We start from the raw sequence: 57671 nt of genomic DNA, 5'->3' as shown, positions 1-57671 counted from the left end.
TTTACTAACTTAGAAAAACAAAAGTGAGGTGCATGAGTGATAAAAAAAATAACAATTCCAAAAGATATATTCATAGTCGAAATTTTTGGTCAGTATGACAATAGGCTTAGATATTTGGAAAAGAAGTTTGGACTTGATATATCTGTTAGGGGAAATGAAGTTTTTTTAAAGGGGGAAAATGAAGAAAACATAAAAATCGTTGAAGGCATAATAAATGAAATGATAAATATTACACGAGAAGGACATTTACTGGATAAACAAGAATTTGAATATTTGGTATCGGAAAAGGAAACAGAAAAAAACTCTGAAATATTAACTGAAGTTATCACGAAAACTATTATCCGTGGTAGGGTAAAACCAAAAACAAGAGGACAAAAAAAGTACATAGAAGCCGTTGAGAAAAATGATATAGTTTTTGTTATAGGCCCTGCTGGTACTGGAAAAACTTATTTGGCATCTGCGCTTGCCGTAGATTACTTAAAAAGCGGAAAAATAAATAGAATAATACTCACAAGGCCTGCTGTTGAAGCTGGGGAAAAGTTAGGTTTTTTACCTGGAGATTTATCTGAAAAAGTAGATCCTTACTTAAGACCTTTATTTGATTCCTTAATTGATTTAATACCTTTTGAAAAATTCGTATCATACAGGGAAAGGAATATTATTGAAATTGCTCCCCTTGCTTACATGAGAGGTAGAACATTAAACAATGCATTTATAATTTTAGACGAGGCTCAAAACACTACTTATGAACAAATGAAAATGTTCTTAACTCGGATTGGATTTAGTTCCAAAGCAATTATTACCGGAGATATAACACAAATAGACATAAAAGAAAATTCTGGTTTGGTGATGGCAGAAAAGATACTTAAAAGTATAGATGGGATAGAATTTGTTCATTTAACTGAAGCAGATGTAGTAAGGCATCCTCTTGTAAAAAAGATAATCAAAGCATACGAAAAATATGAAAAAGGGGAAAAAAATGAAAAAGATTGACTTCGAAGGAATAGTTGTTTCGCTTATATCAGTAATTATAATTAATTCATTCGACTTTAATCTCGTAAAAGCTACAAATGAGTTTATTTTTTTAACTCTTTTATGGTATTTGGTTATTGAATTGTTGTTCAAATATATTTACTATTTTAAACTCCACAAAATTTATAAATACACATTCTATTTTTTATTCATAATAGGAATTTTGATTACTTATCCATCAATGAAAAATTGGGATGTCAGTCTTTCCCCATTTTTGATTTCATCGCTTCTTCTCACCTTACTTACCACATACGAAGTAGGCATAGCTGCAGGAATATTACAAAGTGTAATTCTTTCATTTCATCTTGGAAATTTTTACTCCCTATTTTTCTTTGTCCCACAAATTGTAATTATGAACTATCTAATAAAAAACATTGTAAGAAGAATTGAAATAGCAAAAGCTGCTACTTTCACTTCATTAACGGCGATTCTACTTGTCGTTGCTCAAAGTCCACTTAAACCTTTTTATCTAAACGTATATACCTTTATATATGCTATTCTAAATCCATTTGTATCAACTGTCATAATTCTTGGAGTACTTCCCTATATAGAATATTTTTCAAGAATATATTCTAATATCGGTCTTGCAGAACTTGCAAATATGAATCATCCTCTTTTAAAAAGGCTATCCATACAAGCCCCTGGAACGTATTATCACAGTATTATGGTTGCAACACTTGCAGAAGCTGCTGCAGAAAGAATAGGTGCAAACTCTACATTTGCAAGAGTTGCCTCGTACTTTCATGATATTGGAAAAATGGTACGTCCATATTTTTTTGTTGAAAATTTGAAAGACAAAAATCAAAATCCGCACAATCAAATAAGCCCTTTTCTTAGTCATATTATCCTGGAAGATCATGTAAAATCTGGTGTTGAATTTGCACGAAAGTATAGACTTCCTTTAAGAATAGAGTTTATAATTCCACAACATCATGGAACAAGAGTACAAAAATATTTTTACTTTAAAGCAAAAGAACTTGAAGAAAATGTCGATGAAGATTCTTTTAGATATCCTGGCCCCAAGCCACAATTCAAAGAGGCAGGAATAATAATGCTCGCAGACAGTGTAGAAGCAGCATTAAAGAGTATAAACACCTCAAACTATCAAAGAATTAAAGACAAAGTCGAAGAAATTGTATCTGGTATATACAACGAAAAACAACTAGATGAATCTGGTTTAACCCTTAAAGAGTTGGAACTTATAATCGATGAATTTATAAAAGTGATTATTAATATTACAAAGAGTAGAATAGAATATCCAAAAGAAGAAATTAAAAAGGTGGTGCAATCAAGTGATAACAACTAACAAGGAAATAGATAAAAAATACACCAAAACAGTTGAAGAAATTACAAAAAATGAATTGGGAAAAGAAGTAAACATAAATCTTATCTTTGTTTCAAAAGAAGAAATCAAAAAGCTAAACAACACCTTTCGGAAAAAGGATACGGAGACAGATGTGCTAACCTTTGTATACGGAGATGATGATTTATTTGCAGAAATATACATATGCGAAGATGTTATTAAAAGAAACGCCGAAACATTTTCAAATTCATTTGAAAAAGAATTGTTAATGGTCTTAATACATGCTTCTTTACACTGTTGTGGATACGACCATGAATACGACACAACTAATGCAGAATTAATGTTTAAAATACAAAACAAGTATTACGAAAAATACTTAAAAGAATTCAATTTATAAATAGGGTATAGACAAAAGGGAGGGATATGTTATTTTTACACCGATAATAAATGCCATTTCGATAGTTATAGGAAGTCTTATTGGAATATTTATAAAAAAAGGGGTTCCAAAAAACATACAGAATATTTTATTTTACGCAGTTGGATTATCAACAATAGGTTTATCTTTAACAATGATCCTAAAGACAAATAATTTCCTCATCGTTCTATCATCGCTTGCAATAGGTGGAATTATAGGCGAACTTATAAATATAGAAGGCAAACTGAAAAAGATAGGTGATACAATAAAAGAAGGAGATTTTTCTACAGGTTTTGTTACATCCTCTCTTTTATTCCTTGTTGGTCCTTTAACAATAATAGGTTCAATTACCGCTGGACTTACAAATGACGGTTCACTAATTTATATGAAATCACTTTTAGACGGTATCTCCTCAATTGTTCTATCTTCTATCTATGGCCTTGGAGTACTATTATCTGGTTTTTCTGTACTTGTTATTCAAGGTCTATTGGTTATCTTTTCCTCAAAATTATCATTTCTAACTACTCCCGCTTACTTAAATGATTTAATAGCCGCAGGTGGTGTTATGGTATTAGGCATTGGGCTAAAAATTCTTGAAATTAAAGATACTAGAGTAGGAAATTTTTTGCCCGCATTGTTAATCTGCCCTCTTTTAGTATTTTTGGTTAATTTATTTTAGGGAGGAAAATAAAAATGAAAATCAATGTTGCAGGACTTGGAAAAGTTACATCTGCCTTGCTTTTCAATTTAAAAGACAAAGTTGAAATTGGATACATTTTATCAAGAAACAAGGAAAAAGCAAAAATATTCTCAAAAAAAATTGGAAAGGGCACTCCCGTATCATATAACGATTCCTTTAAGTTTGAAGATGTAGTTTTAGTAGGATACAACGATACATTTCTTCCTGAAGCAAAAAATATGCTGGAAAAGTTTATATCTACTAATACATCTGTAATACATTTTAGTGGATTTTACCCCTCAACTATTTTTCCAAAAAAATGGAAGCCTGCGTCTATCCATCCAAATTGTCCAGTAATAAACGAAAATACAAAATTTACAAATGTACCTTTTGGGATAGAGGGAAATATAGATTTAGCAAAGAAAATAGTGGACCTTTTAGGTGGTATATCTTTTATAATACCAACAAATGCTAAAATTAACTATCATCTCTCCGCGGTAATAATGAGTAACTTTACTCATTCTTTGATATATATTGCAGAAAAAATATATGATGATGCAAAATTACCAAAAGAATTATTCTTTAAAGTAATGGAAAGCTTGCTAAAAAATACAATTGAAAATATCAAAAATTACGGAACAATTAAGACTATAACCGGGCCTATTGTCAGAGAAGATTTGGAAATAATAAACGCAGAAATGGAACTATTTTGTGGTAAATTCCCAGAATTATGCCCTCTTTTCGATTCGTTTATCCAAGTAATATTATCTATAAAAGAGGAAAAATAAACGAAAGGGTAATTACCCTTTCGTTTTTTCTAATATATCTTTAAACTTTCTTACAAGCACTTCTAAATTTTCTATGGACTTTTCCTTGTCTTCAGATACGGTCATAACATATGCTTTCAATTTTGGTTCAGTTCCAGAAGGCCGTACAAAAATTTTACCTTCCTCAAACATTATTTGAATAGTTTCGTTAGGTTCAACATTACCATATCCTTTTGAATAATCTATTATATCCAAATCCATTTTCTTTATTCTTCCATAAATTTCTTTGGCTATATTTACACTCTTAAATTTAAAGTTTAAAAGTTTTTCCTGGTAATATCCATATTTTTGATAAAGTTCCTCTAATTTATCTAATAAATCGTATTTCTTTGAAACCACGGCAACTAACGCAGAACCTATCACTCCATCTTTATCTCTTGAAAGATCTCCCGTAAGATATCCACAACTCTCTTCAAAACCAAATAAAAATTTATATTTACTATTTTCTGCAAGATAGCCTATATATTTAAAGCCCGTTGGTGTCTCAAATAACCTTACTCCCTTTTCCTTACACATGGGTTTCACCATATCCGTAGTTACAATAGTTTTAACTATCATACTATCTTCATCTGCATAGTTTAATAAGTAATCAGATATAAGAACTCCCACTTGATTACCTGTTAAACGTATTCCTTTATAAACAACTCCTACTCTATCACAATCTGGATCAGTTGCAATTCCAAGATCTACATTATGTTCTTTCATATACTTTCTCAATAAAGTTAACGCTCCATCATCTTCTGGATTTGGAGATTTTACAGTGGGAAAATTTCCGTCAAATGTGCACTGCTCCGAAACAGGTATTAATTGCGCACCTAATTTTTTTAATACAGACATAACTGGTTTTAAACCAGTTCCATGTAACGGTGTATACACTATTTTAAGTCCACTTAAATCTGTTGAAATTAAACCGGTTACTTTTTCTATGTATTGATCAAGCAATTCATCTTGGACGTATTCAAAATTTTCTGAAAGTTCTATAGGCATATTCCATGCTTTTTCCACATAATCTGCCAAAACATTTGTAACTTTAGGTATAGCTTGGACTCCATCAAAAGTATAAACCTTATATCCATTATATTCAGGTGGATTATGACTTGCAGTTATAACAATCCCCATATCACACTTTAATTTCCTTACCGCAAACGATAAAACAGGAGTAGGAACCGGCTGTGTAAATAAAAAAACTTTGTGTCCATCTGACGCAAAGACCCTTGCAGATAAATCTGCAAATTTTTTTGAATTATTTCTAGTATCGTATGCAATAACTACACTTTTTAAATTATTATCTTTCATATAATTAGAAACACCTTTACTTGCAACCATAACTGTTTTTTCGTCAAATTCTCCCTCTCTCATTACTCCTCTAATTCCACCAGTTCCAAATAATATCATTATCAAACCTCCTCTCATCATCTTCTTTGTAATTATAACACCCAAAAACCTAATAAGTGATATTTTTAACACATTCTCTCCATATTTCGTTACCTTCATTTTACACAAAATTAACTTGAAAGAAAGTGAAAAGGTTATATAATATGTTGTGTATCATAAACATTTTTTGTTTAGTATTATAGACATCAACGGGGTGGGAAGTTGAAATTAGGCTCTAAAATAAGGACTCTAAGAGTGGCTAGGGGGTACACTCAAGAAGAATTAGCAGATAGATGTGATCTTTCTAGAAGTTTCATATCTCAGCTTGAAAATGACCAGGTTTCACCTTCAATAGACACTTTAGAAAGAATATTAAGAGTTCTAGGAAGTGATTTAAAAACATTTTTCTCAACAGACAAAAAACAAGAAAAGATAGTTTTTAAAGTGAGCGATAGAGTTCCAATGTATTTAGATGAATTAGGCATAAAAGGTTTTATTTTAATGGACAATATCGAAGACAAGTCAATTGATCCAAAGTTAATTGAGATGGAGCCTGGTTCTGAAACTGAAGAAGAAGAACCCCATGAGGGAGATGAATTCGGATTTGTTATAAGTGGAAAGCTGGAATTGATATTAGATGGAAAAAAATATAAAGTAAACGAAGGAGATTGTTTTTATTATTGCGCCGATAGAAGGCATAAAATAAAAAATCCGTATAAATCCAAAGTAAAATTTATTTGGATTGATATTGAATAAAAAAGAAAGGGAGGGATTAACATGAAAAGCTTAGGAAGACATATTATAGCAGAATTTTACGACTGTGATAAGGAAATACTGGATGACGTTGAAGTTATTGAAAAATCAATGAAAGATGCAGCATACGAAACTGGTGCTACATTAGTAAACTCCTCATTCCATAGATTCCTCCCATATGGAGTAAGTGGAGTAGTAGTTATTTCTGAATCACATTTGACCATACATACCTGGCCTGAGTATGGTTATGCAGCTGTGGATTTATTTACCTGTGGTGATGATGTAGATCCTTGGAAGGCATTTTCTTATTTAAAAAGAGCTCTTAAATCTCAAAGAGTACATGTTGTAGAACACTTGAGAGGAAAATATGATGAGATTGGTATTCCAGAAAATTCCCCACACAAAATGGAGGTGTAAACTATGAATGAAAATATAGAAAAGAAAATAATGAAAGATTTCCAATATGGATTTGTTCCTAATAGACATCTTTGGTATTTTGAATACTATACCCCGGGAAACACGGGAATATTTATGAAAATAAACAAACCATTATATTCTGCTCAAAGTAAATATCAAAGAATTGATATTTTTGAAACTGATTTTTTTGGAAGGGTATTTTCTTTAGATGGTATCACGATGACCACTGAAAAAGACGACTTTTTCTATCACGAAATGCTCGTTCATGTACCTATGTTTATGCACCCCAATCCAAAAAAAGTGCTCGTAATCGGTGGCGGAGATGGCGGAAGTGTCAGGGAAGTTTTAAAACACAAAAGCGTAGAAAAAGTTGTCATGTGTGAAATTGACCAAATGGTTGTTGAAGCTGCAAAAAAATATCTTCCTGTAACAGCTTCAAAACTTGATGATCCTAGAGTAGAACTTGTTTACGAAGATGGTTCTCAATTTGTCAGAAATTTCAAAAACGAATTTGATGTAATAATTATAGATTCTACAGATCCAACTGCTGGTGAAGGTGGGCACTTATTCACTGAAGATTTTTATAAGGCATGTTATGACGCATTGACCGAAAATGGTACACTTTCAGCTGAATCAGAAGATTGGTTATATGATGGTGCATGGATGAGACTTGCTTATTCAAGAATTAGAAAGACATTTCCTATAACCAAACTTTATCTTGGATTTATGCCAACATACCCAAGCGGAATGTGGTCTTATACATTTGCATCAAAAGGACTTGATCCATTAAAAGATTTTGCTCCCGAAAAAGTTAAATCTTTCCAAGAAGAATTGAAATATTATAACGAAGAAATTCACAAAGCAGCATTTGCTTTACCTACATTCTTAAAAAATGAATTGGAGCAGCTATAATGCCTAAAAAAATTCAATAAGAGGATGGACTTTACGTCCATCCGTTTTTATTGAAAAAGGAGGGGGAGTGCATGAAAAAATTCTGGTTCACACTTGGGCTAATTGCTATTTTTGTTGCAGTTACTTTTTTTGTAGTTCCTAGAAAAAAAGTACTCTATATATACAATTGGGAAGAATATATCCCTGATGAAGTTATCAAATCCTTTGAAGAAAAGTATAACTGCAAAGTTGTGTACGATTCATTTGCCTCAAATGAAGAAATGTATGCAAAAATAAAAGCTGGCGGTGGTGGATACGATATTGTATTTCCATCTGGCGATCATGTTTCAATAATGAAAAAAGAAGGGTTGCTTCTAAAATTAGATCTTAACAAAATTCCAAATTTCAAGTATCTTGATCCTGAGATATTGGGAAAAACTATTTACGATGAAAATCACGAATATAGCGTACCATATATGATGGGTTCAACGGGAATTTGTGTAAACAAAAAATACGTAAAAGATTATAGTCACTCATGGAACATATTTTTAGATCAAAAACTAAAAGGAAGAATGACATTACTCGACGACATGAGAGAAGTTTTTGGTGGGGCTTTAAAATACTTGGGATACTCTGTAAACACAACAAATCCAAAAGAAATTGAAGAAGCTAAACAATTAATACTTAAATGGAAGGAAAACATAGTTAAATTTGACGCATCTTCTTATGCAAATGGTATTGTAAATGGTGAATACTGGGTTGTCCACGGCTATGGTGAAGACATATTCCAAAGAATCCCTGAAGGTAAAGAAGATAACTTTGACTTCTTTATACCAGAAGAAGGAGGCACACTTTGGATAGATAACATGGTAATCCTTAAAAGCGCAAAAAACGTTGACCTTGCATACAAATTTATAAACCACATTTTAGATCCCAAAAATGCGGCTATAATAGCGGATTTTCTTGCATTACCTTCACCAAATATAGAAGCAAGAAAATACATTAAAGAAAAACCCATCTACACAATTGAAGACCTCAAAAACTGTGAATTTATAAATGATATAGGAAGTGCAATAGAACTTTATAACAAAGCATGGCAAGAAATAATAATGTAAGGAGAAGTTAAATGATTGGAAGTACAGTCACTATAAAAAATATAAATAAATCCTTCGATGACTTTAAAGTTTTAAAAGACATAAATTTAGAAATCAAAAAGGGAGAATTTTTCTCCCTTCTTGGTCCTTCAGGATGTGGCAAAACAACCCTTTTAAGAATTATAGCTGGACTTGAAGATACAGACACAGGGGATATCCTTTTTGATAACACCTCAGTGTTAAACATCCCCCCAAATAAAAGACCGGTAAACACTATCTTCCAAAATTATGCTCTATTTCCTCATCTAACCGTATTTGAAAACATTGCTTTCTCTATGCGATTAAAAAAATTTTCAGAAATTGAAATAAAAGAAAAGGTTGAAAAATTATTGAATCTTGTAAAACTTGAAGAACATGCTATGAAAAAACCTCATCAACTCTCAGGTGGGCAAAAACAAAGGGTTGCCATTGCAAGAGCACTCGCAAACGAACCAAAAGTACTTTTACTAGACGAACCAGTAAGTGCTCTCGATGCAAAATTAAGACAAGAACTCTTAATAGAATTGGACAATTTGCACGATCAAGTGGGTATAACATTTATATACGTAACTCATGATCAAGCAGAAGCGTTAAGTATATCTGATCATGTTGCAGTAATGAATGAAGGAAAAGTAGTGCAATATGGAACTCCATATGAAATTTATGAAAGTCCTGCTAATAAATTTGTTGCAACCTTTATTGGGGAAACAAATCTTATGAAAAGTAAAGTTATAGAAATAAATGAAGAGTTTATCAAAGTTACCACACCTGGAATCGGTGAATTTATATGCTATAAAGATAAGGATGTATCATCAAATGATAATATCTTAATTACCCTAAGACCTGAAAAAATAAAAATTTCTAAAAAATCTTTAAACGGAAAAAACGTTTTTCACGGAATAATTGAAGAAGAAATATATATGGGATATCAAACTAGGTATTTTGTAAAACTAGATAATGGTTACATCCTAAAGGTTTACAAACAACATATAAATTATCTATTGGATGAAACGATATTAACCTGGAAAGATGAAGTATTTGTAAGTTGGGATCCAAACGATAGCTTTATTGTTGAGGTGGAATAGATGAAGTATACATTTGGATATAGTTTCTGGTTAATTTTTTTCTTTCTCATACCAATTTTAATAGTACTTAGCTTTAGTTTTATGCAAAAATCTCTATACGGTGGTATTAATTTTTCATTTTCATTAGATGGATACAAATCTTTATTTTCCGTTAGCTATCTGAAAATACTATGGAGGAGTATCTGGATATCATTGATTGCAACTATATTTACAATCTTACTTGCCCTTCCAACTGCTTATTTTATTGCAAACAGTAAACTTAAAGATTTCTTGCTCCTTTTAGTTGTAATACCGTTTTGGACAAATTCACTTATACGGATTTATGCATGGATATTTGTTCTTGGAAATAACGGAATTATAAACCAAATTATTTCAAAAGTCACAAATCATTATGTACAATTCTTGTATAATCCTTTTGCGGTAATTTTAGTCATAGTGTACACATATTTACCTTACGCAATAATTCCCCTTTTTGCATCCATTGATAGAATTGATAAGTCAATGATAGAAGCTGCTCTTGACCTTGGTTCAAATAAAGTCAAAGCTTTTTTTAAAGTATTAATACCAAATATAAAGTCTGGAATCGTCACATCTACAATTTTTGTATTTATACCCGCACTAGGTTCATACGCGATTCCAGACCTCATTGGCGGAAAAAATTCCAAAATGATTGGAAATGAAATAGTAAGACAATTAACCGTTGCAAAAAACTGGCCAGCTGCATCTGCCATTTCTGCAATATTAACCATTTTCACACTCATTGGTGTACTTTTATTTGTAAAACAAGCAGAAAAAGGTGAAAAAAGATGACACCAGGAAAATTATCAAAAATATTAACAATTTTCGTTTTAATATTTTTTTACATACCAATTTTTATTGTAGTGGTCTTCTCTTTTAATAACTCAAAATCACCTGTATGGGTAGGGTTTAGTTTTCACTGGTATAAAGAACTATTTTTTAATGCATTCGATATTTGGCATGCCTTCTTCAACTCAATCTTTGTCGCACTATTATCAAGTTTTGTTGCAACATCTTTTGGAACACTAGCGGCAATAGGATTGTATTGGGAGAAATTTAAATCAAAGAAGTACATTTGGATACTTTCATACTTACCATTAATAATACCCGATATTATTATTGGAGTTTCTCTTTTAATATTTTTTGTCATGATAAACATAAGATTAAGTTTATTTACAATCTTTGTAGCACATACCACCTTTTCCCTTTCCTATGCAATGATGATAGTATTTTCCAGGTTACAAGATTTTGATAAAAGTATAATAGATGCAGCATATGACCTTGGGGCAACAAAATTTGAAACATTGACAAAAGTCATAATTCCTGCAAGTTTTCCAGGAATATTGGCCGCATTCTTCATGTCACTTACACTTTCAATTGATGATTTTGTAATTACATTTTTTGTAGCTGGCCCCGGTTCAACAACACTTCCTTTAAAAATATATTCCATGATACGATTTGGAATATCACCAACAATAAACGCAATTTCAACTATAATGTTAATTGGAACTATTCTATTAAGTGTTTCAATGAAAAAATACTTAAAGTATATTTTTTAACTTATACATATCTATAACAACATCTCCATACCGTTTTATTTTTAATACCTCCAAACCGTCTGGAGGTATTATTTTTTCTCTCTTAGAATGTTCAACGACTAAAATTCCGTTTATTTTTAAAACTTTGTGCGTATATTGTAATAGTTCATTAACTATTCCAAGACCAAAAGGTGGATCCATAAACACTATATCGTATTTATCTTTTGATGTTCTTAAAAAAACCCTTGCATCTTTTTTTACGATTTTAATCTTTTCTTTCAAATTAATTTTATTTATATTCTTATTAATAGTCTTGACGGACTTTGCAGAAACATCAACAAAAGTTACTAAACCTGCACCATTACTTAAAAACTCAATTCCCACAACTCCACTTCCCGCACATAAATCCAGTACATTTTTTCCTTCCAAATCCAACATATTTACAAGGGCCAACCTTACTATACTTGGTGTATACCTAGTTTTCACATTTGGAACTGTTTCAATTTTTGTTCCTTTAAACTTTCCAGATTCAATGTACAACACACTATCACCTCTACCTCTAATATAAACATATTCTATCAATATTTCTATCTATTTTATTTGACTTTTTTGTTTCAATTTATGTATAATATATCATGTCGGTTACCAAAACTTTGCTAACATTACATTTCTTAAAAGGAGGGGGTCTTTATATGAAACGTTTGTTAGTATTTCTAACTGTTTTGTTTAGTATTTTTCTATTTGCTGAAACAGTGGTTAACTATGCTTTACTTGAAGATATTACAACAACAAATATTTGGAATTTACTTGGTTCAGGTTCATCTTCTTGGAACTTTTATGTACAACTTTGGAAATATCCTTCACTCTTATCTATGAATAAAGATGGAATGTTAATACCATCGGCTGCTGATGAAATTCCAAAAATAGTTGAAGAAGATGGAATGTATACAGTTACTGTAAAAATCAGAAAAGACTTAAGGTGGAGCGATGGTTCACCATTTACCGCAGATGATGTGGTATTCACCTTTAATACCATCCAAGAACTCCAAATCCCAGGTGGTAATTGGACGGGAGCATATGAACCAAAAAAAGTTGAAAAAATTGATCCTTGGACAGTTAAGTTCTATTTTGAAGAGAAAAAAACTATGACCATTTACTATGATACCCTTATGACTGCAATAGTTTGCAAAAACTTCTGGAAAACATATGTAGAAAAGGCAAAAGAACAGGAAAATCCAGTTAATTGGTTATTAAGTCAAGAAGTAGTTGATCCAGGAATTACAGCGTTAAATCTTGGAAAAATCGAAAAAGGTGCATTTGTAGAAGTTAAAAAGGAAGTAGAAGATAATTTCTACTGGGCAAAAGGCGAAAAATCCATATACCTTGAGAATGGAGGTTTCATTGTTGAAAATCCAAATAGCGGTTATAAATGGGCAAGTAACAATCCAAAACCGGATGGAAACGTAAAGCTTGAAGTAGTCAATGGCCCATATATTGATAAAATTATATACAGAATATACGGAAACAAATCTGTTGCGCTCCAAGCACTTCAAAAAGGTGACGTGGATTTCGTTCTTAATCCAAATGGTCTGACCTCCGGTGAATTTGAATCACTGAAAGGCGTACCCGGTATAAAATTAACGGTAAATCCATCACTTGGTTTCAGATACCTTGCGTTTAACATGAGAAAATTTCCATTTAACATAAAAGAATTCAGGCAAGCAATTGCCGCATTGATAGATAGAGATTACATTTGTAACAGAGTTCTTCAGGGAAAAGCAATTCCTCTTGCAACTCCAGTTCCACCCGCGAACACGTTCTGGTTTAATCCAGATGTGAAGACTATAGGCGAAGGACTCTCAAGAGCCGAAAGATACCAACTAGCAATTGAACTCCTCAAAAAAGCCGGATTTAGTTGGGATCAAGAACCTGTAATTAATCCAAATAACCCTGCAAATCCTATAAGCAAACGTGGAAAAGGGCTTAAAGGTCCCGATGGAAAATACGTACCAGATCTTGAATTACTCTCCCCATCCGGAGAATATGACCCAATGAGAGCAACAACAGCAATTTACATTGAACAATGGGCTAAAGACCTCGGAATACCCATTGATGTAAAACTCACCGATTTTAATGAAATTGTAACAAGGGCATTTGACGAAGTTGATTTTGATATGTACATGCTTGGTTGGGGTATTGGAAGAGTTCCAACATACTTTAAAAGTTTCTGGGCATCTGACCAAATGGCCCCAGAAGGATTCAATACTCCAGGATACAACAATCCAGAATTTGATGCTTTAGTTGAAGAATTTGAAATGGCTGATAACTTTGACGAAGCAGTTGCTGCTATAAAAGAAGCTCAACAATTACTTGCAGATGATCTTCCATATATAATACTCTTTACAACACCAATTTACGAAGCATATAGAGATACCATACAATTCCCATATACGGATACACTTGACGGTATTCAAAATTACAATGGATTCCCAGAAAACGTAATGAAGGTAAAATAAACCTTCCCCCCTCGGTTTCCGAGGGGGAATTCTACAAAAAGGAGAGGTGAAAATGAATACAAAACTTTGGATACAGTTAATAATAGGATTAGTATTTTTTGTATCGTTATTTATCCATCCATACACTTCTTTTGGAGTAATATTACCGCTGTTTGCAATAATTACAACCACATTTAACACGAAAAAAGTACATCACTATATATTTTTGATTATTTCTCTTTTACTTTATTTTTCAGCATTTTTTGGATTTAAATATTTCTTCATATTCAGTCCAAGATTTAATTATTTGCTTTCTATTGTTTTGTACCTATTTTCACTACCATTACCCGGTCTCTTTAAGTTTATAAGAAACAGAATATACCAGATGTTAATTTTGTTGATAATATATATAACCGTTGTATTTTTTATATTCCTTGCAATGCCAGGTGATTATACTTCTAAATTTCTTGATCCAAAGATCATGAAACAACCTGAAATGATGGAAAAAATAAAAAAATTATTTGGTGTTGGTGACCCGTGGTACGTAAAATACGCAAAGCATATGAGAAATTTCTTTAACTTAGAACTTGGCATATCATTTTCTGAATATCCAAAACCCGTTGAAGAAATCATTGCCGAAAGGCTTCCTCGAACAGTATTCTTGTTTTTAATGACAACCCTTTCATCATATATCTTAGGATACAATCTTGGAAAAAGAATTGCTTGGAAACGTGGTGGCATTTCAGATAAAGTGGCAACTTTTGTTGGAATTGTTTTCTGGACAATATTTACACCTTTCTTTATGCTTATTATGATTTGGCTTTTTGGTGTGGTTCTGAAAATCTTCCCAATTAGTGGGTTTATAGAACCATCGAAGTGGTTAAATGTAAGCTTTTCAACACAAGATGTGTTTATTAGACTACTTTTAAGTGCATTTTTAATGGTTGTTTTCTGGACAGTTGGACTAATTGTTGCCACATTTATGAAAACTAAAAAATCTAAGACAGTATCTATGCTTAGTATAACCTTTTCTGGAATCTCAATTATTATATTATACTGGTTGTTTAATGGATACGGATACTATGCATTGGATATAATTTACCATGTAATATTACCAGTTTTATCCCTCACGATGCTGGGATTTGCAGGTAGTATGTTAGTAATGAGAGATACCATGCTCGAAATAATAAAAGAAGATTACATTACAACTGCTAAAGCTAAAGGTCTTCCAGACAAAGTGGTAAGAGATAAACATGCAGCAAGAACAGCGCTTTTACCTTTAGTTACAAGTTTTGTGCTTTCACTTGCAACTACAGTTAGTGGCGGTGTTATTACCGAAACAATGTTTTCTTGGAAAGGTATGGGACTTACTCTTTTAAACGCCACACTTGTCCAAGATACACCTCTTGCAATGGGATGTTTAACGTTTACCGGTGTTTTTATACTTATAGCTCATTTGGTTGCAGATATCCTATATGCAATACTTGATCCTAGAATTAGATATTGAGGGGTGAAAATAGATGGCAAATGAATCCATTACAAAAATTAAATTTAAGCTATTTTTGAGAAACTTTAAAAAGAACTGGAATTTATTTAAAGAAAATAAAATGGGAATCTTTGGTTTATCAATAATTATAATTTTCGGAATTTTTGCACTAACATATCCTATCGCTTGGCAATTTGTAGACCACAGTATCTATAATCCCGTTACTGGTACAGATCCAAGGGTACAAGATATTTCATACATATCAAAATACATGTCTCCACAAAACGTGATTAAAGGCATAGAAATCCCACCTGCAAGAATCTTCACATATTCATTTTTAGATCAAGGAGAAGATTTTAAAAAACAAATAGAGCAAAAAATAGACACTGCACAAAGACAATTTGTAAACCTTGATTATGCCCAAGCCTTTAGACATATTTTAGATACTATCGTTGACAGCTATTTTCCAATAAAAGAAAGAATGAGGTTTCAAACCCAAGTTTCTCAACTTCTAGAACACAACCTTATTTCAATTAAACCCTTGTCAAACATTATTGAAATTGGTAATAGAAAAAAGTTTTCACTAATTTCATTTAAAAAATTATTGAAGAAAGTAGATACAAAAACATTAGCAATTGCACTTTCAAAATACAAAAACAGTCGTGAAGTTTCCACAATAGGTTTATGGATAAAAATAATAAAAGGAAAAAATGAAAGGAACAAATTTAACGAAATGTTGAAAAACACATATTCTGAATTTGAAAAATCAGAAGCCAAGAACAAAATTTTCTCCGCAGTTAACGAGCTTGTAAAAAATGGTGACATAGAGATACAAATTTCTGTTAACAGCCAAAATGACCTTGAAAATATCATCAAAACAAATAAGATTCCTACATTTGATTTAGCAAAATCAACCATTTTCAATACGTTAGTGGACATATTAACATACGCAAAAATAAAAAAGGACAAAAACATAATCTCAAAATTGGAAAATTCCCATTACAAAAACTTACTAAAATTGGCTGAAGAAAAAATACCTAACTTAGAAAATACGGAAAACAAAAATTCAAACTTAGATAGAATTAATCAATATTTCTCAGAACTTAAGAAAATTTTTGAAAAACTTGATCTAACATTTGATTTAAATCATCCACAAATAATTTTAGATAACCTTTCTGGTATTAACCTTGCCATTATTTCTTTTGACCTTTCTCCGGAAACTAAAGCAAAACTCGAAAATAACTTAGAAAAATATCCGGAAATCCAAAAAAGTTTTAGAAAAAAACAAGAAGAACTTTACAAAATTGTTGCAAACTCAAGAGCTTTCATGCTCACAATAATATCAAATATTTATAATGAACCAATTGACAAAATAAATATACCCGAAATTTACCTTTCACTTGATTACACCAAGTTGATTCCAGCGCTTGACTCTCCTATGACAAATCTTTTGTCATACGCTACCAAAGGTACAAAACACTTTGATCTTATAATAAATAATATTAAAAGCGCAGGGGATATTAATTATCAAAGATTGGATATAGTTGAAAAATTAGAAAAAACTCCACAACTAACGGAAGAAATAAACTTTTTAAATAATTTCAATGATTACTATGTAATATCAAAATACTTACTTAAATCTCTTTTAGAAAAATATATATCCAAATTAAACGACAAAAGTTATTGGGTAAAAAAATATAGTGATGTATTAAACACTCAAACTGATCTTTCAAAAGCCGTTGAACACTTAAACAAACCGATCAAATTATCAAAAAAAGATGCAGAAAAACTTATAGTATCAATCTACAACAAACTTGCCCTTGAATCCAAGCTTGGAATTCAACATCCATTACCTCCAAACAGGTGGCATATTTTGGGAACGGATCCAGGTGGTAGAGATATCTTTATGCAACTTTGGAGAAGCACCCCAAGTGAATTTATGCTTGGTTTTTTAGCTGCAATTATAACCGTAACAATTGGTACTATTATTGGTACTACTGCAGCATATTATGGTGGATTTATAGATACTTTCTTTATGAGACTTGCCGATTTAATGTTACTATTCCCAGGTATTGCTTTCTTGATTGTTTTATCAGGATTTTTCAAATTAAACCTATTTTGGCTTGCATTGATACTTGGTTTACTAGGCGGTTTTGGTGGGATAACACTTGTAATTAAAGCACAAGCACTAACAATAAAGGTAAAACCATACATTGAAGCTGCAAAAGTCGCAGGTGCAAGTAATAGATATATTATATTCAACCACATAATTCCCAATGTAATGCCTCTTTCATTCCTTTATATGATGTTTAATGTGACAGGTGCGGTATTTTCAGAAGCCTCCTTAAGCTTTTTTGGACTTTTAAGAATAAGAATAAGTTGGGGTATAATGATAAACACTGCGTGGACGTCAGGATATCTTTCATCTGGAAATATAGGATCATACTGGTGGCTATGGGTCCCAGCAGGGTTAATAATAACTATATTCTGTTCTGGCTTCTACTTCCTTGGAAGAGGACTTGAAGAAATTGTAAACCCAAGACTTAGAAAGAGGTGATTTAAAGTGGCGTTACTTGAAGTAAAAAACTTAAAAATGCATTACAAAACCAAAATGGGGTACGTTAAAGCCGTTGATGGTATAAATTTCACCCTTAATAGTGGCGAAAGTCTAGGAATAGTAGGAGAATCTGGATGCGGAAAAACATCTGTTTCAATGACAATGCTAAGACTATTACCAGAAAATGGCGAATTCAAGAAAGGTCAAGTGCTTTTTAACGACAATGGAAAGATAGTTGATCTTATTTCACTTCCAGAAGATAAAATGAGAAAATACAGATGGAAAGGTCTTGCGATGATTTTTCAAGCAGCTATGAATTCCTTAAATCCCGTATACAAGGTTGGTGATCAAATCGTAGAGGCTATTTTAACACACTATCCAGAAATGAGTATTGATGACGCAAAAAATAAAGTAGCAAAGTTATTTGAACTTGTAGGTCTTGATCCAAAAAGAATGGAACAATATCCTCATCAATACAGTGGTGGAATGAAGCAAAGGGCAGTTATAGCACTAGCTTTATCTTGTGATCCAAAAGTTATAATAGCAGACGAACCAACAACGGCTCTTGACGTAATTGTTCAAGATAAAATACTAAAAGAAATGAAAAAAATTCAAAAACAATTAAACATGGCTATGATTTACATTTCCCATGATATAGCAGTTATAGCCGAAGTAAGTGACAAAATTGCGGTTATGTACGCGGGAAAATTCGTTGAACTTGGAAGCTCCCATGATATATTCAAAAATCCAATGCATCCTTATACATTTTTGCTAATGAACGCATTTCCAAGTACTGTAGGTGAAAAGAAAAAACTTTTAACAATTCCAGGTGAACCCCCTAACCTTCTAAAACCACCAAAAGGTTGTAGGTTTGCTCCAAGATGTCCGTGGGCAACTGAAAAATGTAAAAATGAAGAACCTGAATACAAGGAAATTGAAAATGGGCACTTTGTAGCATGTTGGTATCCTTTAAATGAAGAGGTGAGAAAAAATGCAAAAACTAAGCTCTAATAAAGTCGATACTATATTAAAAGTTGAAAAGTTAAAGAAATTTTTTCCGGCAGATAGGGGATTATTTTCAAAAGTACGTCATTTTGTTCACGCAGTCGATGATGTTTCATTTGAAATAAAACGTGGTAAGTCATTGGGACTTGTTGGTGAATCTGGATGCGGAAAAACCACAACGGGAAAGGTCATTGTAGGACTTGAAAAACCAACCGATGGAAAAGTTTACATTGAAGGTAAAGAAATACATCAATTTTCTTCACATCTGGAATATCACAAAAAAGTACAAATGATATTTCAAGATCCATATGAATCTTTGAATCCAAGAATGACAATATTTGATATTATTGCAGAACCACTAAATATACACAACATAGGAACATTGAAAGACCGAGAAGAAAAAGTTGAAAAATTATTACAAGACGTAGGTCTTACTCCTCCATCTAGTTTCTTGTGGAGATATCCACACGAACTTTCTGGTGGACAAAGACAAAGGGTTGCAATAGCAAGGGCACTTGTACTAGAACCTAGTTTTATAGTAGCAGATGAACCAACTTCAATGTTAGATGTTTCAGTTAGAACAGGTGTTATGAACCTTCTAATGGATTTACAAGAAAAATATAATATGAGTTATTTGTATATCACGCACGATTTCGCAGTTGCTAGATACATGTGTGATAAAATAGCAGTAATGTATTTGGGAAAAATTGTTGAGTATGCAGATGCAGAAGAAATATTGTTTAATCCATTACACCCATACACCAAAGCATTGCTTTCCGCGGTTCCAGTTCCAGACCCAGACTATGAAAAAGAAGAACCAAATATAATCGGTTCTGTAAGTAAACCAATAAATCCTCCTCAAAGGTGTAGATTTTACAATAGATGCCCATTTAGAACTAATCTTTGTAAAGACAACCCACATCCACCATTAAAAAACTTGGGAAATGAACATTATGTTTCTTGCTATTTAGTTGAAGAAGGAAAAATTTAGTCCTAGTTCAAAAGAACTAGGACTTTTATTATACATAAAACTGTATAATTTAGAAAAAATAAGCTAGCACTTGATTATTTTAAAATTTTATTCCTAACCAAAATTGCAAATGTATAACTCGTATGCTAAAATCTTTCTGCAAATAAAAAAAAGGAGGGGAAAAGATGATAGTAAGACCTTTCAGAGGTTTAAGACCAAAAAAAGACATGATTGAAAAAGTAGCTGCAAAACCGTATGATGTAGTAACAACCGAAGAAGCAAGAAAAGAAGCACAAAAAAATCCATATACATTCTATAGAGTAACAAGGCCAGAAATTAATTTTGATGGTGAGGTTGATACACATTCAGATGAGGTCATTTTAAAAGGCAAAGAAGTATTGGAGCAATTCCAAGAAGATGGAGTAATGATATTGGAAGATAAACCAGCTATTTACGTGTATAGAGAAGAATGGAAGGGATATTCACAAACGGGAATTTACGCAACTTTCTCAACCAAAGAGTACAAAGATGGAAAAATCAAAAAACATGAACTTACAAGAAAAGATAAAGAAGACGAACGAGCAAGACATGTAAAATTAATGAAAGCACACACTGGCCCTGTTTTTCTAATGTACCGTTCCATCCCAGAAGTCGACAATTTAATAATAAAGCACACAACAAAAGAACCAGAATATGATTATACAGATGAATCTGGTATACACCATACACTTTGGATAGTTAAAAATGAAAATGAAATCAACGAAATTGTTGAAGCATTCAAAAAGGTAGACGCATTCTACATTGCAGATGGACACCATAGAGCTGCTGCTGCTGCAAGAGCAGCCGAAGAACTAGCAAAAGAAAATCCAAATCATACAGGTGAAGAAGAATACAACTATTTTCTTGCAGTACTATTTCCTCACACACAACTTCATATATTAGACTACAATAGAGTTGTAAAAGATCTCAATGGACATTCAAAAGAAGAATTCCTGAAAAAAATAAGTGAAAATTTCAACATTGAAGAAACAGAAAAATTTAAACCATCTAAAAAACACGAATTTGGCATGTACCTCGATGAAAAATGGTATCGATTAACAGCTAAAGAGGGAACATACAACGAAAATGACGTGGTTTCCTCACTAGATGTTTCGATATTACAAGAAAATCTATTAAAACCTATATTAGGCATTGAAAACCCAAGAACAGACAAAAGAATTAACTTCGTTGGTGGAATTAAAGGAATTGAAGAACTTGAAAAGCTGGTAAACAACGGAGAATATAAAGTGGCATTTGCATTATATCCAACGGATATCGAAGATCTTTTAAGAGTTGCTGACGAAGAAAAAACCATGCCTCCAAAATCCACATGGTTTGAGCCAAAATTAAAAAGCGGAATAATTGTACATTTAATGTAAAACCCCCCAGATTGGGGGTTTTTTTTAAGCAAAAAAAGCAAAAATACCTGAAATAACAAAAACTATACCTCCAAATACTAAAAACTTTATTCCTAAATTTGCACTTTCTTTTTTCTTTTTTTCGTTTTGCCTTCTCATATATCTCAATGAAATCTCAAAAAACACGGCAGAAATTATAAATAAACCAATGCTTAAAACAAAGAAAATATTCGAAACAAATTTCATATCTTTCACACCCTCAAAGACTCACATTAAGCCTTGGTCTATTGGGATCAGGTAATTTATTTGCCGTATTTCCTACGTTTTTCATGGCTTCTTTCCATGTTTCTAAAAGCTCAAAAAGATAATTCCTAACTTCTGTTATTTTTTCTATATCCTTCTTAATATTTGCTTCCACTAATGCTTTAAACATGTAATTATATAATGCCCTCAAATTTTTAGCAATTTCTCCTCCTTGTTTCATGTCTAGCGACAAATTAAGTTCGGTAATAATATCCTGACACTTCTTTATGTATTCGTTCGCACTTAGAAAATCTTTTTTATTAATACTCTCGATAGATAAATCCAACAATTCTACAGCCCTTTGGTATAACATTTCTATCAACTTTGCTGGACTAGCAGTTTTCACCATTTGCTCTGTATAATCCATCATTTCACCTTCCCTAATTATTTTGTTTCAAGGTTTTTAAAATATTTTGAAAATAACTTTTATAGTAATCTAAAACAATAGGTATCTTTTCCTTCAATAGATCAGAAAGTTCTAGTAAATCTTTACTTTCAAGGGCTTCCACAAAATTTCTCAATATATCTGCAACTTCATTACCATCTACTTTTAATTGAAAATCAGAAGGTGAAAAACCCGTCATTTTCATGGAATTTACCCTCAAATTCTCCATAGAAGAAATACCCTCTGCAAGATCCACAATATTGCTAAATCCTTCATTATCCCCTAACAATATATTATCTGAAACTTTACCAAGAAGGTTTGTGATATTATCGATATATTCAATAACATCTGATAGGGTTGTTATAAAAAATTCTTGTAGCGGTACAAAATTCATTTCAATTTCAAGTTCATCATCTAAAATAGCATTTCTTAATTCATCAATTCTACTAATCGGAACCGATTTTTTATTAATCTTTACTTCACTTAAAACCATTCCTTTTAAATTCATCGAAACTTTGTCCAAAAGCTCTCCAAAATTCGCATATTTTGAAGATTCGAATTTTTCAACCTTCCCATTTACCACTAACTTTATCATTCTTTTCCACTCCTTAAGAAAAAATACGTTTTAAAAATACCTATTATAGTCTTTGAATCTGTAATATCACCACTTATACATTTCTCCAAAACTTCATCAATATCCTTGACTTCTATTTTGATTATCTCATCTTCGTCGGGTTCGGCATTTCCCTTCACTAAATTCCTAGCAAGATATATGTAAATCACTTCATTTGAAAAACCCGGGGTAGTATGTATACATCCCAAATACGTATAATATTTTGCCTGGAAACCCGTCTCTTCTTTTAGTTCTCTTTTGGCACATTCAAGTGGATCTTCCCCTTTAAAATCAAACTTTCCAGCAGGTATTTCAAGTAACTCTCTACCAATGGGATATCTATACTGTTTCACCATCACAACTTTATTATCGTCCAAAATCGGAACAACTGCAACTGCCCCAGGATGTAACACATACTCTCTTGTGCTTTTCCTACCATTTTCAAGAAGTACCTCATCCTTTTTCACGTGCAATAATACTCCTTTAAAAATTTCTTGGCTCTTTAAAAGTTTTTCCATTATTCTCCCCCTCTTATCTATTCTCATCTTAAATTATACTACAAAAAATGGCAGGGATAACCCTGCCATTTGGCGGAGGCGGTGGGACTCGAACCCACAAGGGCAAAAATGCCCACCGGTTTTCGAGACCGGCCCCTTAGCCAATTCGGTGCACGCCTCCAATCATCAATATATTACCATAAATTATAAAAATTTCAACAATATTTAAAACCGACAAATTATATCCGAAATTGTAACATTAAGTTTAGACTAATTTACATAAATTGGTGTATAATAAAAGGGACCCAAATCTGGGAGAAATTAATTAATTTTTTTGGAGGTGTAATATTATGGCACTTTTATCAAACGAAGACAAGAAATACCTTGAAGATTTATTTTCAAAAGAACTTAAAAACACTGTAAAACTTATTTACTTTGGCGATTCAAAAGAAAATTGTGAATATTGCGAACTTGAAGAGCAAATTTTAGATGAAGTAAGTAATCTTTCCGATAAGATAGTTGTGGAAAAATATAACGTAAATGAAAATAAAGATTTAGCAGAAAAATTCGGTGTTGAAATGACACCTGCACTTATCCTAACACTTGAAGATGGTGAAGATAAAGGTGTAAGATTTTATGGCATACCATCTGGCCACGAATTTGGCACACTTGTACAAGACATTGTAACTTTTGGAAAAGGTGCTACACCAGAGCTTTCAGCAGAAACAATTGAAAAACTCAAATCAATTGACAAACCTGTTACAATTAGTGTTTTTGTAACTCCTACATGTCCATACTGTCCACGTGCAGTGTTAACAGCTCATAACTTTGCATTAGTAAATCCACTTATAAAAGCCGAAATGATTGAAGCAAATGAATTTTTTGAATTGAGTAATCAATTTGGTGTATCATCAGTTCCTCATATAGTAATCAACAGAAATCCAAATACATTCTTTATAGGAGCATATCCTGAGCCACAATATCTTGAAGAAGTATTAAAAGCTATTAGATAAGGAGGTGAAAATATGATTCACCTTGACTTGGGAAATATATCCTCCGGACCAAAGGAATATTACGATGTTATTATTGTTGGAGCAGGGCCAGCAGGTCTTACCGCAGCAATTTATGCTGGACGTGCGGGGTTATCCGCTGTTGTTCTTGAAAAAGCATTAGAAGGTGGTGCTGTAACACAAACTCATATTGTAGAAAACTGGCCAGGGTTTATTAAAATTGAAGGTGGCGAACTTGGAGAAAAATTTGCGGCGCACGCAAAAGCTTTTGGAGCGGAAATTGTTACAGCACAAGTGGTAAAGATTTCATACGATAACGAATACAAATGCGTCGAACTTGATAACAGTAAGAAAATTAAAGGAAAGGTTATTATTTTCGCAACAGGTGCTGTTCCAAGAAAATTAGGTGTTCCCGGAGAAGAAAAATTTAGAGGTAGAGGTGTTACTTACTGTGCAGCATGTGATGGTTATTTATTCTCTGGAAAAGACGTTGTTGTAGTTGGTGGTGGAGATAGTGCATGTGATGAAGCACATTTTCTTGCAAAAATGGTAAATAGCATTACTATGGTACAAAATTTGCCCTATCTTACTGCCGCAAAAGTACTTCAAGATAGGCTTATGCAAAACAAGAACGTAAAAGTAATCCTCAACTCTCTAGTAAAAGAAATCAGAGGAACTAATAAAGTTGAAGAGGTTGTTATAGTAAACAACGAAACAAAAGAAGAAAAAGTTATTAAAGCTGAAGGAGTATTCATCTATGTTGGACTTAAACCGAATAGTGATTTAATCAAAGACATAGTCCAAACTGACAACTATGGGTATATAATTACCGACGAGAATATGGAAACAAACATCCCAGGAATCTATGCAGTCGGAGATGTGAGGAAGAAAAATCTCAGACAAATTGTAACAGCTGCTGCAGATGGGGCAATTGCTGTTGAACATGCTGCAAAAAAATACTTCTAAGGAGGTGGGGTAATGCAACACGTTAAAATTATTATTTACACCACTCCAACTTGCCCATATTGTAAAAAGGCAAAACAATATTTTAAGCAACTTGGATTAAAATTTAAAGAATACGATGTTTCAAAAGATCAAAAAGCCGCTGAAAGAATGTACAAAAAAAGCAAACAACTTGGTGTGCCTGTAATTGAGATTGGAAATCAAGTTATTGTAGGATTCGACAAAGCTAAAATAGACAGATTATTAAATATAAACTAAGGCAGGGTTACACCTGCCCTTAGTTTTTTAGGAGTGATAGTATGAAATTTTTTGAAAAATTGAAAATGAGATGTCCCGTTATAAGCTTTTTTAAAAAACTTGGAATGAGGAAATTTAAAGTAAGAAAGAAGGTAAATCCATGAAAAATATGTTACTATCTTTGTTGGTACTTACATCAGTTTTCGTATTTTCATATGATTATACTTTCTATGACCTTGGCATTGCTAATAGAGTTGCAAAGATAGAAGATAAACCTCTTTTAATATATTTCTCTTCTCCATCTTGTATTTACTGCAAAAAATTTGAAAATGAAGTACTATCATCAAAAGAATTTCAAGAAATTTTGAAAGCTGCATATATATTTGTAAAAATAAATCCAAACAATAAAAAAACAGTGTTTTTAGACAAAGAGTTTACAAACAACGAACTTTTTTCGGCGTTTGGTATTAGGGGAACTCCAACATTTGTATTTTGGCATCAAGATAAGGCGATTACCTCAATACCTGGTTATATGCCATTAAACGATTTTAAAAAAGCACTTATGTATATCCTAAGATTTTTATACGAAAATTACAAAGAAACTTTTAAGGTATACTCAAAAAAAGATGATTTCTATTTAGGGAATAAAAAAATAATTTCTGTTTCAAAAGATGACTTTGATTTTGTAAAAGAGAACGACAAAAACTCGATATTTTTAGATAGTTTAAATGAGGATATAAATCCCTATAACGTCTACTTAACTAAATCCAAAGATATTGCTAAAAAATTAAGTAAAAATGGCGCCTTAAGAGTACTTATATTGGAGGAGTAATATGTTCTATAAAGATATAAGTGTTTGGGTAGCTCTAGGTCATGGTATACTATCTTTTTTTAGTCCATGTATTTTACCATTAATTCCTGCATTTTTGGGAATACTTTTTACTGCCAAAAATAAACTTCTTAAACTTTTAGGTTTTTTCTCTGGTTTTTCCATATTTTTCACAGTTATTGGTGTTTTTTCATCAATTTTTGGTTTTTTCTTTGCAAAATATAGTAGTATAATTAATTATGTATTTGGCTCTATAATTATACTAATGGGGATATTATATATTTTTCAAAAAGAACTACTAAAGCCAAGAAAAGTAAATGTGTGGAAATTCAAAGGTGGCAGCTTTATTACCGGTTTTTTACTTGGAGGAGTTATCGGCATCATCTGGATCCCATGCAGTAGTCCAATATTAGGTTCAATATTAGCAATTGCCGCAAGTGCAAATTCGCTAAAAGGTGCTGTTCTTCTTTTTGTATACTCTCTTGGTATATCAATACCTTTTTTGACTATTGGCTCATCTATATCAAAATTAATAACCGCAAGTTTTAAAGCATATAAATGGGAACTTACACTAAGAATTATTGGCGGAGCCTTTTTAATATTACTTGGTGTTCTAATAATGTTTGGGAAAATGGTAGTTTGAAAGGAGTGGTTTTCATGGCAAAAGCTGAAATGAATTTTTACAATGGTATGTTGTTTTATTCAAAAACAACATCAGGTCATGATTTAATACTTGATGCTTCTGAGAATGTAGGTGGAAAAGATGCAGGAGCAAGACCTAAAGAATTAATTTTATACTCTCTTATGGGATGTACGGGAATGGATGTAGTCTCATTATTAAGAAAAATGAGAGTTATTGACCAAATGGAATCTTTCAAGTTAGAAATAGATTATGAAAACGCATCTGAACATCCAAAGGTATATACCAAAATTCATCTAAAATATATATTCAAATTTAACGGAGAACCTCCAAAAGAAAAAGTAGAAAAAGCAGTAAATCTTTCTCAGGACAGATACTGTGCAGTCTCTGCCATGTTGAAAAAAGTGATACCAGAATTCACTTACGAGATTGTATACGAATAATATGGCAGATTATCCTCTACAGTATAACAACCCCGATTCAAACGTTATTTTAAAAACAAAAAAGGGATATCCAAAACTTGGTGCTACACCAGATGATACAGGTGTAAATTTTGGTATTTTTTCCAGAAATGCCGAAAAAGTAGTTTTGGAACTTTATCAAAACTACTACGATGATGAACCTTCTCATAGATTTGAACTAGATCCCGTGTCAAATAAAACAGGGGATATTTGGCATATTTACATATATGGCATAAAACATGGGCAATATTATGGTTGGAGGGTATTTGGACCATACGACCCAGAAAATGGAAAGAGGTTTAATCATAACAAGTTACTAGTTGATCCATACTCTAAAGCTATTTCTAGTTCATTTGATTGGGATTCATCTTCTGCATACGGATATGATATAAATTCCCCGTTAAAAGATTTATCTTTCTCCGCAGAAGATTCTGCAAAAAGCCCCACAAAATCAATTGTAATAGATGATTCAAAATACGATTGGGGTAATGACAAGCAATTGCATATACCTTGGGAAGACACTATAATCTATGAAATGCACGTTAGACTATTCACAATAAGTCCTACTTCTAAGATAAAATTTCCTGGAACCTTTCTTGGAATTATTGAAAAATTAGATCATTTAAAAGAATTAGGAGTTACTACAATTGAATTAATGCCTGTTTTTGAATTTAACGTTAATTCCATTGATAGAATTAATCCTATTACTGGTGAGAGACTTAAAGATGTTTGGGGATACAATCCTTTGGGTTTTTTTGCAGTTACCGGAAACTATTCAATAGGTTTAAAACTTGGTGAGCAAGTATTCTTATTCAAAGATTTTGTAAAAGAAATGCATAAAAATGGTTTTGAAGTTATTCTAGACGTTGTTTACAATCACACAGGTGAAGGAAACGAATTGGGACCAACTTTAAATTTCAGGGGAATTGATAATGAAATATACTACATGCTAGATCCTAGAAATAAAAGGTATTACCTTAATTATTCAGGATGCGGTAACACGCTAAATTGTAATCATCCAGTTGTAAAAGAAATGATCATAGACAGTTTAAGATATTGGGCAACTGAAATGCACGTAGATGGTTTTAGATTTGATCTTGCCGCAGTACTTGGAAGGACTCCAGATGGAAGATGGATAGGAGATTTATCACTTTTAAAGGACATAGCAGAAGATCCAATTTTACATAACTTAAAACTTATTGCAGAAGGTTGGGATGCCGCTGGAGGATATTTCTTAGGTGAATTTCCAGAAGGTTGGGCAGAATGGAACGGAAAATATAGAGATACAATTAGAAAATTCGTTAGGGGGGATGAGGGGGTAATTGTTGAACTTGCACAAAGAATAACAGGAAGTAAAGACTTATACGAAAAGAAAAACCCGCACGCTAGTATAAATTTTATAACTTGCCACGACGGCTTTACAATGAGAGATTTAGTAAGTTACAACGAAAAACACAATGAAGAAAATGGAGAAAATAATCAAGATGGTACTAATGAAAACTTTAGTTATAATTATGGAGTTGAAGGTGAAACAGATAATCCCGAAATTATAAAATTAAGAAAGCGCCAAGTAAAAAACTTTATAACAATCCTTATGATATCGCATGGCACCCCTATGATCTTAATGGGAGATGAAATATACAGAACACAATACGGAAACAATAATGCGTATTGTCAAGACAATGAGAAAACCTGGCTTAATTGGACATTTAAAGAAAAATACTACGATATTTTTAGATTTTTCAAAAAAATGATTGATTTTAGAAAAAAACATCATGCTCTTCGTAGAAAACACTTTTTCACTGGAAAAGACTTAACAGGTGATGGTATTGCCGATATTAGTTGGCACGGTATAAAACCATTTGAACCAGATTGGTCTTACCATTCACATTCTTTGGCCTTTATGATAAGCGGAAACGACTTTTTATGTAAAAATGCCAAGGAGGATAATGACATATTTGTTATCTTGAACCAATGGAGAGAACCTCTCACCTTTACACTTCCTATATTGCACGAAAAAACTTGGTATCGCGTTGTTGACACATCTAAAGACTCACCAAATGATTTCTTAGATATCCCTGAACAAATAGGATTTAAATATACCGCTCAACCTAGAAGTTCGGTTATATTAATCAGCAAAAAAAATCACCAAGGTAGCAATTTACCTGTATAATCTACAAATATACCTGTATCATTTATCTCTTCAATTACGTTCAATATACCCTTTGCAGAATCATTCGGTGAGACTGGCGCTTCTTTTCCACCCATTTCTGTTTTTACCCAACCTGGGTGCACGGAAATAACTGATATACCTTTCAATTTATCCGATAAAAGTTTGGTTACCATATTAAGGGCTGCTTTAGAAAGAGAATATGAAAAACTAGTTGTTCCACTTGTCAATTCAATAGATCCCAACACAGAAGAAATATTTACAACTTTACCTCCTCTTCTTAATCTTCCTCTTTTATACAAAGCTTCTGTAAGAAACAAAGCTCCTAAAGTATTTACTTTAAAAGTTTTTATGAAGTTTTCATAATCTAAATTACCAAAATTATCCTTATACAAAACTCCTGCATTATTTATTAAGATATCTACAGTTTCAACCAACTCATCTGCAAATTTATCTATTGAATCTTTTTCTGATAAATCTAAATAATATGCACCCTCAACTGGATTTCTCATTGTGGCAATAATTGTGTATCCCCTTCTTTGTGCTTCAAGGAGTAATGCCCGACCAATTCCCCTATTTGCCCCTGTAATTAATATATTCATACTATCCTCCCTTATTCTCCCTGTTTCTTATTTTTTCCGTCTGAATCTTAAATTTAACAAATTCAGGAATATTAGACAAATTCTCCGGAAAATCTTTAAAATTTTTTACCACAAATACGGGACTTCCCAAATCAACAAAAGAATCTAATGTCTCGACATCTCTATTGAACATTCTAACACAACCATGTGATATTCTCCTACCTATTTCCCATGGCTTTGTTGTTCCATGAATTCCATATTTGGGATTCGAAAGTTGCAAAAACCTAGTTCCCAATCCATTAATTGGCGAACGAGGAGGAATATATTCTCCAAACCAATAAAGTGCGGGATCAATTTGTTTATCAAAAATCCAATAAATTCCTGGGGGCATTGAATCACTTCTTCCAATTGCTACGGGAAAGATTTTTACTAATTTTCCCGCATAATATACCGCTAACCTAGAAGTTGCAAGGTTAACAACTATAGATGTTAATCCTTCTGTAAACTGCACCTTTCCTATATCTAATCTCATACCCACATATATTTTATTAGGGTCATCCAATTTGTTTATAATTTGTAAATCAGCCGTTCTTACACCATACTTTTTAGCAATTTCCCACAATGTTTCTCCTTTCTTTACTACATGGGTAGTAATTTTGTTAAAAACATACGGTGTAAAATCACCTCGAAGATAAGTTGTAAACCCATTTAAAGTAAATAATTTATACGTTACATCTTTACTCTTTTTTTCATCAACCTTAACAGTTATTTTTAAGATATTTTGATGTTCTTTTCTTTTTTTATCTGTATAAAGTATATAACCACTATCGCTCTTAATTAAAATCATTTTATCTCCATCAATATACCCGGAAACAACATCATAATCTGTATCCACCTTCACAGTTAAAGACAAATCTTTTGGGTTGGTAAGCACCTTAACACTAACATTTTTTTTATATTGGTATACATCAATAACCGGCGCAGGAAGTACACCAGTAACAATCTGTCCGAATCTATTTTCCCCAAAAATTATAGGTACAATCCAACTAAACTTTCCATCCTCAAATTCGTAAAGATTATTCCCAATATTTCTTGCTCTTACAAAACCTGTAGGCCCATAAATATAAACTTTTGGTGCTTTGACAGCATCATAATACGGTGTTATGGATAAAACAATCCCCGTAGCAGTAACGGTATGAACTTCTACATAATGCGCCGAAAAAAGTAGTACTGTAAGAAATAAATATGAAATCACGTAAATTTTCTTCATATTTTTATTATATCACACCTAAAACTTAATATTAGTTCAAATTAGTTAACATTTGTGAAGATTTTGTTCTTTTATCGTATATATATGTACACAAAAGTAAAGAAAAAATATATTATAATCACAATACAAAAAATATATTTATGGAGGTGGACTTGATATGAAAAAACACATTGTACTAACATTGATTATTATATCAATAGTACTATTCTCTAATAACATGTTTAAAGAAGCTTATCAATACACATATAAAGTTGCAAAATACTACAATGTCTCTCAAGAACGTGCAAAATTGCTCGCATATACAGTCTCTGAAGAATACGAAAGATTTCCACAAGTACCCTATCAAATATTTGTATCACTAATTGTATCTGAAAGTGGTTTTAAAAATTTATACGGTGATAGTGGTCATGCAGTTGGTTATTGTCAACTCCACAAGTCAGCTGTTGATTATGTTTCCATTTTCTTTCCTGAAATCAAAACACTTGCTCAGAAAATTCCTCACGATGAACTTATAAAATTTCCACAACTTCAAATAAGAATAGCATACAGATACCTATATCTTATAATGAAAAATATAACTAACTTTAATATAATAGAAGCTTTGAATTTTTGGAATAACAGCCCAAATTATTATTTTCGAGTCTTTGATACACTTACATTTATAGATAAAATAGCCAAAAATTAAGCCTGGAAAATTCCAGGCTTAATTTTTATCCTTTTCATATTCAATAAAGATAGTTTGAGTATTATGTGCAAGTAAAATAATGTAACTCTCGTTTTTTTCAATAACTTCTACGTTGGTTTTTATACTACCAATGTTCTTCCCAAATATCTTTATTTTATATACTCCCCTTCCTTTTAAACTCAACTCTCCAGATATTCTCTTTCTATTCCCCAAATTAAGAGATGTTTTTACATTCCATTTATACCAATTATTCCATGAATATCCTAAAAATATTTCAATCTCTTCATTTGTATCCGGCAAATAAGCCTGATCTAATGGCAAATACCTATTATATAATTTTGACCAAACCGTAATTTTTCCAGCAGGTAACTGTCTTAATGTCTTTATGTATACCATCCTTTTTGTGGGATTCCAATTCGTTACATAATCATATAGTTCAACGTAGTTATAATCTAAGCGTTCCACTTTCATCCTATCAATCAAAATAGTTCTTTCATTTCTTAAATCTTCAATTTCACCTAATTGGTAGACTTTTTTACCTTGAATATTTGTTTCGCCTGATCCTTTCATTAACCATCTATTTTGTTGAGGCTCTGAAACTACAAAAACAAAAGCCCTATCAACATCTGCATAAATATTTAAAAATTGAGATAAAACATTTTCGTTTAAAATATAAGAAAAACTGTACCTTCCATCTACCAAAAAAGTTGCCGTTGCCTTTTTCGTATCTAAAAATATCTTCTTGACCACCTTGGGATGTTGTGTTATTTCGAAAAAATATCCATCAATTATTTTGTATTCCTTACCATCATTTGAAACAAACTTTCCATCTTTATAAACAAAAATTCCCTTTATATTTGGTACATATTTTAATTTTTCATCAATAAAAATATCTTTTACATGAAAACTACCTTGAATACTTTCCACCTTCCACTTTTCAGGTAATATAAAGCCATCAGAAATATTTTTTACAAGTAACCCATGATCAGGATAAAGCATTAAAAATTCTCCAAAAAAAGTGATAGAAAACAAAAGAAAAAATAATACAACTTTTCTCATATTTACACCTCATTAATGAATAATAAAAAATACGAAATTATAACCAACAAAATTAAAATCCATTTTAATATCTTCCAGATTTTTCTGACATTCCAAGAATAATCATATATAGGGACAAAATATCCCAAAACCATTCCACTAAAGAAACCGCCCAAATGTGCAGCATTATTTATATTAGAACCAGGCATAAATCCTAAAAATATATTTACCAAAATCATCGGTAATAAAGCACTACCAGTTAGAGGTTTTAAAGTATATGGCGTATCTCTTCTAAACCCCGCTGCAAATAACACTCCAACTAATCCAAAAATGGCTCCACTAGCCCCTACTGAAAAAGATTTGTAATAAAACAAATGGGTTGCTACATTTCCAATAATACCAGTCAAAAAATAAAGCGATAAAAATTTATCAGTACCATACACATTCTCAACGATACGTCCTAAAAAATACAAAGCATACATGTTAAATAATAAATGAATAAAACCTCCATGGACAAACATTGCAGTAATAATTCTATACCACTGTCCACTGGAAACCAACGGACCATACTGTGCACCAAACATTAAATATAACATAACCTCACTGTAACTAAAAAATTTCAGTATTTCAATTAAGAATAAAATAACAACATTCACTAATATAAGGTAATAAAAACTTTCTCTTTTCATAATTCACCTCATATTCCGAATGGAAGAAAGCTTTGAGTAATTTTTGCCATTTCCTCTTCTCTTAGTTTTTCAATTTTTTCCATCAACTCGTTCATACCAGCAATTAACAAGTCCTTAAGTGTTTCACCATCTTCTAATAAATCTTCGTCTAATTCTATATCCTTTACCTTTCTATCTGCTGTTGCTACTATTTTTATTGCTCCCCCTCCAACACTAACTTCAACTTCCATATTTGCAAAACTTCCCTCTACTTCCTGAAGTTTCTTTTGCATTTCCTCTTGAATTTTTTGAAGTTGATTCATAGATTTACCACCAAGGTTCTTTCCACCAAAACTTTTCAATTTTTTCATTTCAAAACCTCCTTAATATGTATTTTCATAATATATAAAACCATCTGTTTTTAAATATTTCAACTCATCGGTAACCAAAAATACATCCGCATTATTTTTGGGCATAATAGTCCTTGTATAAAGCCATTTATTCTTTCCTAAAACAAAAGCCGCAGTAGAAAATGCATCAGCTTTTATAGCGTCGTCTGCAATAACAGTCGCACTTATAGCACTTGTCGCAGGATATCCTGTAGAAATATCCAATATATGATGATATCTTTTTCCATTTACTACAAAAAACCTCTCATAATCTCCGCTGGTTGCGACAGCTCCACTTTTAAGGTATATATAATCTATACTGTCACTCCCCCTTGGATTTCTAATCCCTATAATCCAATAATCTCTTCCAAACTTGGGGCCTAATATCCTAATGTCTCCTCCTGCTTCTATAAAACCTGTACATTCTTGATCTGCTTCCTTTGCAATTTGATAAGCCCTTTCAAGTGCATATCCTTTTACAATCCCTCCAAGATCAAGCCAAACACCATTCGTCTTTATCCTTCTATTTTTGTAATCCATTTCTACTTTTTCATAACCACACTTTTTTAGCACTTTATCAATTTCCACTCTCGTTGGAACTTTAAAGGTTTTATTTTCTTTTTCCGAAAACTTATCAAATCCCCAAAGTTTTACAAGTCTTCCCAAAGTAGGGTCAAAACTTCCATTTGTAATTTTCGCATATTGTAGTGACAAATCAACTACGGCAAAAGTTTCATCGTCAACCTCTAACCATCCGTTGCTGTTGTTCAATTTGTAAATAATTGATTCTGGATTGTACGGATCAAACTTTTTTGTTATTCTGTTAAGCTCTTGAAAAATCTCTCTTGCAATTATCGTTGCATTGGATTTTGTCGAAATTCTCAACTGTACATAAGTCCCTAAAGAAAATGTTTCAAAAGTTTCATACTTTACATTTTTTTTAAAAAAACTTGTAATTAAAACTACACCAATCAACACTACCAAAAGAATTGTAAATATCAAAGAAATTCTCGAAAGTCGATTCAAATCTTTACTATTTTTTTTCCGCATACTTTACAAATTCCTCCTTCTGTAAGATTCTTTACCTCAACTTTATAACCATCTCTTACAATCAACTCTGTATGACACTCTGGGCAAAAAGTGGTTTCAAATTTTTTATCAAATACATTTCCAAGATATACAAAATTCAAAAATTCCTTTGCAATATAAAATAATTTTTCCAATTTTTCAATAGGAGTTGGAGAAATATCATATTTATACGCTGGAAAATACCTAGTTAAATGCAAGGGGATATCTCTATCAATTTTCGAAATATCTTCGAAAATCTTTGATAAATCCCCTTCATTATCATTTTTACCTGGAATAACAAGTGTTGTAACCTCTACATGTATTCCTCTTGATTTTAAAAATTCAATAACCTTTAAAATATGATTATAATCTCCCCCAATTTCCCTGTAAAAACTCTCGTTTCCCTTTACATCAATATTTATCGCATCAATATTTTGTATTAATACCGAAAGTGGTTCCAATTCTATATAACCATTAGTAACTAAAACATTATACAAACCCTCCTTATGAGAAATTCTACTAGTATCAAGCACAAATTCATATCCCACAATAGGTTCATTATAAGTAAATGCTATTCCACCTGAATTACTATTTTTAGCCATCTCAACAATTTGTACAGGAGTAACGGTTTTTACAGCAGGTTTAACCTGAGAAATCTCCCAATTTTGGCAAAAACCACATGAAAAATTACATCCCCAGGAACCTATGGAAAATACTTTATCTTTTGGTCTAAAATGAAAAAAAGGTTTCTTTTCAATTGGATCCATTGCAATAGCACTTATTTCACCGTAATTCATGGTATACAAAATTCCATCTTCATTTTTTCTAACTTTACAAAAACCCATTTGATCATCTTTTAAAAAACATTTACGTGGACAAAGTTCACAAACAATCCCACCATCTTTTTCATTAAAAAACGTTGCCATTTTTTTCATAATTAACACCACCCTAAAAAAATTATACCACAAAAAAACTTTAAAGTTTTTTCCAAAAATTCCGATAAAATTAATGTCCAAGGCACTCTGAATAACACACACGGAGGTGGGTAAGGTATGAGAATTAATCATAACATAAGTGCGTTAAATGCTTGGAGAAGTATAGGTCAAACAAATACTGCTATGTCTAAAACTCTTGAAAGACTTTCTTCTGGTCTTAGAATTAATAGAGCTGGTGATGATGCCGCTGGCCTTGCTATCAGTGAAAAAATGAGAGGCCAAATAAAAGGTATCAATATGGCTATCAAAAATTCTCAAGATGCTATCTCTTTGATTCAAACCGCTGAAGGTGCTTTAACTGAAGTTCACTCTATCTTGCAAAGAATGAGAGAACTTTCTGTACAAGCTTCCTCTGATACAAACACCGATGTTGATAGAAACCAAATCCAAGCTGAACTTGACCAATTAAGAGAAGAAATAGACAGAATCGCCAGAACTACTGAATTCAATACCAAAAAATTACTCGATGGTAAATTGGAAAGCTTTAGGGCATCTGAAGACATTAAAGTGGTTACCGGTGGTAATATAAATATAAGCGCAAGTTCAATTGCCACTGTGGCAGAAGGAACATATGTTGTTGAAGTTGGACAATTTAATACAGATACAACACTCGAAGTAAAAATAACGCTTGTCACAGCCGGCGGAACAAACAGTGTAACAACTACATATAATCAAGGTTCTGCAACAATAAGCGGAGTACAAATAGATTGGAACACGAACGTGTTTGACGTGAATCTTTCGGACTTTGGCGGTGCATTACCAAGTGGTGAAGTAATAGACAGTGCAGTTGTCAGAGTAGAAGCTATAAATACAGCTGCAAACCAATTAATCTTCCAAATTGGTGCTAACGAAGGTCACAATATGCTCACAGGTATTGATGATATGAGTGCTGGTGCACTTGGTATCACAACAACCTCTTTAGATGTCACAACGCAAGATGGAGCAGAAAGAGCAATAATGGTAGTAGATGCTGCAATACACAAAGTAAGTTCACAAAGGGCGGCATTAGGTGCTGTACAAAACAGACTTGAGCATACAATATCCAACTTAGGAGTAGCAGCAGAGAACTTAACAGCAGCAGAAAGCCGTGTAAGAGATGCAGATATGGCAAAGGAAATGATGGAATTCACCAAACAACAAATACTCTTACAAAGCAGTATGGGAATGCTTGCACAGGCAAATGCTCAACCACAAAATGTATTGCAATTGTTAAGATAATAGTTAGTTTATCAAAAATAAAGTGGGCAAAACGCCCACTTTATTCATCTAAACCAAGCCTCCAATAATCCTCCGCAAGTATTGAAAACCTTATCACATCCCAAAACTTTCCCTTAAAAAATTTTCCTTGCCTTTCTACTCCCTCTTTTAGAAAACCGTTATTTTTAAGAATCCCTATTTGATCTTTTTCGTATTCCGGGATTCTAACATAAATTCTATTCAAATTTAAATATTCAAAGCCATATTTTATTATTTTTCTTGTAACTTCATCAAAAAAATTCATATTAATCTCCAATTTTAACTCACAACTTCGGTTTATCCAATCTAAATTTTCTAAAAAAATATCTCCGACTTTTTCCTTACCTGATATTACATCAACATCCATTTTATACTCCATACTTTTCTGACTAATTAATAATTCTATCTCATTTTTCATATACCATACCTCCAGATAAAAATTCTCTGATCCCAACACTCCTTACATGTAATAAGTCTTCCTTAACGTTTTTTAATTCCTCTAATTTTAAAAGTTTTATTTCTTTAGTCCGAGAAAAAGTCACATAGACAAATCTTTCATATTTTCTCCAAAAATCCTCAACCGTTCCAAAAAATTTAATCTCACCTTCTTCTAATATAAGGACTTTATCACAAATACTTTCAACTTCTTCATCTTCATGAGTTATATACAAAACAGTTTTTTTGTTGAGCTTTAACTTTTTTATTCTATTCGATATTATCTTCTTTGACTCAGCATCTAAACCGCTTGTAGGCTCATCAAGTAAAATAATATCAGGATCAATTAAAAGGGAAATTGCCATAGAAAGTCTTTGTCTTAACCCTTTTGATAGTTCACTTGGTTTTTTTAACACATGCTTTTCCAAGCGAAAAAATTTTATTTCATCTTCTATTCTTTTACTTTCTACATTTCTCATTTTTGCAAAATAATTCAAATTTTCTTTCAAGCTTAATTCAGGTATAAGTATAGGTTTCTCTGGAATATATGAAATCAATCTAGACTTTAAATAAACATTGCCCACTGTAGGCTTCAAAATACCGGAAATAATTTTCAAAAGTGTAGTTTTTCCACTTCCATTTTTTCCTATAATTCCAATAACATTGCCCTCTTCTGTATGAAAAGTTATATTTTCTAACACCCAACTCTTCCCATATCTTTTTCCAACGTTTTCTAACTTAATCACGGAATATTAACCTCCACATAAACATATTCTTCACCATTTTCTACTCCAGTTTTTACAGCGGGATAACTACTCTTAACCAATGTAAGATCTATATCTTTTCCTGTATATTTAATAACAAATTTATTATTTGGCTTATCTATATCAATCTTATAACCTTTTACCGACAAATTCGTATTGATAAACCCCTTTTCGTACAACTTTAAAACAATATCTTGACCATCTAATTCTTGAACATTAAATTCATCGGGGTACAACAAAATAGCCTGTTCAATAGATGTTAATAGCGCTCTAAGATTCATAGCAACTTGCGTGGCCTTTGCTTTGGCAACAGATCTTAACGCAAGAGGAGTTGCAACAGAAAGCAAAGCAGAAATAACTGCTAAAACTATCAACAATTCTATCAAAGTAAATCCTTTTTTCATCTTATTCATCCTTTCATGCCCTTACAGGCAACACTATATACAAATATTCATTTACATCTTTTGAGTTAATTTGCATTGGGCTTAAATCATCCACAAAGTTAAATACCACCTCATCTTCTTCAACTTTTTTTACTGCTTCATTCAAAAATTTAGGATTAAAGTTTATTTTCAAATCTTCTCCCTCTTTTTCTATGGAAATTTCTTCTTTTACTTCTCCATACTCTTGGCTTTGACTGTTTAAAACAAGTATATCTTCTATAATTTGCAATTGTACCTTTTCGCTCCCCCTTTTTGAAATTATCATTGTTCTTTTCAATGCTTCTAAAAATTCGTTTTTATTAAATACTATCCTTGTTTTAAAGGCTTTTGGCAAAACTCTCCTATAGTCTGGGAAAACTTCTTCAACTATTCTCATTATTACCGTTATGTCACCAGCAGTAACTGACATCTTTTTGTGATCAAACTTAACAGTTAAAATAGGTTCATCGGTTTGTTTAATTAAATTATCTAATTCTTTCATACTCTTTAGCGATAGAATAAAATCTATATCTGTATCAATATCCACCTTTTGTTCTGTTAGTGCCAAACGATACCCATCACTTGCCACTAATCTTAAGTAATTCCCTTTAACTTCCCAATAAACTCCATTCAATGCCCTCATTGTACTTTCAGTAGATGCACAAAACAAAACTCTATCTATCATTTCAGATAGAATTGAAGTTTCAAGTTCGAACTTTATCCCAGAATCTTCTATATCAATCTGTGGAAATTTATCCGCATCGGAATATGTTGAAAGATTAAAAGAGCTCTTTCCACTCTTCAAATTTAATTTTCCTGCATCATATTCAAATAACACCTGTTCATTTTCCAAATTTTTTACAATCTCTTCTAGCAATTTTGCATCTACGGCAAATTTCCCACTACCTTCTATCTCTGAAACATTAAGCTTTGAGATAACAAAAGTTTGCATATCTGCAGAGTAAATCTTCAAAGAATTATCTTCGTAGGAAAAGAGTAAACACTGTAAAATAGGATCAACAGTTCTTGAACCTACTGCATCTGCAGCAACTGCTATTTTTTTCTCTAATTCCTCCTTGCTTATAGTAAATTTTAGCATCTAATCCCTCCTTATAATACCTTTTTTAATATTTTACCATAAATCTATGATAAAATAAAAATAGAGGTGAAATAATGATAGCATTTTTGGGTGAAAGTTTAATAGACCTAATTTCAACAGACGGAAAAACATTTTTAAAGAAAATAGGTGGAAGTCCATTAAACATCGCAAGAAATTTAAATCAACTGGGAATAAAACCCATTATAATTTCAAGAGTAGGAAATGATTTTTTTGGAAAAGAAATCATTGAAACCTTAAAATCTGAGAATTTAGAAACAAAATACATTCAAATAGGTCCTGGAAACACTTCAACGGTAATTATTTTAGCATCGTCTAAAACTCCAGATTTTATTCCTTTTAGAGATGAAGACAAAAATTTAGAAATACCTGAAAGATTTAACTTAAAGAATATAAAATTTCTACACGTAAGTTGCTGGGCAATAACACACAAAACTGAAAAAATTAAGAAAATAGTAGCGACTAAAAATATAAAAATTGCCTTTGATCCAAACTGCAGGAAAAAACTATTTCCGTGCAAAAAAATAGATTTAGATCCAATATACGAAATATTAAAAAATACATATATTATAAAACCATCGCTAGATGATGCAAAGGAAATATTTGGAATTTTACCCAAAGAGCGATATATTGAGTTATTACACACGTTTGGTATAAAATACGTTATACTAACCATGGGTAAAGAAGGATCGTTAGTTTCAGATGGTAAGGAGATAAAGCACATCAAATTATCTCCAAAAAAAGTAGTAGATACCACTGGTGCAGGGGATGCCTTCTGGAGTGGTGTATATTATGGACTATTAAACAATTTCTCAATTTTCAAAGCAGCTTTACTCGGTACAGTTATCTCAATTCACGTTATCGAAGAAATTGGTGGAGTTGTTAAATTAAAAGATATATCAGATTACCTCAAAGAGGTGGAAAAGTATGAAAATGGCATTTTTTAATCCTCAAGGGAATTTTGATAAAAATGACAGTCATTTAACTGAGCACCCAGATTTTGGAGGACAATTAATTTACGTTAAAGAACTTGCAAAGGCAATGGGAAAATTTGGTCATAAAGTAGATATAATAACAAGAAAAATAACAGATGAAAAATGGCCAGAATTTTCAAAAGATTTTGATTATTATGAAGATGCAGAAAACGTAAGAATTGTTAGGATAGAATTTGGAGGAAAAAATTTTCTCAACAAAGAAAAACTCTGGGATTTTTTGGGAGAATATGTGAAAAAGATATACCAATTTTACCAAAAAGAAAGATTACCTGATTTTGTTACAACTCACTACGGTGATGGTGGAATTTCCGGAGCAATGTTTAAAAAACTAACAAATATTCCGTATTCATTTACTGCGCATTCACTTGGTGCCCAAAAAAAAGACAAGTTTAAACATAGTAAAGACGCAGAAAAAAAGTATAGATTCTCAATACGTATAAGTGCAGAAAGATGTGCAATGAAATATGCAAATTTTATTGTTGCAAGCACATCACAAGAAAAACAACATCAATATACACACAATGAGTATTTAGATTTATATCAAGATATAAAACATAAAATCTTTGTGATACCTCCAGGTGTAAACACAAAAATATTTCATATTGATGAATCAGATGAATTTAAAGATGTTTTTCAAAACAAACCACCAATAATAATTTCAAGTAGAATAGATCCCAAAAAAAATATAGAATTTGTAATAGAAAGTTTTGAAAACTATCTAAAAAAAGATTACACACTAATATTGGTACTAAGAAAAAAACCAAAAGAGTACTCTGGCTATCAAAGGGAAATAATAGAAAAAACAAAAAAAGCAGGGGGGAAGTTTTTAATAATCACATCTCAAGAAAAACTGGCAAAACTTTATAATTCGGCTGCAAAACATAATGGAATTTTTGCATTAACGTCACACTACGAGCCTTTTGGACTTGCAATTATTGAAGCAATGGCCTGTGGACTTCCAGTGATCGCAACAAAAAGTGGCGGTCCTGTTGAAATACTAGACAACGGAAGATATGGATATTTGGTATCAACTCAAGAAGAATTTAGAAAAGCAGCACTAGATTTACAAAAAAATCACCAACTATTTAGTAAAAAAAGCTATGAAAGGGTAATAAATAAGTACACTTGGGAAATTTGTGCAAAAGAATACTTATCAAAAATACATATGCATTTGAAAAGTAATAAAAATATAATTCTTCCAAGTTTTTTTGATGCGCAATTGAGGTGAGCACATGCAAAAATTTTATCTTATACTAATTACAATTTTTGCCTTTTTATTTTTATTTACCTTTTTTTCATACGAAAAGATTAAAAATGAACTAAATTACTCAAAAAAGCTAAACAAAGCGTACGAAATGTACGTAAATGGTGATTTAAGATTTGAAAAATATATAAACGAAAATAACTTAAACGAATTAAAATATCTATTAGAAAGGAAGTAGTTATGAGGGATGTACAAAGTGAAAAAGATACAAGGGAAATCCCACTAAAACATGTAGGAATCAAAGATTTAAAATATCCAATTCAAGTGCTCGATAGAAAAAATAAAGTACAAAACACAATTGCAAAAATCAACATGTATGTAGATCTTCCAAAAGACTTTCGTGGCACTCATATGAGTAGGTTTTTAGAAGTATTTAACAAATTTCACTTAAAAATTGATCCCAAAAATATTAAGATGATTCTAGATGATTTAAAAAAAACTCTAAAGGCAAAAAGTGCAAAAATTGAAATAATGTTTCCATATTTTATCAAAAAGAAAGCGCCTGTAACAAAAATAGAAAGCTATATGGAATATACTTGTGGTTTTAAAGCATATGATGGACCAGAAAAATGCGAATTTTTCATTGTAGTTGAAGTGCCTGTGCAAACTTTGTGCCCTTGCTCAAAAGAGATCAGCAAATATAACGCACATAATCAAAGGGCACACGTAAGAATTGAAGTAGAAACATCAGACCTCGTATGGTTTGAAGAACTTATAGAAATTGCTGAAAAACACTCAAGCGTACCATTATTTTCTCTCTTAAAAAGACCTGACGAAAAATTTTTAACAGAAAAAGCATACGAAAACCCTAAATTTGTAGAAGACGTTGCAAGAGACATTGCACTTGAATTAAAAAATAACCCCAAGCTCAAATGGTTCAAAGTCGAGGTGGAAAGTTACGAATCTATACATAATCACAATGCATTTGCTTGTGTAGATTCATACAATATGGAGGTGTAAGTGTGAATGAGCAAAAAATTTTAACTCTTCTTGGATTTGCATCAAAAGCAAAAAAATTGGTATATGGAAAAGATAATATACGTGAATACATTAAAAACCCTAAAATAAAAACAAAAGTAATATTAATAGCTAAGGATACAGGACAAAGGGTAAAAAAAGATATAAAAATAAGATGTGATATATCAAATGTTCCCTTCGTTGAAATTGCGGATAAAAAAACTTTATCCAAAGCAACTGGAATGCTAAACATTGCCATATTAGGGATATTAGACGAAAACATGGCGAAAAGTATTTTGAATTTTTCAAAAGAGGGGGGGAAAAATGAATCTAAAAATATTAACTCTGAATGAATATTCTTTAATTGATTTTGTGAACTTTGTAAACAAGGTTTTCCAAGATTACACTGTTCCTGTAAATTGGAATGTAGTAAATTTTGAAATGGATGTCAGAGAAAATTCCATATCTCTTGAAGATAGTTTCATATTTTTGAGAGACACCAAGCCCGTAGGATTCATAGTTAACAGCATAAGACATGAAAGGGCTAGAATCGATGCAATGGGGGTCGTTAAAGAAGAACGAGGAACTGGAACCGCAAGCTTTATCCTCGAACATTCAACAAACTATCTTAAATGGAAAGGCATTCAAACAATATCTTTGGAAGTTATAACAAAAGACTCAAGGGCATATAGATTTTACGAAAAACATGGTTTTAGAGAAAGACGAAAATTACATCTCTTAATTAATAAAAATGTAAAAAGTAAAGATATATATTTTAGATCTATCAAAGTCGAACCAAGGTATATCTACACTCTTTCACTAAACCTTCAATTGTCTGGTAGAAAACCAAATTGGCAACGTGAACCTGTAACCTTACTTCTTGCAAATGGAAGATATAACCATGTAAGATTGATTACCGACAAAACTGAAGGTTATCTTGTGTGGGGGAAAAACGAAGATAACACCACTTATATAGTTGATCTTGGAACAAAAGACAAAGAAAAATGGGATGAAATTGCAAAAGTTGCAATAGCTTTTTTGAGAAATGAAACAAACTGTAAAATTATCTCTGCAACTTCCGTCCCAGAAGATGATCCCATGTATACTGCACTAGTGGAAAACGGATTTGAATCACTTTTAATACAATCTGAAATGCACAAAAAATTGCAGTAAAGGGGGACAAAAATGGAAAAACTAAAAAAACATCTAAAAAGATTATCAAAATTTGAAAACGCCCTTTCTTTATTACACTGGGACATGGAAACGTATATGCCTGAAAAGGCAGCTGAAAAAAGGGCGGAAATTATTGGTGAAATTTCAACGTATGTTTTTAAAGAATTTATCTCAGAGAAAACAAAGGAGTTACTAGAATCTGCTACCCCAGAGGATGATGAAGATAAAGCAATCTTAAAATTAGTAAAAAAAGAATTTGAAAAACATGAAAAAATACCACCTGAACTTTTCAAAGAATTACAATTTGAAACAGCTTTATCCCAACAAGCATGGCAAAAGGCAAAAGAAAAAGATAATTTTGAAATATTTAAACCTCATTTGAAAAAAGTGGTAGATTTAGAGAAAAAAGTAATAGAATGTATAGGTTATGAAAGTAACAAATACGATGTTCTACTCGACGACTATGAACCTGGTCTTAAAACAGATCAACTAAAAAGCATAATAGTAGAGCTTAGAAAATTTTTAGTTGAATTTATCAACGAACTTGATAGTGGCAATAAACCAAACACGGAAATTCTAAAAGGCAAATACAGTATAGAAAAACAAAAGGAATTTTCTATGGAACTTTTAAAGATTTTAAATTATGACCTCGGTGCAGGTAGATTAGATATTTCCGCACATCCATTTACCATATCTATTTCACATAACGATATAAGAATAACCACAAGATTCGACAAATACGATATCAAAAATTCAATATTTAGTACAATTCACGAGTGTGGCCATGCTTTGTATGAACAAGGTATTCCAGAGGAATTCAGAGGTCTTCCCATTGGTGATGGTGCTTCCATGGGCATTCATGAAAGTCAATCGAGATTTTGGGAAAATATTGTGGGAAGAAGCTTGGAGTTTTGGAAATTTATATACCCTAAATTTACAAAATACTTTCCAAATTTCAAAAACGTAAAAGTAGAAGAATTCTGGAGAGCTATCAACACAGTTGAAAGGTCCCTAATAAGAACCGAAGCAGATGAAGTAACATATAATTTACATATAATGTTAAGATTTGAACTCGAAGAAGCATTAATCAACGATAGGATAACCGTTGATGAACTACCCAAGTTGTGGAACGAAAAAATGAAAGAATACCTTGGAATAGTCCCAAAAAGTGATGCACTTGGAGTATTACAAGATGTTCACTGGGCTCACGGCTCTTTTGGTTATTTCCCTTCATATATGCTTGGAAATCTATACGCTGCTCAAATCTACTATGCAATGAAAAAGGATATCCCGAATTTTGGAGAAAAAATAGAAAAAGGCCAATTTATCGAAATACTTTCCTGGCTGCGCAAAAAAGTACATTCCAAAGGAAAAACACTTATGCCAATTGAACTTATAAAGGAAATTTCAAACGAAGAACTTAATCCAGAATACTTTATTGAATACGTAAAGGAAAAATTCACAAAGGTATATAAAAAATAAGTCCAAGCCACAACGGCTTGGACTTACTTTATGGATGAATCCTGTATAGTGTTCTTGGGAATGGTATTGCTTCTCTAATATGTTCTAACCCTGCAATCCAAGCTATTGTTCTTTCTATTCCTAAACCAAACCCACTATGTGGAACAGTCCCAAATCTTCTCAAATCAAGGTACCAATCGTATGCTTCAACGGGCAAGTTAAATTCTTTCAACCTTTCTACAAGCAAATCATAATCGTGGATTCTTTGAGAAGCTCCTATAATTTCTCCATATCCCTCTGGCGCAATTAAATCATCGCACAAAACCACATCTGGATTATCTGGATCAGGTTGCATATAAAATGCTTTGGCTTTTCTTGGATAATGCGTTACAAACACAGGTTTTTCAAACTGTTTTGCAATCTCTGTTTCCTCATCACCTCCAAAATCATCGCCCCATTCTATATTATATCCTTTCTTTTGAAGAAGGCTTACCGCTTCTGTATAAGTAATTCTCGGGAATGGAGCTTCTATCTTTTCTAATTTAGAAATATCTCTATTTAACGCTTCAAGATGCTCTCTTGCATTTTCAAGCACATACTTTACTATGTACGATACTAAGCCCTCTTGCAATTTCAAATTGTCCTCGTGTTCAAAATACGCAACTTCCGCTTCATTCATCCAAAATTCAATAAGATGTCTTCTTGTTTTAGATTTTTCCGCTCTAAAGGTAGGCCCTAAATTAAACACCCTCCCAAGTGCCATACACGCAGCTTCCAAATATAATTGACCAGTTTGAGCAAGGTAAACTTTACCATAATCAAAATAATCTATTTCAAACAAATTACCTGCCGACTCACCAATTGCACCAGTGAATATTGGAGTATCCACTTGTACAAAACCATTTTCCCAATAAAATTTTCTTATAGCCCTTAACACGGCATCTCTTATGTATAAAATATGCATCTGCCTTCTTGAACGTAACCAAAGATGCCTATGATCCATCAAATACTCAATACTATGATCCGGTTTATTTATTGGAAAATCTTCTTTTGGAATTTGGATGGGAATAACTTCTTTTGCATGAAGCTCAACCCCACCTGGTGCTCTTCTTTCTTCTTTGACAATTCCTCTAACTATTAAAGAAGATTCCATTCTAAGTTTTCTGGAATTTTTAAAAGTTTCCTCATCAACAGAAGATGCTTCAACTACCACTTGAGCTATTCCCGTACCATCTCTCATATTAATAAAAGCAATTTTTCCACTACTTCTACTTCTCCATACCCATCCTCTTAACTCCACTTCTTTTCCAATGTAATCTTTCAGATCTTTTATATATACCCACACAATCTACACCTCCCATTTTCTACCATGGCTTTCTTCCAGTAGCAGGTTCATATCCTTCAAGCACATCTTTCGCATAACCTAGGATATCTTTTGAAAATATTATAAGCCCATCATTTCTAAAAATTTGATTTACGTATATCTTTTTTTCTCCGCCAAGCCAAATTATGGAATTCTTTAAAATTTTCATCCTTATAGCTTCTACATCAACTTCCTTTAAATTCCAAAACAACTTTACCCTGTCAATATAACCTTCCAATTCATCTTTTAAAATAATACTTCCTTTGTACTTATCCAATTTTTCTTTTTCAGATTCAGTCTCAACAACAATAGGGTATGTTGCATTCCTCGTATTTAAAGAATAGATTATTTCCTTATCTATAACCCTACCATCAAATATTGGAATTATTCCTGCACTTAACAAACCCTTTGAAAATAAAGAATAGACATGCGCAGTTATAAATGCCGAATTATTAACGCGATGAAAAGGCTCTTTATCATCTAAACTTAAGGTATCCAATACTCCTACAATATACGCATCATACCCTTCTTTTTTTAACAAGTAACCAGCTGCCTTTCCCGCATCATATGCCAAGGTCAAATCCCCTAAACTTCCAAGACAAACCAGCGAAACATCATTTAAAATATCTTCAAGAGGTTGATTTGAAATTTTAGCAGGAAATACAATCTGAAAATAACTCAACAAGAGCACTATAAACACCATCTTCATTATTTGACGGTGCAATATAATCTGCCTCCCTTTTCACATCATTACTTGCATTCCCCATGGCAATTGAAATGTTTGCTACTTTAAAAAGGGGAATATCATTATAATTATCACCAAAGGCCACTATTTCTCCTTTTAGATCCAATTTTTTTATCAAAAACTCCAAAGCTTCACCTTTATTTATGTCTTTTGGGACTATATCCAAAAATATATCCATGCTCTTAAATACATCAATTTCTAAATTTAAACTGTTTAGTTTATCTTTTAACAATTTTATTTTTTCTTTATCTACAATTGAAAGAATTTTTACCGGTAATTTTTTCCTTAGCAATTTTACTAGATCATCTACTATATAATAATCTACACTTGCGTGTTTGGCGTAAAACTTTATTTCGTCATTGTCCTCTTCTCCATATAATTTATCATCCACGTATATTTGTCTATGTACATTTTCGCTTCTTAAAAATTCTATAACTTTTTTTGCACTTGAAAAGTCTAAAGACTTCTCAAACACTATTCCCTCTTCTGGTAAATAAACCATTCCACCGTTATACGCTATTATAGGGTATTCTTTTTCAAAGAATTTTTCAACCACCTTTTTTATTGAAATCAACATTCTACCACTTGCAAAAAACAACTTATGACCACATTTTTCAAGAGACTTTATAAAGTTAATAGTTTTTTCGGAAATTGTATAATTATTATTCAACAAAGTTCCATCTAAATCAAACACAAATACCATATTATCCTCCTTCTAGTTTTCTCTTTATTTCAAGTACTAACCCTTCAGCAGTAGACAAATTAGTAGCAAGTGGTATATTATGTACGTCACATACCCTTAAAAGCGCCGAAACATCTGGTTCGTGAGGCTGTGCAGTCAATGGATCACGTAAGAATACAACAAAATCAATTTCACCATTGACAATTAAAGCTCCTATCTGTAAATCTCCACCATATGGTCCCGATTCTAACTTGTTTACCTTAAGTCCTATTTTTTCCTCTATTATCTTTCCTGTTGTTCTAGTCGCAAACAATTCACACTTTTCAAATACTTCTTTCCATTCCTTTACAAACATTGCCAAATCCAATTTTTTCTTATCATGTGCAATTAAAGCAACTTTCAACATTATCTCACCCCTCACATTTTTATTTATTATATCATAGGTATGTTATAATAAAATTTGAAAAATTCTTTAAGGGGGGATAAAGTGAAAAATCATAAAAAGCTGTTCTTACTTGGATTTGGTTTTTTTGGAATAAGCATTCTCTGGCCATTATATAATGCATACGTGCCAATCTTTCTAAAAGATTTCTCTCTTTCATCCACAAGTATCGGATTTATAATGACTATCGACAATATTTTTGCAATATTTATGTTACCTCTCATTGGAGTATTAAGTGATCAAACAAGAACAAAGCTTGGAAGAAGAATGCCTTACATACTTGTTGGAGCACCTCTTGGAGCCATCTTCTTTTCTTTGATACCTCTATCTAGAAACTTACATATTCTTTGGTTCTTCATGTTAAATATTATCCTCATGAACTTCTTTATGGCACTCTTTAGATCCCCTGTAATTACTTTAATGCCCGACATTACACCACCAAAATTTAGAAGCCAAGCTAACGGAATAATAAACTTCATGGGAGGATTAGGCGCTTTACTTGCATATTTTGCGGGAAAACCTTTATACGACAAAAATTACGCTCTTCCATTTTGGGTTGGAGCTATAATCATGGTAATTGCTTCACTTCTTGTCGTCATATTTATTAAAGAAGACAGCAAATATAAAATTAAAACAGGCGATAATATAAAGCTTTCAAATGTTTTTTCAAAAAGTTTTAATGAATTAAAGATAAATCTAAAAGACGTATTTTTGTCAGAAGAAAAAAGCCTTTTAATGATCTTACTTTCCATATTATTTTGGTTTACAGGATATAACGCTCTTGAAACATTTTTTACAAGTTACGCAAAATTTAGAATTGGGATAAGTGAAAGTACAGGGGCGTTTATATTGGGGTTTTTCTCTCTTACGTTTATGTTATTCTCTATTCCGGCTGGATTCATAGGTTCAAAAATTGGCAGAAAAAAAACAATGACCGTTGGTCTATTAATAGTCACTTTAATTTCAGTACTTACAGTTTTGTCCGTATATTTACTAAACTCTCCCAAGGTTATAACCTATTTGCTATTTATATACTTTTCACTAGGCGGTATGGGATGGGCAATGGTAAATGTTAACTCACTCCCAACAGTAGTCGATATGACAAGTGAAGAAAAACTAGGTGGATACACAGGCTTGTACTATTTCTTTTCAATGAGTGCAAATATAATTGCACCACCTGTTTCAGGATTTTTCATAGATAAACTAGGTTATGATTCTTTGTTGTATTTTTCGATAATATCGTTTATTCTAGCAACATTTACACTTCAATATGTTAGAAAAGGTGATGTAAAATAGGCGCATTTGTGGAAAAAGCAAGAATTACATAATGGCTTTTTTCTACAATACCTTTTTGCATGCTCAACTATTAACCCATGAAACTCTTGGTACAATTGTACGTCTTTTGGATAATACTTATAAAATAGCTCTTGTATTTCATCATAATCTTTTAACTTTAAATTGTATATTCTATTTAATATCCTTTTCGTATATGCATCCACAACAAATACGGGTTTTTCAAAAGCATATAACAAAATGGAATCGGCTGTTTCTTTGCCGATTCCTTTTATTTTCAATAATTTATCCCTTAAATTTTCTTCTCTCGAAATTGTATCTAAATTAAAATTGTATTTCTTGAAAAATTCTAATAAATTTTTTAATCTCTGTGCTTTAATATTAAAAAAACCTGCCGGTTTTATAAGATTTGCTAATTCATCCTTTGTAAGTTTATAAAGAAAATCCAAAAGTCTTTCTTTAGTTGTAAACTTGTAAATATTTTCCATCGCATATTCTACATTTTTCCAATTCGTACTTTGCGTTAAAACTGCAGTTATTAATATTTCTTCTTTATCACCGGGCCACCATTTTCCAAGATTACCATAGGTAGCCTTTAATACATCATATAGCCCTTCAAAATTCATACCTCTGCTATCGCCTCAATTTCAATATCCGAATCTTTTGGAAGATTTGAAACCTCAACCACAGCTCTTGCTGGTTTGTGCCCATTTAACATCTTTTCGTATATCTCATTAAACTCTAAGAACTTTGACATATCCCTGATATAGACATTTACCTTTACAATTTTTCCAAGGGCACTCCCCGCTTCTTTCAATATTATTTCTATATTCTTCATTATTATTTCAGTTTCCCTCTTTATATCTCCTTTTACCAATTCCCCATTTTCCGTTATTGGTAATTGACCAGAAACAAAAACTAAATTTCCCGTCTTTACCGCTATAGAATATGGACCTACTGCTTTTGGAGCATTTTTAGGATTAATTAATTCCACTTTAACCACCCCCACATGTTATGATTTACATCTATTATATCATTTTCCTTGAATTTTTCGAAAAAATAAACTAGTCGCTATAACAACCAACAATCAATAACGTGCTTTGATGCATATATTGAAAAATTCAGAAGAAAGTGTAATAATTAATATATCGTTTATAATATAATAGAATGATAAGTTGTTTATATCTAGATTGGGTGAAAAAATGCTTTTTTGTATTTCAAAGATTAGAACATATCTCTTTTGTCCACGAAAGTTTATCTTGGAATCCAAAGATGAAAAAGTAGAATCAACTATAACACAAAAAATTAACAAAAGCGGATTTTTAAAAAACGTATCAATTTCACTTGAAATTTACGGTCTAACCCTTTATGCTAAAAACATAGATCTAAAAATAGACGATAATAAGATAACAATTATTTCTCATAGAAGAGGGAAAAGGCTTTACCAATATCATTACCTTGAGGCCGCAGGATATGCGTTTGTAGTTTCAAGCTATACCGATAAAAAAATAGATGTCATATTCAAGAGCAAATACTATAGATCACAAATTCCTTGGGAAAAACATGTAAATTCCTTTAAAAATATAATTTACAATTTTTCAAACAAAAAAGTTCCCAAACCAATTCTCAATCCAGAATGTAAATTTTGCAAATACAGTTTAGAATGTACTAATGAACTAATTAGAGCAAAAGATCTTTCATTGATCAGAGGAATTGGAAAGTTTAGACTTAAAAATTTAAAAGAAAAGGGTATTGAAAAACTAGACGATATAATAGAAATGAAAGAGGTTGTAAAAGAAATATTTGGGGAAAAATCGGACAAAATAATTGCACAAGCAAAGGCTTTTATACAAAAAAAAATCATTCTATACAACCCTGTTAAAAAATTAAAACCAGGCATTTTTCTTGACATAGAAAGCTACAAAAACTTTAATTTTCTCTTTGGTGTTTTGTATGAAGATAAATACATTCCATTTTTATCACTTAAAAGAGAAGATGAAAAAACAGAATTCAAAAAACTTATAAGTTTTCTATCAACCAAAAAACTTCCCGTATATCATTACTACAATTATGAACCTATACAAATCAATAAACTATTTAAAAAATACAACTTTAAAAAAACAAATATTGAGTTTGTAGATTTATATAAAATCTACCACAATCATATTGCAATCCCAACAATATCTTACTCTCTTAAATCCATAGCAAAATATTTGGGATTTAATTGGAGGACAAATTTAAACGGAAATATCGTAGTACATAAATTCGAAGACTTCCTAAAAACAAAAGATGACAAAATACTAGATGAAATTTTGAAATACAACGAAGATGATGTAAATGCCACCAAACTATTATTTAACATCGTTAATAAATTGTCAGATTGATTTTTCATTTTTTCTTTAATTGTTAACATCAAAAGAGTGAATTTTCCCACAATTTTGACTGTAAAACACATATAATGCTGTTTATCTTAATATTTCGCAACTCACAGAACTTTAACTTTTTTAACTTAATCTTTTTTTCACATGTCTTGAGATGTAACAAAACATGTGTTATTTTAGTTGTGAGCAGCGACCCCCTATCCCCCCTTGGAACCAGTTTTCCAAGAAATAGACCCCGGATTGTACAATCTGGGGTCTTATTTTATGATATAATCTTTCCTAGGAAAAGGAGGAAAAAGATGAGAAACTCGCCTCACAATCTAGAAGCAGAACAAGCTGTTATTGGTAGTATTCTAATAGATCCTGAAACCATAGAATCTATAATACCAATCGTTAGTTCAAAAGATTTTTATGATCAGAAAAATGCAGAAATCTTTAAAGCAATAGAAGAATTATACGATGAAGGTACTCCAATAGATGTTATATCTATCTGTGAAAGGTTAAAAACTAAGGGAAAACTCGACTTTATTGGTGGTGAACTTTATGTTGCCCAACTTGCAGATATTGTTCCAACTTCTGCACATATTGAAACATATGCTCAAATAGTAAGAGACAAATCTATTTTACGCTCTTTAATCTCAGCGGCATCTAAAGTTGTTGAAGATGCTACCTCAGATAGAGAGGTAGATGATATCCTTGATAATGCAGAAAGATTAATATTTGAAATTGCCGAATCAAAAACCTCTAGAACCTATCTACCTATGAATACAATACTACACCAAGTGTTTGAAAATCTGGAAACATTAAGGGGAAAAAATAAAAGTGGTACTCTAAATGTAGTAACAGGCATCCCCACGGGATATAAATTCTTAGATGAAATGACCTCTGGATTTCATAAATCTGATCTTATCATCTTAGCCGCAAGACCTAGCGTTGGTAAAACTGCTTTTGCACTCAACGTTGCCAAAAATATGGCACTTGATTTTAATATTCCTGTTGGAATATTTAGTCTTGAAATGAGTAAAGAACAACTTGTACAAAGGCTTCTAGGTATGGAAGCGTTTGTTGAACTTCAAAAATTACGCAGAGGAAATATTACAGACGAAGAATGGCAAAGATTACTTACCGCAACGGGAAAACTATACAAAGCCAATATCATAGTTGATGACGAAGCTAATCTTAATCCCAGATCTTTGCGTGCAAAGGCAAGAAGAATGAAAAAAGAATACGGAATAGAAGTAATATTTATAGATTACCTCCAGTTGATGAGCACCAAATCATACAGAGAAAATAGGCAACAAGAAATATCCGAAATCTCACGTTCGCTAAAACTTTTAGCAAGAGAGTTAGATATAGTAATTGTTGCACTCTCTCAATTGTCAAGAGCGGTAGAACAAAGAGAAGATAAAAGACCAAGACTAAGTGATCTAAGAGAATCTGGATCAATTGAACAAGATGCAGACATGGTACTTTTCCTTTACCGTGAGGAATATTACAAAAAGGAAAAAACTACAGAACCTCATATAACAGAACTAATAATCGGGAAACAAAGAAATGGACCAATTGGAACTGTAAAGCTATCCTTTGATCCAAAATATACTGCATTTTACAATATAGACATTTCACATGGAGGTTAAAATATGAAGGCAATCTATCCAGGTTCTTTTGATCCTATAACTTATGGGCATTTAGACATAATTAAAAGGGCAACAAAGATATTTTCAGAAGTATTTGTGGTAGTAATGGAAAATAAAAGAAAAAAATATACTTTTTCACTAGATGAAAGAATAGAAATGATTAAAGACTGTACAAAAGACATAAAAAATGTCAAAGTAGATTATTATAAAGGATTATTAATAGATTATTTAAAAAACCACAAAATTGATGTAATTATCAGAGGGTTAAGAGCCGTTACAGATTTTGAATATGAGCTTCAAATGGCCATGGCAAATAAAGAAATGTGCCCGACTGTAGATACGGTTTTTTTGATGACAGACAAAAAATATTCTTTCATATCTTCAAGTTTAGTGAAAGAAGTGGCATTTTTTGGAGGAAATATATCAACGTGGGTACCCCATAACGTTGAAAGAAAATTATTAAGAAAAATAAAAGAGGTGTAAAAAATGAAAAAATGTCTTCTATCTGTTGCCATGATAGTCAAAGACGAAGAGCACAATATTAGAAGAGCACTTGAAAGCATAAAAGATATTGCTGACGAAATTATAGTGGTAGATACAGGATCAACGGACAGAACACCAGATATTGTAAAAGAATATACCGATAAATTATATTTTCATCCATGGAAAGGGGATTTTTCAGAAGCGAGAAATAATTCTTTAAAATATCCAACATGTGAATGGGTAATGGTCTTTGACGCAGATGAAGAAGTAAAAGAAGATTTCAAACAAATAAGAGAATTTTTGAAAACACTCCCAAAAGATATCAATACCGTATATCTTCCCACATTAAGTTACCTGGATTGGGACCTAAAAAAAACGGAAACAGCTTCTACCCCTAGAATTTTCAGAAATGGAACAGTAAAATACCAAAATATTGTGCACAATCAACCTATCCACAAGGGAAAAGTTATTGATGCACCTTTTATTATATACCATTACGGTTATATTTGGACAAGAGAACTTCGAGAGAAAAAATACAATAGAACAAGAAATTTAATTTTAAAACACCTTGAAAATAAGAGTATTAGCCCACTTGAAAAAATTTATTATCTTGTACAGCTTTACAAAACAGAAGCAATATCAAAATATAAATATAGAAAATACGAAGTGGGTTTAAAAACACTAAATGAAATAAACAAACTAAAAAAAGTCCCTGGAATTGGTGTAGAATTTCTATTTTTATTTGGCATCGACGCTTTAAATAAAGGACTATACAATCTATCAAAAGAGTTATTTGAAAAAGCTTTAGTTTCACCTGAATATCCCGATCCATATTTCGGACTAATGGCTTTATATGAAAAAATGGATGATTTGGAAAATCAATTTAAATATGCAAAACTCTTTTTAGAAAAAATAAAATACGCCGAAAAAAACCCAGAAAAATTCAAATGGACAATCGTGGGATTCAAATATAAAGCTACTGCACATACAATACTTGCAAAATATTACTTGATAAAACAGGATAAAGAAAAATTTGAATATCATATAAAAAAATCTTGTGAAATTGCCCCCAAAACCGGAGAAAACATTAAAAGATTTCTTTCAAATATATTTGAAGAAATATCAAAAATACACAACATAAAATTTCTGAAAGATATACACTGCATTGTAGATGATCTTTTAAAATACATATTGAGAAATAACTTAAAAATTAATGTGTGGAACACCATTTACAAATATTTAGACAATGGTATACATTTATCGGAAATAGAACATTTCGCAGAAACGCGATTCCAAAAATTTGTAGTAAAAAAACTTCTTGACAAAAAAGATTACCTAGTTAACTTTATCTTTGAAAATCCAGAAGAAGATATCCATTCAATTAAAGAAATTTTGTTTTTCTTTAAGTATTACTCTGAAAATAAAGAAAAACTACTTAAGATACTTGCAAACATAAGAAAAAAATTCGACGAAGAAAACCAGGGAATTATACTTTCTTTAATCGGTGACATTTATTTAAAACTTGGAAACTTTAACGCAGCAATATCATATTACAAAAAGGCAATTGAATTAAATAAAACTGTCTCAAAGTTTATCAAACCCGTCATCGATGATTTAAAAACCAAACTCGATAAAAACATAGATGGAACATTTGAAGAAATAATGGACTATTTTGGTTCATTAAAGGAATTAATTTTTGAAATAAATGCTCAAAATGAAGAACTAGAATACTTAAACTTAATATCGGATTCAGATTATGCAAAATACGTTGCAGCACTTAACACAAAAGACCTTGAAAGAAAGAAAAGATTACTATCAAATATAAAAAATATTGATGATTTTCCATTTTATTACTACAGGCTTGCAAAAATCTTTGAAGAAAAGAAAGATTATAAAAAGGCATTTGAATATCACATAAAATCCTGTGAAAAAAATCCAAAAATTGGAGATCTGTCACTTGGAAAATACGAATACGATGGATTTTATTTACATACAACACCAAAATTTTCAAAAAGTAGCGATGAAATAGTATGGTGTGGAAATATCTCTGAAAAATTCTCTGGTTTTGGAATAATTAATCCCATACGTGTATGGAAAAGATCTTCAAATTTCTTGTATACTTATCCATATCCCACAAATGATTCAATTAAACTCGTAAAAGAAAGAAGAAAAAAAACTATAGATAAATGGCCATTCGATATTGACAATGATCTACTATTTAAAATTCTACAAAAGTTAAAAAGTAACAAAATAAACTTCATTGATGAAAAAGTAACAAAAAGCATATTAGAAGAACTTTCAATAACGAACGAAGAAAGCGAAACGGTGTTTGGGATGAATATAATAAATACAAATCCGAAAATTATCTTACCAAAAAATACAAAAAAAGGTGCATTGATTTATTTGATGCCAGATTTTAATGATAAAAATAACCCCATATGGTATAACCCTGAAATAAGGATCTTAAAATCTACAAAACAAATAGCTTTAGAACTTGAGAAAATGGGTTTTACGATATCTGAAATAATTCCAAAAAAATATTTTAGAGTGATACTATTTAAAAAAAATTAAAGTTTCTTTTTGTACTTCCGATAATATTCTTGCAGAGTGCCTTGGACTAAAAAATAACACACACGGAGGTGGG

62 protein-coding genes and 1 tRNA gene are annotated in these 57671 nt (G+C 31.7%); 39 read left to right on the top strand and 24 right to left on the bottom strand.

The window, feature by feature from the left end:
* The first annotated feature begins 36 nt into the window (after nt 1-36).
* Genes AS157_RS06220 through AS157_RS06200 form a run of 5 tightly spaced genes read left to right on the top strand, consistent with a single transcriptional unit; the run spans nt 37 to nt 4217 of the window.
* Nucleotides 37-993 (top strand): PhoH family protein, encoded by a 957-nt coding sequence (locus AS157_RS06220; RefSeq protein ID WP_077289561.1) that lies wholly within the window; start codon nt 37-39, stop codon nt 991-993.
* Nucleotides 980-2338 carry an HDIG domain-containing metalloprotein gene (locus AS157_RS06215; RefSeq protein ID WP_077289560.1) on the top strand — a complete coding sequence of 453 codons (1359 nt, stop codon included), beginning with the start codon at nt 980-982 and terminating at the stop codon, nt 2336-2338. Before AS157_RS06220 ends, AS157_RS06215 begins: the two co-directional genes overlap by 14 nt.
* The gene (ybeY, locus tag AS157_RS06210; RefSeq protein WP_077289559.1) at nt 2325-2732 is read left to right on the top strand and encodes an rRNA maturation RNase YbeY; all 408 of its coding nucleotides are present in this window, start codon (nt 2325-2327) and stop codon (nt 2730-2732) included. Before AS157_RS06215 ends, ybeY begins: the two co-directional genes overlap by 14 nt.
* 7 nt (nt 2733-2739) lie before the next feature.
* On the top strand, nt 2740-3429 hold the full coding sequence (locus AS157_RS06205) for a DUF554 domain-containing protein (protein ID WP_352039433.1): 690 nt from the start codon (nt 2740-2742) through the stop codon (nt 3427-3429).
* Between the two features lie 14 nt (nt 3430-3443).
* A complete protein-coding gene (locus AS157_RS06200) occupies nt 3444-4217 on the top strand; it encodes a Rossmann-like and DUF2520 domain-containing protein (RefSeq protein ID WP_077289557.1) in 774 nt (257 codons plus the stop codon).
* Nucleotides 4218-4229: 12 nt separating this feature from the next.
* Here the strand turns inward: AS157_RS06200 and AS157_RS06195 are convergent, their stop codons facing one another.
* A complete protein-coding gene (locus tag AS157_RS06195; RefSeq protein ID WP_077289556.1) occupies nt 4230-5651 on the bottom strand; it encodes a phospho-sugar mutase in 1422 nt (473 codons plus the stop codon).
* 201 nt (nt 5652-5852) lie between these two features.
* Here AS157_RS06195 and AS157_RS06190 point away from each other — a divergent pair, with 201 nt between their 5' ends.
* From AS157_RS06190 to AS157_RS06160, 7 genes are all read left to right on the top strand, one after another.
* Nucleotides 5853-6386: a helix-turn-helix domain-containing protein gene (locus tag AS157_RS06190; RefSeq protein WP_075666146.1), complete on the top strand. Its 534-nt coding sequence runs from the start codon at nt 5853-5855 to the stop codon at nt 6384-6386.
* A gap of 21 nt (nt 6387-6407) precedes the next feature.
* Nucleotides 6408-6800: an adenosylmethionine decarboxylase gene (speD, locus tag AS157_RS06185; protein ID WP_077198446.1), complete on the top strand. Its 393-nt coding sequence runs from the start codon at nt 6408-6410 to the stop codon at nt 6798-6800.
* Nucleotides 6801-6830: 30 nt separating this feature from the next.
* A complete protein-coding gene (speE, locus tag AS157_RS06180; RefSeq protein ID WP_075666732.1) occupies nt 6831-7712 on the top strand; it encodes a polyamine aminopropyltransferase in 882 nt (293 codons plus the stop codon).
* Nucleotides 7713-7783: 71 nt separating this feature from the next.
* A complete protein-coding gene (locus tag AS157_RS06175; RefSeq protein ID WP_077289555.1) occupies nt 7784-8806 on the top strand; it encodes an extracellular solute-binding protein in 1023 nt (340 codons plus the stop codon).
* 11 nt (nt 8807-8817) lie between these two features.
* Nucleotides 8818-9909: an ABC transporter ATP-binding protein gene (locus AS157_RS06170; protein ID WP_077289554.1), complete on the top strand. Its 1092-nt coding sequence runs from the start codon at nt 8818-8820 to the stop codon at nt 9907-9909.
* Nucleotides 9910-10719 carry an ABC transporter permease gene (locus AS157_RS06165; protein WP_077289553.1) on the top strand — a complete coding sequence of 270 codons (810 nt, stop codon included), beginning with the start codon at nt 9910-9912 and terminating at the stop codon, nt 10717-10719.
* Complete coding sequence (locus AS157_RS06160) at nt 10716-11486, top strand: ABC transporter permease (RefSeq protein WP_077289552.1); 771 nt, start codon at nt 10716-10718, stop codon at nt 11484-11486. The genes AS157_RS06165 and AS157_RS06160 overlap by 4 nt, the downstream gene beginning before the upstream one ends.
* Here the strand turns inward: AS157_RS06160 and rsmD are convergent.
* Nucleotides 11469-12008, bottom strand: coding sequence for a 16S rRNA (guanine(966)-N(2))-methyltransferase RsmD (gene rsmD / locus AS157_RS06155; RefSeq protein ID WP_077289551.1), 540 nt, complete (start codon nt 12006-12008; stop codon nt 11469-11471). The genes AS157_RS06160 and rsmD overlap by 18 nt on opposite strands.
* Nucleotides 12009-12157: 149 nt before the next feature.
* On the opposite strand from rsmD, the gene AS157_RS06150 reads away from it, so the two are divergent.
* The 6 genes from AS157_RS06150 (at nt 12158) to AS157_RS06125 (ending at nt 21396) form a co-directional block, all read left to right on the top strand.
* On the top strand, nt 12158-13981 hold the full coding sequence (locus AS157_RS06150; protein ID WP_077289550.1) for an ABC transporter substrate-binding protein: 1824 nt from the start codon (nt 12158-12160) through the stop codon (nt 13979-13981).
* 52 nt (nt 13982-14033) lie between these two features.
* Nucleotides 14034-15467, top strand: a complete 1434-nt coding sequence (locus AS157_RS06145; RefSeq protein WP_077289549.1) for an ABC transporter permease — start codon at nt 14034-14036, stop codon at nt 15465-15467.
* 13 nt (nt 15468-15480) lie between these two features.
* Nucleotides 15481-18003 carry an ABC transporter permease gene (locus AS157_RS06140; RefSeq protein ID WP_077289548.1) on the top strand — a complete coding sequence of 841 codons (2523 nt, stop codon included), beginning with the start codon at nt 15481-15483 and terminating at the stop codon, nt 18001-18003.
* 6 nt (nt 18004-18009) lie between these two features.
* Nucleotides 18010-19014, top strand: a complete 1005-nt coding sequence (locus AS157_RS06135) for an ABC transporter ATP-binding protein (protein ID WP_077289547.1) — start codon at nt 18010-18012, stop codon at nt 19012-19014.
* Nucleotides 18995-19999, top strand: coding sequence for an ABC transporter ATP-binding protein (locus tag AS157_RS06130; protein ID WP_077289546.1), 1005 nt, complete (start codon nt 18995-18997; stop codon nt 19997-19999). The genes AS157_RS06135 and AS157_RS06130 overlap by 20 nt, the downstream gene beginning before the upstream one ends.
* Before the next feature lie 164 nt (nt 20000-20163).
* On the top strand, nt 20164-21396 hold the full coding sequence (locus AS157_RS06125; protein ID WP_077289545.1) for a DUF1015 domain-containing protein: 1233 nt from the start codon (nt 20164-20166) through the stop codon (nt 21394-21396).
* Nucleotides 21397-21420: 24 nt separating this feature from the next.
* Here AS157_RS06125 and AS157_RS06120 read toward each other — a convergent pair whose 3' ends face one another.
* The 5 genes from AS157_RS06120 to AS157_RS06100 form a co-directional block, all read right to left on the bottom strand.
* Nucleotides 21421-21621, bottom strand: coding sequence for a hypothetical protein (locus AS157_RS06120; RefSeq protein WP_075666133.1), 201 nt, complete (start codon nt 21619-21621; stop codon nt 21421-21423).
* A gap of 13 nt (nt 21622-21634) precedes the next feature.
* A complete protein-coding gene (fliS, locus tag AS157_RS06115) occupies nt 21635-22045 on the bottom strand; it encodes a flagellar export chaperone FliS (protein WP_077287675.1) in 411 nt (136 codons plus the stop codon).
* 13 nt (nt 22046-22058) lie between these two features.
* Nucleotides 22059-22658, bottom strand: a complete 600-nt coding sequence (locus AS157_RS06110; protein WP_077289544.1) for a DUF8042 domain-containing protein — start codon at nt 22656-22658, stop codon at nt 22059-22061.
* Nucleotides 22655-23194, bottom strand: a complete 540-nt coding sequence (locus AS157_RS06105) for an NUDIX domain-containing protein (RefSeq protein ID WP_077289543.1) — start codon at nt 23192-23194, stop codon at nt 22655-22657. The genes AS157_RS06110 and AS157_RS06105 overlap by 4 nt, the downstream gene beginning before the upstream one ends.
* A 70-nt stretch (nt 23195-23264) precedes the next feature.
* A tRNA-Ser gene (locus AS157_RS06100) sits at nt 23265-23354 on the bottom strand.
* Between the two features lie 169 nt (nt 23355-23523).
* Here AS157_RS06100 and pdo point away from each other — a divergent pair.
* From pdo to glgX, 7 genes are all read left to right on the top strand, one after another.
* Entirely contained in the window at nt 23524-24186 is a 663-nt protein-coding gene (pdo, locus tag AS157_RS06095) for a protein disulfide oxidoreductase (protein ID WP_077287669.1), read from the top strand.
* Nucleotides 24187-24198: 12 nt separating this feature from the next.
* Nucleotides 24199-25149, top strand: a complete 951-nt coding sequence (gene trxB / locus AS157_RS06090; protein ID WP_077289542.1) for a thioredoxin-disulfide reductase — start codon at nt 24199-24201, stop codon at nt 25147-25149.
* Between the two features lie 12 nt (nt 25150-25161).
* On the top strand, nt 25162-25404 hold the full coding sequence (locus tag AS157_RS06085; protein WP_077287665.1) for a glutaredoxin family protein: 243 nt from the start codon (nt 25162-25164) through the stop codon (nt 25402-25404).
* A gap of 139 nt (nt 25405-25543) precedes the next feature.
* Nucleotides 25544-26215, top strand: a complete 672-nt coding sequence (locus tag AS157_RS06080) for a thioredoxin family protein (RefSeq protein ID WP_077287663.1) — start codon at nt 25544-25546, stop codon at nt 26213-26215.
* Nucleotide 26216: 1 nt separating this feature from the next.
* Nucleotides 26217-26855 carry a cytochrome c biogenesis CcdA family protein gene (locus AS157_RS06075; protein WP_077289540.1) on the top strand — a complete coding sequence of 213 codons (639 nt, stop codon included), beginning with the start codon at nt 26217-26219 and terminating at the stop codon, nt 26853-26855.
* Between the two features lie 14 nt (nt 26856-26869).
* Complete coding sequence (locus tag AS157_RS06070; RefSeq protein ID WP_077289539.1) at nt 26870-27295, top strand: OsmC family protein; 426 nt, start codon at nt 26870-26872, stop codon at nt 27293-27295.
* Nucleotide 27296: 1 nt separating this feature from the next.
* The gene (gene glgX / locus AS157_RS06065; protein WP_077289538.1) at nt 27297-29486 is read left to right on the top strand and encodes a glycogen debranching protein GlgX; all 2190 of its coding nucleotides are present in this window, start codon (nt 27297-27299) and stop codon (nt 29484-29486) included.
* Here the strand turns inward: glgX and AS157_RS06060 are convergent.
* On the bottom strand, nt 29459-30085 hold the full coding sequence (locus tag AS157_RS06060; protein WP_077289537.1) for an SDR family oxidoreductase: 627 nt from the start codon (nt 30083-30085) through the stop codon (nt 29459-29461). The genes glgX and AS157_RS06060 overlap by 28 nt on opposite strands.
* Nucleotide 30086: 1 nt before the next feature.
* Nucleotides 30087-31334 carry a L,D-transpeptidase family protein gene (locus AS157_RS06055; RefSeq protein WP_077289536.1) on the bottom strand — a complete coding sequence of 416 codons (1248 nt, stop codon included), beginning with the start codon at nt 31332-31334 and terminating at the stop codon, nt 30087-30089.
* Between the two features lie 157 nt (nt 31335-31491).
* Between AS157_RS06055 and AS157_RS06050 the strand changes: the two genes are divergently transcribed.
* Entirely contained in the window at nt 31492-32019 is a 528-nt protein-coding gene (locus AS157_RS06050) for a hypothetical protein (protein WP_077289535.1), read from the top strand.
* An 18-nt stretch (nt 32020-32037) separates the two neighbouring features.
* Here the strand turns inward: AS157_RS06050 and AS157_RS06045 are convergent, their stop codons facing one another.
* From AS157_RS06045 to amrS, 5 genes are read right to left on the bottom strand one after another with little or no spacing between them, the layout of a single operon-like run.
* Entirely contained in the window at nt 32038-33078 is a 1041-nt protein-coding gene (locus AS157_RS06045) for a hypothetical protein (protein WP_077289534.1), read from the bottom strand.
* A 2-nt stretch (nt 33079-33080) separates the two neighbouring features.
* The gene (locus tag AS157_RS06040; protein ID WP_077289533.1) at nt 33081-33746 is read right to left on the bottom strand and encodes a rhomboid family intramembrane serine protease; all 666 of its coding nucleotides are present in this window, start codon (nt 33744-33746) and stop codon (nt 33081-33083) included.
* A gap of 8 nt (nt 33747-33754) precedes the next feature.
* Nucleotides 33755-34096, bottom strand: coding sequence for a YbaB/EbfC family nucleoid-associated protein (locus AS157_RS06035; protein ID WP_075666118.1), 342 nt, complete (start codon nt 34094-34096; stop codon nt 33755-33757).
* Between the two features lie 12 nt (nt 34097-34108).
* Complete coding sequence (locus tag AS157_RS06030; RefSeq protein WP_077289532.1) at nt 34109-35164, bottom strand: FAD:protein FMN transferase; 1056 nt, start codon at nt 35162-35164, stop codon at nt 34109-34111.
* Nucleotides 35137-36117 carry an AmmeMemoRadiSam system radical SAM enzyme gene (gene amrS / locus AS157_RS06025; protein ID WP_077289531.1) on the bottom strand — a complete coding sequence of 327 codons (981 nt, stop codon included), beginning with the start codon at nt 36115-36117 and terminating at the stop codon, nt 35137-35139. The genes AS157_RS06030 and amrS overlap by 28 nt, the downstream gene beginning before the upstream one ends.
* A 117-nt stretch (nt 36118-36234) precedes the next feature.
* Between amrS and AS157_RS06020 the strand changes: the two genes are divergently transcribed.
* Nucleotides 36235-37395 carry a flagellin N-terminal helical domain-containing protein gene (locus AS157_RS06020; RefSeq protein WP_214494996.1) on the top strand — a complete coding sequence of 387 codons (1161 nt, stop codon included), beginning with the start codon at nt 36235-36237 and terminating at the stop codon, nt 37393-37395.
* Between the two features lie 40 nt (nt 37396-37435).
* Here AS157_RS06020 and AS157_RS06015 read toward each other — a convergent pair whose 3' ends face one another.
* The 4 genes from AS157_RS06015 to dnaN are packed head-to-tail and all read right to left on the bottom strand — an operon-like array spanning nt 37436 to nt 40133.
* The gene (locus tag AS157_RS06015; protein ID WP_077289529.1) at nt 37436-37831 is read right to left on the bottom strand and encodes a GNAT family N-acetyltransferase; all 396 of its coding nucleotides are present in this window, start codon (nt 37829-37831) and stop codon (nt 37436-37438) included.
* A complete protein-coding gene (locus tag AS157_RS06010; RefSeq protein WP_077289528.1) occupies nt 37821-38594 on the bottom strand; it encodes an ABC transporter ATP-binding protein in 774 nt (257 codons plus the stop codon). The genes AS157_RS06015 and AS157_RS06010 overlap by 11 nt, the downstream gene beginning before the upstream one ends.
* Complete coding sequence (locus AS157_RS06005; RefSeq protein ID WP_075666112.1) at nt 38591-39016, bottom strand: type II secretion system protein; 426 nt, start codon at nt 39014-39016, stop codon at nt 38591-38593. The genes AS157_RS06010 and AS157_RS06005 overlap by 4 nt, the downstream gene beginning before the upstream one ends.
* A gap of 13 nt (nt 39017-39029) precedes the next feature.
* Nucleotides 39030-40133 (bottom strand): DNA polymerase III subunit beta, encoded by a 1104-nt coding sequence (gene dnaN / locus AS157_RS06000; RefSeq protein ID WP_077289527.1) that lies wholly within the window; start codon nt 40131-40133, stop codon nt 39030-39032.
* Nucleotides 40134-40207: 74 nt separating this feature from the next.
* On the opposite strand from dnaN, the gene AS157_RS05995 reads away from it, so the two are divergent.
* From AS157_RS05995 to AS157_RS05965, 7 genes are read left to right on the top strand one after another with little or no spacing between them, the layout of a single operon-like run.
* Nucleotides 40208-41098: a carbohydrate kinase family protein gene (locus AS157_RS05995; protein WP_077289526.1), complete on the top strand. Its 891-nt coding sequence runs from the start codon at nt 40208-40210 to the stop codon at nt 41096-41098.
* Complete coding sequence (locus tag AS157_RS05990; RefSeq protein WP_077289525.1) at nt 41079-42374, top strand: glycosyltransferase; 1296 nt, start codon at nt 41079-41081, stop codon at nt 42372-42374. The genes AS157_RS05995 and AS157_RS05990 overlap by 20 nt, the downstream gene beginning before the upstream one ends.
* Nucleotides 42375-42378: 4 nt before the next feature.
* Entirely contained in the window at nt 42379-42588 is a 210-nt protein-coding gene (locus tag AS157_RS05985; protein WP_075666108.1) for a hypothetical protein, read from the top strand.
* A gap of 2 nt (nt 42589-42590) precedes the next feature.
* A complete protein-coding gene (gene folE2, locus AS157_RS05980) occupies nt 42591-43370 on the top strand; it encodes a GTP cyclohydrolase FolE2 (RefSeq protein WP_075666107.1) in 780 nt (259 codons plus the stop codon).
* Nucleotides 43371-43372: 2 nt separating this feature from the next.
* On the top strand, nt 43373-43720 hold the full coding sequence (locus tag AS157_RS05975; protein ID WP_077289524.1) for a L7Ae/L30e/S12e/Gadd45 family ribosomal protein: 348 nt from the start codon (nt 43373-43375) through the stop codon (nt 43718-43720).
* The gene (locus tag AS157_RS05970) at nt 43692-44540 is read left to right on the top strand and encodes a GNAT family N-acetyltransferase (RefSeq protein WP_077287633.1); all 849 of its coding nucleotides are present in this window, start codon (nt 43692-43694) and stop codon (nt 44538-44540) included. The genes AS157_RS05975 and AS157_RS05970 overlap by 29 nt, the downstream gene beginning before the upstream one ends.
* 12 nt (nt 44541-44552) lie before the next feature.
* The gene (locus AS157_RS05965) at nt 44553-46022 is read left to right on the top strand and encodes a carboxypeptidase M32 (protein WP_077289523.1); all 1470 of its coding nucleotides are present in this window, start codon (nt 44553-44555) and stop codon (nt 46020-46022) included.
* Nucleotides 46023-46050: 28 nt separating this feature from the next.
* On the opposite strand, the gene asnS is transcribed toward AS157_RS05965, so the two are convergent.
* Genes asnS through AS157_RS05945 form a run of 4 tightly spaced genes read right to left on the bottom strand, consistent with a single transcriptional unit; the run spans nt 46051 to nt 49197 of the window.
* The gene (gene asnS, locus AS157_RS05960) at nt 46051-47346 is read right to left on the bottom strand and encodes an asparagine--tRNA ligase (protein WP_077289522.1); all 1296 of its coding nucleotides are present in this window, start codon (nt 47344-47346) and stop codon (nt 46051-46053) included.
* A gap of 19 nt (nt 47347-47365) precedes the next feature.
* Nucleotides 47366-48055 carry a hypothetical protein gene (locus AS157_RS05955; RefSeq protein ID WP_352039427.1) on the bottom strand — a complete coding sequence of 230 codons (690 nt, stop codon included), beginning with the start codon at nt 48053-48055 and terminating at the stop codon, nt 47366-47368.
* Complete coding sequence (locus AS157_RS05950; protein ID WP_077289520.1) at nt 48015-48812, bottom strand: Cof-type HAD-IIB family hydrolase; 798 nt, start codon at nt 48810-48812, stop codon at nt 48015-48017. The genes AS157_RS05955 and AS157_RS05950 overlap by 41 nt, the downstream gene beginning before the upstream one ends.
* Before the next feature lies 1 nt (nt 48813).
* Nucleotides 48814-49197, bottom strand: coding sequence for a methylglyoxal synthase (locus AS157_RS05945; RefSeq protein WP_075666101.1), 384 nt, complete (start codon nt 49195-49197; stop codon nt 48814-48816).
* Between the two features lie 81 nt (nt 49198-49278).
* On the opposite strand from AS157_RS05945, the gene AS157_RS05940 reads away from it, so the two are divergent.
* Complete coding sequence (locus tag AS157_RS05940) at nt 49279-50529, top strand: SLC45 family MFS transporter (protein WP_077289519.1); 1251 nt, start codon at nt 49279-49281, stop codon at nt 50527-50529.
* On the opposite strand, the gene AS157_RS05935 is transcribed toward AS157_RS05940, so the two are convergent.
* A complete protein-coding gene (locus AS157_RS05935; RefSeq protein WP_077289518.1) occupies nt 50499-51152 on the bottom strand; it encodes an endonuclease III domain-containing protein in 654 nt (217 codons plus the stop codon). The genes AS157_RS05940 and AS157_RS05935 overlap by 31 nt on opposite strands.
* Nucleotides 51149-51520, bottom strand: coding sequence for a Rid family detoxifying hydrolase (locus tag AS157_RS05930; protein ID WP_077289517.1), 372 nt, complete (start codon nt 51518-51520; stop codon nt 51149-51151). The genes AS157_RS05935 and AS157_RS05930 overlap by 4 nt, the downstream gene beginning before the upstream one ends.
* Nucleotides 51521-51728: 208 nt before the next feature.
* Between AS157_RS05930 and AS157_RS05925 the strand changes: the two genes are divergently transcribed.
* From AS157_RS05925 to AS157_RS05910, 4 genes are all read left to right on the top strand, one after another.
* Nucleotides 51729-52910, top strand: a complete 1182-nt coding sequence (locus tag AS157_RS05925) for a TM0106 family RecB-like putative nuclease (RefSeq protein ID WP_077289516.1) — start codon at nt 51729-51731, stop codon at nt 52908-52910.
* A 296-nt stretch (nt 52911-53206) separates the two neighbouring features.
* Complete coding sequence (dnaB, locus tag AS157_RS05920; protein ID WP_077287619.1) at nt 53207-54544, top strand: replicative DNA helicase; 1338 nt, start codon at nt 53207-53209, stop codon at nt 54542-54544.
* Nucleotides 54545-54547: 3 nt separating this feature from the next.
* Nucleotides 54548-55027: a pantetheine-phosphate adenylyltransferase gene (gene coaD / locus AS157_RS05915; protein WP_077289515.1), complete on the top strand. Its 480-nt coding sequence runs from the start codon at nt 54548-54550 to the stop codon at nt 55025-55027.
* A 3-nt stretch (nt 55028-55030) separates the two neighbouring features.
* Nucleotides 55031-57598: a tetratricopeptide repeat-containing glycosyltransferase family 2 protein gene (locus AS157_RS05910; protein ID WP_077289514.1), complete on the top strand. Its 2568-nt coding sequence runs from the start codon at nt 55031-55033 to the stop codon at nt 57596-57598.
* Nucleotides 57599-57671: the final 73 nt, after the last annotated feature.

This window comes from Thermosipho sp. 1244, assembly GCF_018588215.1.
GTDB classification, from domain to species: Bacteria; Thermotogota; Thermotogae; order Thermotogales; family Fervidobacteriaceae; genus Thermosipho; species Thermosipho affectus.
This window is presented reverse-complemented; position numbering and strand designations above follow the sequence as displayed.

Bases quoted from the DNA above. Each gene is read 5' to 3' on its own strand.
- AS157_RS06215 (WP_077289560.1), top strand. From the start codon at position 980: ATGAAAAAGATTGACTTCGAAGGAATAGTTGTTTCGCTTATATCAGTA.
- AS157_RS06200 (WP_077289557.1), top strand. From the start codon at position 3,444: ATGAAAATCAATGTTGCAGGACTTGGAAAAGTTACATCTGCCTTGCTT.
- AS157_RS06195 (WP_077289556.1), bottom strand. From the start codon at position 5,651: ATGATATTATTTGGAACTGGTGGAATTAGAGGAGTAATGAGAGAGGGA.
- speD (WP_077198446.1), top strand. From the start codon at position 6,408: ATGAAAAGCTTAGGAAGACATATTATAGCAGAATTTTACGACTGTGAT.
- speE (WP_075666732.1), top strand. From the start codon at position 6,831: ATGAAAGATTTCCAATATGGATTTGTTCCTAATAGACATCTTTGGTAT.
- AS157_RS06175 (WP_077289555.1), top strand. From the start codon at position 7,784: ATGAAAAAATTCTGGTTCACACTTGGGCTAATTGCTATTTTTGTTGCA.
- AS157_RS06170 (WP_077289554.1), top strand. From the start codon at position 8,818: ATGATTGGAAGTACAGTCACTATAAAAAATATAAATAAATCCTTCGAT.
- AS157_RS06165 (WP_077289553.1), top strand. From the start codon at position 9,910: ATGAAGTATACATTTGGATATAGTTTCTGGTTAATTTTTTTCTTTCTC.
- AS157_RS06160 (WP_077289552.1), top strand. From the start codon at position 10,716: ATGACACCAGGAAAATTATCAAAAATATTAACAATTTTCGTTTTAATA.
- AS157_RS06150 (WP_077289550.1), top strand. From the start codon at position 12,158: ATGAAACGTTTGTTAGTATTTCTAACTGTTTTGTTTAGTATTTTTCTA.
- AS157_RS06145 (WP_077289549.1), top strand. From the start codon at position 14,034: ATGAATACAAAACTTTGGATACAGTTAATAATAGGATTAGTATTTTTT.
- AS157_RS06140 (WP_077289548.1), top strand. From the start codon at position 15,481: ATGGCAAATGAATCCATTACAAAAATTAAATTTAAGCTATTTTTGAGA.
- AS157_RS06130 (WP_077289546.1), top strand. From the start codon at position 18,995: ATGCAAAAACTAAGCTCTAATAAAGTCGATACTATATTAAAAGTTGAA.
- AS157_RS06125 (WP_077289545.1), top strand. From the start codon at position 20,164: ATGATAGTAAGACCTTTCAGAGGTTTAAGACCAAAAAAAGACATGATT.
- AS157_RS06120 (WP_075666133.1), bottom strand. From the start codon at position 21,621: ATGAAATTTGTTTCGAATATTTTCTTTGTTTTAAGCATTGGTTTATTT.
- fliS (WP_077287675.1), bottom strand. From the start codon at position 22,045: ATGGATTATACAGAGCAAATGGTGAAAACTGCTAGTCCAGCAAAGTTG.
- AS157_RS06110 (WP_077289544.1), bottom strand. From the start codon at position 22,658: ATGATAAAGTTAGTGGTAAATGGGAAGGTTGAAAAATTCGAATCTTCA.
- AS157_RS06105 (WP_077289543.1), bottom strand. From the start codon at position 23,194: ATGGAAAAACTTTTAAAGAGCCAAGAAATTTTTAAAGGAGTATTATTG.
- pdo (WP_077287669.1), top strand. From the start codon at position 23,524: ATGGCACTTTTATCAAACGAAGACAAGAAATACCTTGAAGATTTATTT.
- trxB (WP_077289542.1), top strand. From the start codon at position 24,199: ATGATTCACCTTGACTTGGGAAATATATCCTCCGGACCAAAGGAATAT.
- AS157_RS06085 (WP_077287665.1), top strand. From the start codon at position 25,162: ATGCAACACGTTAAAATTATTATTTACACCACTCCAACTTGCCCATAT.
- AS157_RS06080 (WP_077287663.1), top strand. From the start codon at position 25,544: ATGAAAAATATGTTACTATCTTTGTTGGTACTTACATCAGTTTTCGTA.
- AS157_RS06075 (WP_077289540.1), top strand. From the start codon at position 26,217: ATGTTCTATAAAGATATAAGTGTTTGGGTAGCTCTAGGTCATGGTATA.
- AS157_RS06070 (WP_077289539.1), top strand. From the start codon at position 26,870: ATGGCAAAAGCTGAAATGAATTTTTACAATGGTATGTTGTTTTATTCA.
- glgX (WP_077289538.1), top strand. From the start codon at position 27,297: ATGGCAGATTATCCTCTACAGTATAACAACCCCGATTCAAACGTTATT.
- AS157_RS06060 (WP_077289537.1), bottom strand. From the start codon at position 30,085: ATGAATATATTAATTACAGGGGCAAATAGGGGAATTGGTCGGGCATTA.
- AS157_RS06055 (WP_077289536.1), bottom strand. From the start codon at position 31,334: ATGAAGAAAATTTACGTGATTTCATATTTATTTCTTACAGTACTACTT.
- AS157_RS06050 (WP_077289535.1), top strand. From the start codon at position 31,492: ATGAAAAAACACATTGTACTAACATTGATTATTATATCAATAGTACTA.
- AS157_RS06045 (WP_077289534.1), bottom strand. From the start codon at position 33,078: ATGAGAAAAGTTGTATTATTTTTTCTTTTGTTTTCTATCACTTTTTTT.
- AS157_RS06040 (WP_077289533.1), bottom strand. From the start codon at position 33,746: ATGAAAAGAGAAAGTTTTTATTACCTTATATTAGTGAATGTTGTTATT.
- AS157_RS06035 (WP_075666118.1), bottom strand. From the start codon at position 34,096: ATGAAAAAATTGAAAAGTTTTGGTGGAAAGAACCTTGGTGGTAAATCT.
- AS157_RS06030 (WP_077289532.1), bottom strand. From the start codon at position 35,164: ATGCGGAAAAAAAATAGTAAAGATTTGAATCGACTTTCGAGAATTTCT.
- amrS (WP_077289531.1), bottom strand. From the start codon at position 36,117: ATGAAAAAAATGGCAACGTTTTTTAATGAAAAAGATGGTGGGATTGTT.
- AS157_RS06020 (WP_214494996.1), top strand. From the start codon at position 36,235: ATGAGAATTAATCATAACATAAGTGCGTTAAATGCTTGGAGAAGTATA.
- AS157_RS06015 (WP_077289529.1), bottom strand. From the start codon at position 37,831: ATGAAAAATGAGATAGAATTATTAATTAGTCAGAAAAGTATGGAGTAT.
- AS157_RS06005 (WP_075666112.1), bottom strand. From the start codon at position 39,016: ATGAAAAAAGGATTTACTTTGATAGAATTGTTGATAGTTTTAGCAGTT.
- dnaN (WP_077289527.1), bottom strand. From the start codon at position 40,133: ATGCTAAAATTTACTATAAGCAAGGAGGAATTAGAGAAAAAAATAGCA.
- AS157_RS05995 (WP_077289526.1), top strand. From the start codon at position 40,208: ATGATAGCATTTTTGGGTGAAAGTTTAATAGACCTAATTTCAACAGAC.
- AS157_RS05990 (WP_077289525.1), top strand. From the start codon at position 41,079: ATGAAAATGGCATTTTTTAATCCTCAAGGGAATTTTGATAAAAATGAC.
- AS157_RS05985 (WP_075666108.1), top strand. From the start codon at position 42,379: ATGCAAAAATTTTATCTTATACTAATTACAATTTTTGCCTTTTTATTT.
- folE2 (WP_075666107.1), top strand. From the start codon at position 42,591: ATGAGGGATGTACAAAGTGAAAAAGATACAAGGGAAATCCCACTAAAA.
- AS157_RS05970 (WP_077287633.1), top strand. From the start codon at position 43,692: ATGAATCTAAAAATATTAACTCTGAATGAATATTCTTTAATTGATTTT.
- AS157_RS05965 (WP_077289523.1), top strand. From the start codon at position 44,553: ATGGAAAAACTAAAAAAACATCTAAAAAGATTATCAAAATTTGAAAAC.
- AS157_RS05950 (WP_077289520.1), bottom strand. From the start codon at position 48,812: ATGGTATTTGTGTTTGATTTAGATGGAACTTTGTTGAATAATAATTAT.
- AS157_RS05945 (WP_075666101.1), bottom strand. From the start codon at position 49,197: ATGTTGAAAGTTGCTTTAATTGCACATGATAAGAAAAAATTGGATTTG.
- AS157_RS05935 (WP_077289518.1), bottom strand. From the start codon at position 51,152: ATGAATTTTGAAGGGCTATATGATGTATTAAAGGCTACCTATGGTAAT.
- AS157_RS05925 (WP_077289516.1), top strand. From the start codon at position 51,729: ATGCTTTTTTGTATTTCAAAGATTAGAACATATCTCTTTTGTCCACGA.
- dnaB (WP_077287619.1), top strand. From the start codon at position 53,207: ATGAGAAACTCGCCTCACAATCTAGAAGCAGAACAAGCTGTTATTGGT.
- coaD (WP_077289515.1), top strand. From the start codon at position 54,548: ATGAAGGCAATCTATCCAGGTTCTTTTGATCCTATAACTTATGGGCAT.
- AS157_RS05910 (WP_077289514.1), top strand. From the start codon at position 55,031: ATGAAAAAATGTCTTCTATCTGTTGCCATGATAGTCAAAGACGAAGAG.